The sequence below is a fragment of the Caloramator sp. ALD01 genome (assembly GCF_000472625.1).
In the GTDB taxonomy this organism is placed as follows: Bacteria; Bacillota; Clostridia; order Clostridiales; family Caloramatoraceae; genus Thermobrachium; species Thermobrachium proteoclasticum.
Map to the genome: position 1 here is coordinate 57672 of NZ_AXAA01000005.1, position 57671 is coordinate 115342.

General features: G+C 32.0%; 65 protein-coding genes, 1 tRNA gene and 1 riboswitch (2 of these 67 cut by a window edge). Of the genes, 7 read left to right on the plus strand and 59 right to left on the minus strand.

The annotated features are described in order from the left end of the window. The 24 genes from hemZ to A3M9_RS0103890 form a co-directional block, all read right to left on the minus strand. Positions 1-407: the 5' end (the start) of a coproporphyrinogen dehydrogenase HemZ gene (hemZ, locus tag A3M9_RS0103775; RefSeq protein WP_027308032.1), read on the minus strand. 1009 nt of this gene lie to the left of the window's left edge; 407 of the gene's 1416 nt are visible here — the first part of the coding sequence; its start codon is at positions 405-407; its stop codon lies beyond the left edge, outside the window. Positions 408-416: 9 nt separating this feature from the next. Further along, positions 417-599, minus strand: a complete 183-nt coding sequence (locus A3M9_RS0103780) for a hypothetical protein (RefSeq protein ID WP_027308033.1) — start codon at positions 597-599, stop codon at positions 417-419. Between the two features lie 62 nt (positions 600-661). Further along, positions 662-1279: an MBL fold metallo-hydrolase gene (locus A3M9_RS0103785; RefSeq protein WP_027308034.1), complete on the minus strand. Its 618-nt coding sequence runs from the start codon at positions 1277-1279 to the stop codon at positions 662-664. Between the two features lie 11 nt (positions 1280-1290). Beyond that, a complete protein-coding gene (gene dtd, locus A3M9_RS0103790; RefSeq protein ID WP_027308035.1) occupies positions 1291-1740 on the minus strand; it encodes a D-aminoacyl-tRNA deacylase in 450 nt (149 codons plus the stop codon). Between the two features lie 10 nt (positions 1741-1750). Beyond that, entirely contained in the window at positions 1751-3922 is a 2172-nt protein-coding gene (locus A3M9_RS0103795) for a bifunctional (p)ppGpp synthetase/guanosine-3',5'-bis(diphosphate) 3'-pyrophosphohydrolase (RefSeq protein ID WP_027308036.1), read from the minus strand. Between the two features lie 106 nt (positions 3923-4028). Next, a complete protein-coding gene (locus A3M9_RS0103800; protein ID WP_027308037.1) occupies positions 4029-4547 on the minus strand; it encodes an adenine phosphoribosyltransferase in 519 nt (172 codons plus the stop codon). A 2-nt stretch (positions 4548-4549) separates the two neighbouring features. Beyond that, positions 4550-6922: a single-stranded-DNA-specific exonuclease RecJ gene (gene recJ, locus A3M9_RS13095; protein WP_051350578.1), complete on the minus strand. Its 2373-nt coding sequence runs from the start codon at positions 6920-6922 to the stop codon at positions 4550-4552. A 104-nt stretch (positions 6923-7026) separates the two neighbouring features. Then, complete coding sequence (secF, locus tag A3M9_RS0103810; protein ID WP_027308038.1) at positions 7027-7890, minus strand: protein translocase subunit SecF; 864 nt, start codon at positions 7888-7890, stop codon at positions 7027-7029. A gap of 14 nt (positions 7891-7904) precedes the next feature. After that, the gene (secD, locus tag A3M9_RS0103815) at positions 7905-9143 is read right to left on the minus strand and encodes a protein translocase subunit SecD (RefSeq protein ID WP_027308039.1); all 1239 of its coding nucleotides are present in this window, start codon (positions 9141-9143) and stop codon (positions 7905-7907) included. 19 nt (positions 9144-9162) lie between these two features. Continuing rightward, a complete protein-coding gene (locus A3M9_RS0103820) occupies positions 9163-9822 on the minus strand; it encodes an HD domain-containing protein (protein ID WP_027308040.1) in 660 nt (219 codons plus the stop codon). A 102-nt stretch (positions 9823-9924) separates the two neighbouring features. Next, positions 9925-10425 (minus strand): gamma carbonic anhydrase family protein, encoded by a 501-nt coding sequence (locus A3M9_RS0103825; protein ID WP_027308041.1) that lies wholly within the window; start codon positions 10423-10425, stop codon positions 9925-9927. 2 nt (positions 10426-10427) lie between these two features. Further along, the gene (scfB, locus tag A3M9_RS0103830; protein WP_027308042.1) at positions 10428-11786 is read right to left on the minus strand and encodes a thioether cross-link-forming SCIFF peptide maturase; all 1359 of its coding nucleotides are present in this window, start codon (positions 11784-11786) and stop codon (positions 10428-10430) included. A 57-nt stretch (positions 11787-11843) separates the two neighbouring features. Further along, a complete protein-coding gene (gene scfA / locus A3M9_RS13100) occupies positions 11844-11984 on the minus strand; it encodes a six-cysteine ranthipeptide SCIFF (RefSeq protein WP_018662320.1) in 141 nt (46 codons plus the stop codon). Positions 11985-12112: 128 nt separating this feature from the next. Further along, positions 12113-12502, minus strand: a complete 390-nt coding sequence (locus tag A3M9_RS0103840) for a TIGR04086 family membrane protein (RefSeq protein WP_027308043.1) — start codon at positions 12500-12502, stop codon at positions 12113-12115. 48 nt (positions 12503-12550) lie between these two features. Next, a complete protein-coding gene (gene tgt, locus A3M9_RS0103845; RefSeq protein WP_027308044.1) occupies positions 12551-13687 on the minus strand; it encodes a tRNA guanosine(34) transglycosylase Tgt in 1137 nt (378 codons plus the stop codon). A 10-nt stretch (positions 13688-13697) separates the two neighbouring features. Further along, positions 13698-14723: a tRNA preQ1(34) S-adenosylmethionine ribosyltransferase-isomerase QueA gene (gene queA / locus A3M9_RS0103850; protein ID WP_027308045.1), complete on the minus strand. Its 1026-nt coding sequence runs from the start codon at positions 14721-14723 to the stop codon at positions 13698-13700. Positions 14724-14764: 41 nt separating this feature from the next. Further along, positions 14765-15766, minus strand: a complete 1002-nt coding sequence (gene ruvB, locus A3M9_RS0103855) for a Holliday junction branch migration DNA helicase RuvB (protein ID WP_027308046.1) — start codon at positions 15764-15766, stop codon at positions 14765-14767. A gap of 10 nt (positions 15767-15776) precedes the next feature. Further along, complete coding sequence (ruvA, locus tag A3M9_RS0103860; protein WP_027308047.1) at positions 15777-16376, minus strand: Holliday junction branch migration protein RuvA; 600 nt, start codon at positions 16374-16376, stop codon at positions 15777-15779. A 10-nt stretch (positions 16377-16386) separates the two neighbouring features. After that, positions 16387-16881: a crossover junction endodeoxyribonuclease RuvC gene (gene ruvC, locus A3M9_RS0103865; protein ID WP_027308048.1), complete on the minus strand. Its 495-nt coding sequence runs from the start codon at positions 16879-16881 to the stop codon at positions 16387-16389. Between the two features lie 374 nt (positions 16882-17255). Next, complete coding sequence (locus A3M9_RS0103870; protein ID WP_027308049.1) at positions 17256-17822, minus strand: BofC C-terminal domain-containing protein; 567 nt, start codon at positions 17820-17822, stop codon at positions 17256-17258. A 64-nt stretch (positions 17823-17886) separates the two neighbouring features. Then, positions 17887-18627, minus strand: coding sequence for a YebC/PmpR family DNA-binding transcriptional regulator (locus tag A3M9_RS0103875; RefSeq protein ID WP_027308050.1), 741 nt, complete (start codon positions 18625-18627; stop codon positions 17887-17889). Positions 18628-18710: 83 nt separating this feature from the next. Next, positions 18711-19082: a CoA-binding protein gene (locus A3M9_RS0103880; RefSeq protein WP_027308051.1), complete on the minus strand. Its 372-nt coding sequence runs from the start codon at positions 19080-19082 to the stop codon at positions 18711-18713. Then, positions 19079-19738, minus strand: a complete 660-nt coding sequence (locus A3M9_RS0103885) for a YigZ family protein (protein ID WP_027308052.1) — start codon at positions 19736-19738, stop codon at positions 19079-19081. The genes A3M9_RS0103880 and A3M9_RS0103885 overlap by 4 nt, the downstream gene beginning before the upstream one ends. Continuing rightward, a complete protein-coding gene (locus A3M9_RS0103890) occupies positions 19731-20393 on the minus strand; it encodes a HEAT repeat domain-containing protein (RefSeq protein WP_027308053.1) in 663 nt (220 codons plus the stop codon). Before A3M9_RS0103890 ends, A3M9_RS0103885 begins: the two co-directional genes overlap by 8 nt. A 93-nt stretch (positions 20394-20486) precedes the next feature. Here A3M9_RS0103890 and A3M9_RS0103895 point away from each other — a divergent pair, with 93 nt between their 5' ends. Then, on the plus strand, positions 20487-20681 hold the full coding sequence (locus A3M9_RS0103895; protein WP_027308054.1) for a DUF1858 domain-containing protein: 195 nt from the start codon (positions 20487-20489) through the stop codon (positions 20679-20681). Positions 20682-20729: 48 nt separating this feature from the next. Here A3M9_RS0103895 and A3M9_RS13105 read toward each other — a convergent pair whose 3' ends face one another. From A3M9_RS13105 to A3M9_RS0103925, 6 genes are all read right to left on the minus strand, one after another. After that, the gene (locus tag A3M9_RS13105) at positions 20730-22145 is read right to left on the minus strand and encodes a PLP-dependent aminotransferase family protein (protein ID WP_035165794.1); all 1416 of its coding nucleotides are present in this window, start codon (positions 22143-22145) and stop codon (positions 20730-20732) included. Positions 22146-22154: 9 nt separating this feature from the next. Continuing rightward, positions 22155-23000, minus strand: coding sequence for a DegV family protein (locus tag A3M9_RS0103905; protein ID WP_027308055.1), 846 nt, complete (start codon positions 22998-23000; stop codon positions 22155-22157). A 45-nt stretch (positions 23001-23045) separates the two neighbouring features. Next, the gene (locus A3M9_RS0103910; RefSeq protein ID WP_027308056.1) at positions 23046-23930 is read right to left on the minus strand and encodes a nucleotidyltransferase domain-containing protein; all 885 of its coding nucleotides are present in this window, start codon (positions 23928-23930) and stop codon (positions 23046-23048) included. 76 nt (positions 23931-24006) lie between these two features. Next, complete coding sequence (locus A3M9_RS13110) at positions 24007-24237, minus strand: hypothetical protein (protein ID WP_035165797.1); 231 nt, start codon at positions 24235-24237, stop codon at positions 24007-24009. Position 24238: 1 nt separating this feature from the next. Beyond that, positions 24239-24907: a hypothetical protein gene (locus A3M9_RS0103920; protein ID WP_027308057.1), complete on the minus strand. Its 669-nt coding sequence runs from the start codon at positions 24905-24907 to the stop codon at positions 24239-24241. Positions 24908-25285: 378 nt separating this feature from the next. After that, entirely contained in the window at positions 25286-25954 is a 669-nt protein-coding gene (locus A3M9_RS0103925) for a hydrolase (RefSeq protein ID WP_027308058.1), read from the minus strand. Between the two features lie 108 nt (positions 25955-26062). On the opposite strand from A3M9_RS0103925, the gene A3M9_RS0103930 reads away from it, so the two are divergent. Next, complete coding sequence (locus A3M9_RS0103930) at positions 26063-27076, plus strand: alkaline phosphatase family protein (protein ID WP_027308059.1); 1014 nt, start codon at positions 26063-26065, stop codon at positions 27074-27076. A gap of 112 nt (positions 27077-27188) precedes the next feature. Here A3M9_RS0103930 and A3M9_RS0103935 read toward each other — a convergent pair. Then, positions 27189-27264, minus strand: a tRNA-Gln gene (locus tag A3M9_RS0103935). A 53-nt stretch (positions 27265-27317) separates the two neighbouring features. Next, complete coding sequence (gene hflX, locus A3M9_RS0103940) at positions 27318-29126, minus strand: GTPase HflX (RefSeq protein ID WP_027308060.1); 1809 nt, start codon at positions 29124-29126, stop codon at positions 27318-27320. Positions 29127-29340: 214 nt separating this feature from the next. Between hflX and hpt the strand changes: the two genes are divergently transcribed. Next, positions 29341-29868, plus strand: a complete 528-nt coding sequence (gene hpt, locus A3M9_RS0103945) for a hypoxanthine phosphoribosyltransferase (RefSeq protein ID WP_027308061.1) — start codon at positions 29341-29343, stop codon at positions 29866-29868. Positions 29869-29886: 18 nt separating this feature from the next. Here the strand turns inward: hpt and yunB are convergent, their stop codons facing one another. Then, positions 29887-30522 carry a sporulation protein YunB gene (yunB, locus tag A3M9_RS0103950; RefSeq protein WP_027308062.1) on the minus strand — a complete coding sequence of 212 codons (636 nt, stop codon included), beginning with the start codon at positions 30520-30522 and terminating at the stop codon, positions 29887-29889. Positions 30523-30596: 74 nt separating this feature from the next. Continuing rightward, on the minus strand, positions 30597-32018 hold the full coding sequence (locus A3M9_RS0103955) for a glycosyltransferase family 2 protein (RefSeq protein ID WP_027308063.1): 1422 nt from the start codon (positions 32016-32018) through the stop codon (positions 30597-30599). A 242-nt stretch (positions 32019-32260) separates the two neighbouring features. Between A3M9_RS0103955 and A3M9_RS13115 the strand changes: the two genes are divergently transcribed. Beyond that, entirely contained in the window at positions 32261-34567 is a 2307-nt protein-coding gene (locus A3M9_RS13115) for a transglycosylase domain-containing protein (RefSeq protein WP_051350579.1), read from the plus strand. A 71-nt stretch (positions 34568-34638) separates the two neighbouring features. On the opposite strand, the gene A3M9_RS0103965 is transcribed toward A3M9_RS13115, so the two are convergent. The 10 genes from A3M9_RS0103965 to A3M9_RS0104010 all read right to left on the minus strand — a co-directional run bounded on the left by A3M9_RS0103965 (position 34639) and on the right by A3M9_RS0104010 (position 40384). Further along, complete coding sequence (locus tag A3M9_RS0103965) at positions 34639-35217, minus strand: stage V sporulation protein AE (protein ID WP_198011936.1); 579 nt, start codon at positions 35215-35217, stop codon at positions 34639-34641. A 7-nt stretch (positions 35218-35224) separates the two neighbouring features. Then, on the minus strand, positions 35225-35581 hold the full coding sequence (gene spoVAE / locus A3M9_RS0103970) for a stage V sporulation protein AE (protein WP_027308065.1): 357 nt from the start codon (positions 35579-35581) through the stop codon (positions 35225-35227). A gap of 1 nt (position 35582) precedes the next feature. Continuing rightward, on the minus strand, positions 35583-36599 hold the full coding sequence (gene spoVAD, locus A3M9_RS0103975; protein ID WP_027308066.1) for a stage V sporulation protein AD: 1017 nt from the start codon (positions 36597-36599) through the stop codon (positions 35583-35585). 14 nt (positions 36600-36613) lie between these two features. Further along, positions 36614-37075 (minus strand): stage V sporulation protein AC, encoded by a 462-nt coding sequence (gene spoVAC / locus A3M9_RS0103980; protein WP_027308067.1) that lies wholly within the window; start codon positions 37073-37075, stop codon positions 36614-36616. Between the two features lie 4 nt (positions 37076-37079). Next, entirely contained in the window at positions 37080-37223 is a 144-nt protein-coding gene (locus tag A3M9_RS14585) for a hypothetical protein (protein ID WP_156897863.1), read from the minus strand. A 69-nt stretch (positions 37224-37292) separates the two neighbouring features. Then, positions 37293-38045, minus strand: coding sequence for an RNA polymerase sporulation sigma factor SigF (sigF, locus tag A3M9_RS0103990; protein ID WP_027308068.1), 753 nt, complete (start codon positions 38043-38045; stop codon positions 37293-37295). Between the two features lie 16 nt (positions 38046-38061). Then, positions 38062-38487 carry an anti-sigma F factor gene (gene spoIIAB / locus A3M9_RS0103995; protein ID WP_027308069.1) on the minus strand — a complete coding sequence of 142 codons (426 nt, stop codon included), beginning with the start codon at positions 38485-38487 and terminating at the stop codon, positions 38062-38064. A 13-nt stretch (positions 38488-38500) separates the two neighbouring features. Continuing rightward, the gene (gene spoIIAA / locus A3M9_RS0104000) at positions 38501-38836 is read right to left on the minus strand and encodes an anti-sigma F factor antagonist (protein WP_027308070.1); all 336 of its coding nucleotides are present in this window, start codon (positions 38834-38836) and stop codon (positions 38501-38503) included. Positions 38837-39094: 258 nt separating this feature from the next. Beyond that, positions 39095-39772 carry a TMEM165/GDT1 family protein gene (locus A3M9_RS0104005; RefSeq protein ID WP_027308071.1) on the minus strand — a complete coding sequence of 226 codons (678 nt, stop codon included), beginning with the start codon at positions 39770-39772 and terminating at the stop codon, positions 39095-39097. A gap of 38 nt (positions 39773-39810) precedes the next feature. After that, positions 39811-39940, minus strand: a riboswitch (yybP-ykoY riboswitch). Positions 39941-39991: 51 nt separating this feature from the next. After that, positions 39992-40384 carry a secondary thiamine-phosphate synthase enzyme YjbQ gene (locus A3M9_RS0104010; protein WP_027308072.1) on the minus strand — a complete coding sequence of 131 codons (393 nt, stop codon included), beginning with the start codon at positions 40382-40384 and terminating at the stop codon, positions 39992-39994. 158 nt (positions 40385-40542) lie between these two features. On the opposite strand from A3M9_RS0104010, the gene speE reads away from it, so the two are divergent. Continuing rightward, positions 40543-41379: a polyamine aminopropyltransferase gene (gene speE / locus A3M9_RS0104015; protein WP_027308073.1), complete on the plus strand. Its 837-nt coding sequence runs from the start codon at positions 40543-40545 to the stop codon at positions 41377-41379. A gap of 13 nt (positions 41380-41392) precedes the next feature. Here the strand turns inward: speE and A3M9_RS0104020 are convergent, their stop codons facing one another. The 7 genes from A3M9_RS0104020 to A3M9_RS0104050 form a co-directional block, all read right to left on the minus strand. After that, positions 41393-41869 (minus strand): nucleoside recognition domain-containing protein, encoded by a 477-nt coding sequence (locus tag A3M9_RS0104020; RefSeq protein WP_051350580.1) that lies wholly within the window; start codon positions 41867-41869, stop codon positions 41393-41395. 12 nt (positions 41870-41881) lie between these two features. Further along, entirely contained in the window at positions 41882-42307 is a 426-nt protein-coding gene (locus tag A3M9_RS0104025; RefSeq protein WP_027308075.1) for a nucleoside recognition domain-containing protein, read from the minus strand. Between the two features lie 57 nt (positions 42308-42364). Further along, positions 42365-42604, minus strand: a complete 240-nt coding sequence (locus tag A3M9_RS0104030) for a hypothetical protein (protein WP_027308076.1) — start codon at positions 42602-42604, stop codon at positions 42365-42367. Beyond that, entirely contained in the window at positions 42601-43848 is a 1248-nt protein-coding gene (dinB, locus tag A3M9_RS0104035; RefSeq protein WP_027308077.1) for a DNA polymerase IV, read from the minus strand. The genes A3M9_RS0104030 and dinB overlap by 4 nt, the downstream gene beginning before the upstream one ends. Before the next feature lie 145 nt (positions 43849-43993). Then, entirely contained in the window at positions 43994-44752 is a 759-nt protein-coding gene (locus A3M9_RS0104040; RefSeq protein WP_027308078.1) for an SDR family oxidoreductase, read from the minus strand. Between the two features lie 134 nt (positions 44753-44886). Continuing rightward, the gene (locus tag A3M9_RS13120) at positions 44887-46617 is read right to left on the minus strand and encodes an Eco57I restriction-modification methylase domain-containing protein (protein ID WP_051350581.1); all 1731 of its coding nucleotides are present in this window, start codon (positions 46615-46617) and stop codon (positions 44887-44889) included. A gap of 13 nt (positions 46618-46630) precedes the next feature. After that, the gene (locus A3M9_RS0104050; RefSeq protein WP_027308079.1) at positions 46631-47962 is read right to left on the minus strand and encodes a DUF445 family protein; all 1332 of its coding nucleotides are present in this window, start codon (positions 47960-47962) and stop codon (positions 46631-46633) included. 111 nt (positions 47963-48073) lie between these two features. On the opposite strand from A3M9_RS0104050, the gene uvsE reads away from it, so the two are divergent. Together uvsE and A3M9_RS0104060 are read left to right on the plus strand one after the other, a co-directional pair. Next, positions 48074-49306 (plus strand): UV DNA damage repair endonuclease UvsE, encoded by a 1233-nt coding sequence (gene uvsE, locus A3M9_RS0104055; protein ID WP_027308080.1) that lies wholly within the window; start codon positions 48074-48076, stop codon positions 49304-49306. 59 nt (positions 49307-49365) lie between these two features. Beyond that, the gene (locus A3M9_RS0104060) at positions 49366-50568 is read left to right on the plus strand and encodes an FAD-binding oxidoreductase (protein ID WP_027308081.1); all 1203 of its coding nucleotides are present in this window, start codon (positions 49366-49368) and stop codon (positions 50566-50568) included. Positions 50569-50586: 18 nt separating this feature from the next. On the opposite strand, the gene A3M9_RS0104065 is transcribed toward A3M9_RS0104060, so the two are convergent. The 8 genes from A3M9_RS0104065 to A3M9_RS0104100 all read right to left on the minus strand — a co-directional run. Then, entirely contained in the window at positions 50587-50943 is a 357-nt protein-coding gene (locus tag A3M9_RS0104065; RefSeq protein WP_027308082.1) for a DUF1667 domain-containing protein, read from the minus strand. Then, a complete protein-coding gene (locus A3M9_RS0104070; protein WP_027308083.1) occupies positions 50940-52202 on the minus strand; it encodes an NAD(P)/FAD-dependent oxidoreductase in 1263 nt (420 codons plus the stop codon). The genes A3M9_RS0104065 and A3M9_RS0104070 overlap by 4 nt, the downstream gene beginning before the upstream one ends. A 14-nt stretch (positions 52203-52216) precedes the next feature. Further along, complete coding sequence (locus A3M9_RS0104075; protein WP_027308084.1) at positions 52217-53641, minus strand: NAD(P)/FAD-dependent oxidoreductase; 1425 nt, start codon at positions 53639-53641, stop codon at positions 52217-52219. Between the two features lie 129 nt (positions 53642-53770). Further along, positions 53771-55267, minus strand: a complete 1497-nt coding sequence (gene glpK / locus A3M9_RS0104080) for a glycerol kinase GlpK (RefSeq protein ID WP_027308085.1) — start codon at positions 55265-55267, stop codon at positions 53771-53773. 179 nt (positions 55268-55446) lie between these two features. Then, positions 55447-55683 (minus strand): 4Fe-4S dicluster domain-containing protein, encoded by a 237-nt coding sequence (locus A3M9_RS0104085; protein WP_027308086.1) that lies wholly within the window; start codon positions 55681-55683, stop codon positions 55447-55449. Between the two features lie 10 nt (positions 55684-55693). Further along, complete coding sequence (locus tag A3M9_RS0104090; protein ID WP_027308087.1) at positions 55694-55933, minus strand: thioredoxin family protein; 240 nt, start codon at positions 55931-55933, stop codon at positions 55694-55696. Between the two features lie 379 nt (positions 55934-56312). Then, a complete protein-coding gene (gene arsB, locus A3M9_RS0104095) occupies positions 56313-57350 on the minus strand; it encodes an ACR3 family arsenite efflux transporter (protein ID WP_027308088.1) in 1038 nt (345 codons plus the stop codon). Between the two features lie 13 nt (positions 57351-57363). Further along, positions 57364-57671, minus strand: the 3' portion of a protein-coding gene (locus A3M9_RS0104100) for a helix-turn-helix transcriptional regulator (RefSeq protein ID WP_027308089.1). It continues 58 nt past the right edge of the window; only the last 308 of its 366 coding nucleotides appear in the window; the start codon falls outside the window, past its right edge; it ends in the stop codon at positions 57364-57366.

The following is a 57671-nucleotide window of genomic DNA, read 5'->3' on the forward strand; positions in this document are numbered from 1 at the left end:
GCAACCTCTATAGTTAAATTAGCCTTGTCCTCATTTAAAAGGTAATACTGCATTAAATGATTCTTTATTTCTTCTAAACTGTCTCCTCTCTTTTTTAATTCGTGAACTATCTTTGTTGGTCTTATTCCAACCAATATTCCCCAGGGAATATTTTTATCAAAATATCTACTGAGTGCCTTTAGAGCTGTTCTCTTTAAAGAATTTTTTATTAATTTAATATCACTTCCATCTATATTTTCTTTTTCAATTATTTCTCCTATTTTGAATAAAACCTGCTCTCCATCTAAAATACTTTCTATTTCAAAACCATCTTGGCAAAATTCTATTTCTTCCTTTTCATAAAATAGATTCAATATTTGAAATACTTCATATCTAAAATTATGTCCTATTAATCCTACTCTTACCATCCTATACACCTACAAATACTTTTTAGTCTCCTGCCTTAGCCTTTTTACAAACTTTTCACTAACCTTTAGTTCTTTTGCAATGTCACTATCAGTATAGCCGTTTTCCATCATTTCTGAATATCTTTCGTAATCTAATTCATCAAGTGGGTTAACATAGGTTTCTGAATAACCATTCGTTCTTTTCTTTTTCATATTAACCTCTCCTTTTATAAATTCAAATACATTTTTCCCACTTTGATGTCCATATATTCAATTTATTTTAAAAAAGGGTTAAATCTTTTTTCAAGCCCAATAGTTGTATATATTCCATGTCCTGGATATACCTTTGTCTTATCATCTAAAACTAATAGATTTTCTTTTATTGATTTTATTAACTCATCTTTATTTCCATTTGGAAAATCTGTCCTTCCTATTGAACCTCTAAAAAGGGCATCCCCAGTAAAAACAGAATCACCAACTAATATTGAGATCCCTCCTGGTGTATGTCCCGGAGTCTCTAATATTTTAAGTTCTAAATTTCCTACTTTTAAAACATTCTGTTGCTCAACATATAAATCAACATCAAAAAGTTTCATATTAGAATATATTGGTATTAATTCAATTGTTCCGCCTTCTATTAAATAACTATCTCGTTTGTGTGCAACTACTAATGCACCTGTTTCATCCTTTAACTTTTTTACTCCTGCTATATGGTCAGCGTGACCGTGAGTTAAAATTATATATCTTAAATTAAAATTCATTGACCTTATATCTTCAATAAGTTCAGTTGTATCTCCACCTGGGTCTACACAAAATGCTTCATTTGTTTCATCATCTACGACTAAATAACAGTTAGTCTGAAAATATCCCATTTCATAAGTTTTAACTATCATTCTAATCACTCCTAAAAGTTTTTCTTACTGTCTAAAAGTAATGTAACTGGACCATCATTCTCAAGATTTACCTTCATATAAGCTTGAAACTGTCCTTTTTCTACTTTTTTTATATATTTTTTACACTCTTCAACAAATTCTAAATACATTTTTTCAGCATAGTCAGGCTTTGCTGCCATCATATAATTAGGTCTTCTTCCCTTTCTACAATCGCCATAAAGTGTAAATTGTGAAACAACTAAAAGTTCCCCACCAACATCAATTAATGAAAGGTTCATTTTTCCTTCTTCATCATCAAATATTCTTAAGTTACAAACCTTCTCTGCTAAATATTTTATATCATCATCTGTATCTAATTCCTCTACTCCTAATAACACCAATATACCCTTATCAATACTACCTACAACATTACCTTCGACTTCAACTCTTGCACTATTTACTCGTTGCACAACAGCTCTCATAAAATCACCCCTAATTTCTGTTTCTATAAACATCTATTACGCCACTTAATTTTCTAAAATCCCTCATTATCTTCTCTAACTGTTCTGTATTTAAAACTTCTAAGGATAAATGTATAGTTGCTGTATTTTTTCTATTCGTTCTTGCATTTATTGCCTTCACAGAAACCTTTGCATTTACTATTGTATTTGTAATATCTGCCAAAAGTCCTGTTCTATCTGTGGCTTCTATTTGAATATCTGCAACAAAGGATGATGTATGTTCTCCTGTCCACCTTGCTTCAATAACTCTTTCAGATTCAACTTCTGATAGATGTTTAAAGTTTGTACAGTCTTTTCTATGGATAGAAACACCTCTACCCTTTGTTATAAAACCTATTATTTCATCTCCCGGAACAGGATTACAGCACTTTGCAAATCTAACTAACAAATCCTTTTCGCCTTTGACTTCAATTCCCTGCTTAACACCCTCACGTTTTCTTTCTCTTTGAATCTGTTTCTTTGGTTCAAAGTCAGCAACACTTTTAATTTCTTCCTTTTCCTTGTCTTTATATAGTTCTTCCTTTATTTTTCCAATAACTAATGAAGCCGATAACGCTCCGCTACCAATTGTAGCATATAAGTCATCTATTTGTGCATAGTTAAACCTTTTCAAAACAACGTCTATAATATCAGACTTCATTGCATCGGCATATGGTATCTTATGTCTTCTAAGTTCCTTTTCTATAAGCTCTTTACCCTTTTCTATGTTTTCTTCTTTATATATTCTCTTAAAATATTGTTTTATTTTATTTTTTGCCTGTGAACTTTTTGCTATATTAAGCCAATCTCTGCTTGGACCTTTGGAGGTGCTTGATGTAATTATTTCTACTATATCTCCAGTCTTCAATTTATAATCAAGCGGAACCATTTTACCATTTACTTTAGCACCAATACATTTATTCCCTATATCGGTATGAATTCTATAGGCAAAATCTATAGGTGTAGAATCTACTGGTAAATCAATAACTGTTCCCTTAGGTGTAAAGACAAACACTTCATCAGAAAACAAATCTATTTTTACTGTCTCCATAAATTCCTTAGCATCTGTTGTTTGCTTTTGGAACTCAATTATTTCCCTTAACCACTTTAATCTATCGCCTAAATCATCACTTGTAATACCCTCTTTATACTTCCAATGGGCTGCAATACCATACTCTGCAGTTCTATGCATTTCCCAAGTTCTAATTTGTATTTCAAAGGGCTGACCTCCTGGTCCTATAACTGTCGTATGGAGAGATTGATACATATTAGGCTTTGGCATAGCTATATAATCTTTAAATCTACCTGGTATTGGCTTCCACAATGTGTGAACAATACCAAGAGCTGCATAACAGTCTCTTACTGTATCAACTATAACTCTAATTGCTAAAAGGTCAAATATTTGATCAAATGTTTTATTTTTATATACCATTTTTCTATAAATACTATAGAAATGCTTTGGACGTCCCTCAATATCCGCTATAATACCTGATTGTGATAACTTGTTTTTTAATATATCTATAATTTCGTTTAGTTCTTTTTCACGTTCAACCCTTTTTTTCTGTACTTTATTAACCAAATCATAATACTCATCTGGTTTCAAATACCTTAAACATAAGTCCTCAAGTTCCCATTTTATCTTAGAAATACCCAGTCTATGAGCAAGAGGTGCAAAAATGTCTAAGGTCTCTTGGGCCTTCTCTTTTTGTTTATGTGGTGGAAGATATTTTAAAGTTCTCATATTATGAAGTCTATCAGCAAGTTTTATTAGAATAACCCTAACATCATTTGCCATAGCAACAAGCATCTTTCTAATATTTTCTGCCTGCTGTTCTTCCTTAGATTTGTATTCAATTTTACCAAGCTTAGTAACCCCTTCGACCAAAAAAGCAATCTGTGGATTAAACATATTTTTAATGTCTTCATAAGTATATTCTGTATCCTCAACCACATCATGTAAAAGAGCAGCACAAATAGTATCAGTATCTAGCCCAAGTTCTATTGTTATTAATGCAACCTCAACTGGATGCATTAAGTAAGGCTCACCTGATTCTCTATATTGATCCTTATGTGCCTTTTCTGCCAATTCATAGGCACGTTTTATTAAATCTATATCAACATCTAACTTCTGTTTTTTTATTTTATCAATAATTATATCAAGCATAGCCGCCCTCACTTCTCTTGTTTATAATATATGGCTGGTATTCATACCAGCCATATTTTTTATTAATTATATCTCAACTTTTAATTAATTGCAATTTTTTTCGACATCAAAATTCATATTTGATAAGTGATTCTACATCATATTTAGCAAGCTTTTCTCTACCATTTAGTCCTGTTAATTCAATAAGGAAGCACATACCAACAACTTCTCCACCAAGCTGTTCTACTAAGTTTGCAACAGATGCAATAGTTCCTCCTGTAGCAAGTAGATCATCTACAATAAGAACTCTTTGACCTGGCTTTATAGCATCCTTATGTATTTCAAGGCAATCACTTCCATACTCTAAATCATATTCATATTTTAGGGTGTCAGCAGGTAGTTTACCAGGTTTTCTAACAGGTACAAATCCAACACCTAAGCCATATGCAACTGGAGTTCCAAATACAAAACCTCTGGCTTCTGGTCCAACAACTAAATCTATGTTCTTATCCTTTGCATATTCAATCATCTTATCAACTGCATATTTAAAAGCTTCTCCATCCTTTAATAGAGTTGTAACATCTTTAAAGCTTATGCCTTTCTTTGGAAAATCTTCTATTATTCTTATTTTTTCAACTAAATTCATTTTTATACCTCCCACTTTAACTTATTAAATAGTTTTTTTAAATCTTCAATTTTTTTATTATAGTCATCAACTGTAATATTCTCAAATTCAGATTTAAATTTTACTAATTTCAGCAGATCATTCTTTATAAACACCTTAGCAACTTCACTATTTTTTAACGTCATTATGATTTTATACATTTGGTATGGATTAATATTATATTTTACAGATAACTCATCAATTGTACCTATAAGTTCATTATACAACAAATCATTGTAAACTTTAAATAAAATTTCCTTATTTATTTTAATATCTTCAAAAAAATCATCTATTAAATCAAGTGTTTCCTCTTCGTAAAAATTATATACTTTCTTTGCACTATTTAAAACCTTTTCGTATTCATAGATTCCTGGCAAGAAGTCATATATAAGCACTTCTGAATTCATAAAATCTATCTCATCTACATAAGGACAAACTATAAATTGTGCATCAAATCCATCATTTTTAGAAAAATTGATTTTATAAAAGTCAATAAAATATTTTAATTCATCTAAGGATTTTTTTGATGAAACAAGTATATAACCCTTTTTAAAATAAACAAATTCTTTTAAAAAATTTTCATTTTTGGGTATAAAATTGATACCATCTAAATTACAATAAGACAATTTATTATTATCCATAAATTTTAAATATCTATAATAATTGCTTTTAAAATACTCTGACACCCATCTTGAATGTGGTCTAACTGCTTTTATTAATAATTGTAGATTTTTTGTGTTATTCCACTCATTAATATCTAAATTAAATACAACGTCTATGTTATCCCATTCTTTATCCTTTAACTCTTCATAGCCATTAAAATAAACTCCATCATAAGTTATATTGTCCTTATCTAAAATTAGCTTTAAATGTTTGTTATTGCTTCCAACTGCTCTTTTAGAGAGAACTTTTAAGTTTTCCATATAAAATATTGGTGATGGATTACCAAAACCATAAGGTTCTAACTTTTTTATCTCCTCAGCTGTTTCAAAGGTAATGTCTTCAGAGGACATTTCTAAATCTATATATAGTTTAGGTAAAAACATTTCTACATCCATTTCTTTAGCATATTCATTTAATCTTGCAATAAGCTCACTAATCTTTGATTTTTCTATTGTTAAACCTGCCGCAAGTTCGTGTCCACCAAACTTAACTAATATATCATCACATTTCAATAGATTTTCAAAGAGGTTAAAACCCTCTATACTCCTGCCTGATCCCTTACATAATCCATCTTTATCTTCACAAAGCAGAATTACTGGTCTATGAAAACGTTCTACTAACCTTGACGCAACTATTCCAACTACACCAACGTGCCAAAAGGGTGATGAAAGCACTATTACCCTATCTTTTGTTAAATCGAAATTATTTTGTATCATAATAAGGGATTCATTTAGTATCTCTTCCTCAATCTTCTGACGACTTCTATTTTCTTGATCAAGATATTTAGCAATTTGCATCGCCTTATCTTCGTCAGTTGTTGTAAATAATTCAACTGCTATTCTTGCATCACTTAATCTTCCTACAGCATTTATTCTTGGTGCAATTTGAAAAGCTATTCCATAGGATGTAACTTCACTAATTCCTGCTACACTTTTTAATGCCTTAATACCACATTTTTCACTATATTGAAGTTTTTTTAATCCTTGGCTTACAATAATTCTGTTTTCTCCTGTAATTTCAACAATATCTGCTATTGTACCTATTGCACATAAATCTAAAAATTCTTCAAAACCTGATAAATTATATCTCATCCAAAGAGCCTGAACTAATTTAAAGGCGACTCCACATCCTGCTAAATTTTTATTTGGATATGTACAATCGTGCCTTTTAGGATTAATTACATAAGTATTTGGTATTACATCTTTACATTCGTGATGGTCAGTTATTATAATGTCCATTCCAAGTTCCTTTACATATTCTACTTCTTCAACAGCAGTAATACCACAATCTACAGTAATAATCAAATCAGTTGCAAGCTGTTTAATGTAGTCTATCGCATCCTTATTTATACCATATCCTTCATTTAATCTATCAGGAATATAAAAGGAAACATCCACTCCTAATTTTCTAAAGGCTCTTATTAATATAGACGTACTTGTTATACCATCAACATCATAGTCTCCATAAATAACAATCTTTTCTCTCTTTTTTATAGCTAAATCAATTCTTTCCACTGCTCTATCCATATCCTTTAAAAGATAGGGATTAAAAAGGTTTTCTATTTTTGGGTTTAAAAAATCAAGAGCCTCTTTAGGTTGACTTATTCCTCTTGAATTCAATAGAGCATTTATTATTCTGTTTTTGTGAAGATTTTGGTTAACCTGTTCTACTTTTTTTATAACCCACTTCTTCATAACACTTTTCCCCTCATTTTAGTTGAAACATATATATTATAAATTAGTTATGGAACTATTTCAATGGGGAAAAGAAAAAATAGTCAGGATAAACCTGACTATTTTTATGCCATTTTCTTTTCAGTCCATACATACCAAATTGGGCTTGCAATAAATATTGATGAATATGTACCACTTAGTATTCCTACAATAAGTGGAAGTGCAAACTCCTTAATTGAAGATACTCCAAATATATATAGTGCTGTTATTGTAAATAAAGTTGTTAAAACTGTATTTATTGATCTTGTAAGTGTTTGACTTATGCTACCATTAACAAGTTCTCTTCTATTATTGAATGTACCCTTTTTACTATTTTCTCTTATTCTATCAAAAACAACTATTGTGTCATTAATTGAATAACCTAAAACAGTAAGAATAGCAGCAACAAAACTACTATTTACAGGAATTTGTAAAAATACATAAACAGCTATAGTTATTAAAACGTCGTGTATTAAGGCTATTACTGCTGCTACACCAAATCTAAATTCAAATCTTAATGAAATATATATTAGCATTAATACAACTGCAACTAATGATGAATAGATAGCATTTCTTCTTAATTCCTTACCAATTGATGGTCCTATTCTATCTGTATATCTTGGCTTTTCTTGCTTTAAGTTGAATTTGTCCTTTATTTCTTTATAAAGTTGTGGAATTTGTTCATCTGTTATAGCATTACCTCTAATAGTAACCTCATCAGTACCGACCTTTTGTACTTGTGATGATGAATCGTATTTTGCTGAAATTTTTCTTATCTCCTCTAAAACACCATTGTCTGGTTCTTTGTCCATCTTAACTGTAACTACTGTTCCACCTTTAAAATCTATACCTAAATTTAAACCCTTAAATGCCCACATTAACATTCCAACTATTATTATTGAAAGTGATATGGTAAACCATATTTTTGTTCTTTCTACTACTTTTAACATCTAAATCCCTCCCCTTATGCTCCATACATTTTTTTGTTGTCAATCCAATTTGAATTAACAAAATTCTTTAATAGGAACTTTGTTACAGTAATTGCTGTAAATAGTGAACATACAACACCTGTCACAAGGGTAAGGGCAAAACCTTTAACTTGACCTGCTCCAAGCCACATTAAAACTAAACCTGCAATAATAGTAGTTATATTAGAGTCAAGAATTGATGGTAATGCTCTGTTAAAACCTGCATCTACAGCAGTTCTTAGAGATTTACCTAATTTTAATTCTTCCTTTATTCTCTCAAATATTAGTACGTTAGCATCAACAGCCATACCAATTGATAGTAATAAACCTGCAATACCAGGTAAAGTTAGAGTTGCCTTTAATACTGTTGTGAATATAAGCATTGTAAGCATAATATAAACTGCAAGTGCAAGGTCTGCGATAATTCCAGGAACTCTATAGTAAATTGCCATAAATAGCATTACTAATGCTATACCAATTACAGCAGCCTTTTTACTTGTTGGAATTGCATCTGCACCAAGTGATGGACCTATTGTTTTTACAGTTGCAGGCACTAATTCTACAGGCAATGCTCCTGATTTTATTATACCAGCAAGTCTTTTTGCTTCTTCTATGTCCTTGCTTCCTTCTATTATAGCTTCACCTGTTGTTATAACACTCTTTACTACTGGTGCTGATACACGTTCTTCATCCATATATATAGATATAACTTGGTTTAAATACTTTTGAGTCGCTTCAGCAAACTTCTTAGTTCCAGCTTCATTTAATTTAAGCTGAACAACTGGTTGATTTGTTTGTTGGTTAACTCCAACTGTAGCATCCTTTATATCTTCTCCAGTTATAACAATATCATTGTTAGGTCCTCTAAATGTTAGTTTTCCTGTTTTACCTATTTGTTTTAGAGCATTTTCCGCATCATAAACTCCAGGAATTTCTATTCTTATTCTGTTTTGTTGTGTAACTGTAACAACTGATTCATTAACACCTAAGGCATTAACTCTTAGCTCTATTAGTTGCTTTGTTCTCTCTATAGTTTCCTTTGATACATTATCTCCCTTTATTTCCTCTTCAATATAGACTCCACCCTTTAGGTCAAGTCCTAATTTTGTTATTTCTCCAATTGAACTTATCTTATAATCACCTACTATAAGTCCTGATGATAGTATGTAGGCAAAAAGAACTATTAATACAGATGAAATTAAAAACTTTAGTCTACTTTTTGTCTTAACTTGCATTTAAAATCCCCCTTTCAGATTACAACAATCTTGCATCATTAATTACAAGTTGGAAGTTAGTGTTTAAAAATGCAGCAGCCTTTCTACACATCATCATTCTTGCTAAGAAAATCTCAAAGTATTCCATTACAGGGCATATCTCTATATTTATCTTAAGATTTAATCTTATTATTCTTTCATCCTTAATAATTTCTACCTCTGACTTCTCTGCTGCATAGTTAACTCTGTCGTGTATATCAAATGTTGCAAATTCCTTGTTTCTCACCCTCCCTCTATGTACATCTGTTTTATCTGCTATAATAAGTGCAGCCGCAATGTCATTTACAGGATGACCATATTCTTCTTCGTGATTTCCAATTGCCGATGCAATGTATGCAATCTCATCATATTTCATTCCCATTTCCTTTAGTATTCTCATTGCAAGAATTGCACCTGTCTGTCCGTGGTCGTGTCTACTTACAACATTACCAATATCGTGTAAAAAACCTGCAATAGCTGCAAGTTCAACTTCTCTATCCGAATATCCTAATTTTTTTAGGATATCTGAAGCTATATTTGATACTATTGTAGCATGTCTTAAACTGTGCTCTGTAAAGCCCATTGATCCTAAAAATTTGTCACCCTGTTGCATATAAGTTTTTACTTCTTCATTATTTTTAACATCATTTAATGTAATCATATAGCTCCACCTCTTATATTATTCTACGTATACTCTAAAATTCCTGCTAATTTTAGTAAAAGTTTTTTATTACATAAAAAAGGGGATATAGAACCCCCTTCATCATTTATAATCTTGAGCAAGGCTCATATAATTTATTGCAGACTGCCTTATGTGTTCTATTTCTTCATCCGTAAGCTGTCTTACAACCTTTGCCGGAGTTCCCATTACTAAACTCTTTGGGGGTATTTCTTTGCCCTGTGTAACTACAGAACCTGCTGCAACTATTGAGTCTTCTCCAATAACTGCACCATTTAATATAACTGCACCCATTCCAATAAGACATCTATCCTTAACCTGTGCACCGTGTACTATTGCATTGTGACCTATTGTAACATAATCTCCAATTAGCGTTGGAGCATTTTTATCTGAGTGAAGTACGCAACCATCCTGTATATTAACACACTTTCCTATAGAAATTTTATTTATATCTCCCCTTAAAACTGCCCTATACCAAATGCTGCTTCCTTCTTTTACTTCTACTTCACCTATTATATCTGCTGATTCGGCAACAAATACATCCTGTGCAATTTTAGGAAGTTTTTCAAAGTAGTTTCTTATCATTTTTATTCCTCCATAAGTTTAGCTTTTATAGCTATTGCACATTCAACCCTCTTCTTCATCATTTTACAACCAAGTTCGTATGGTATGTGTATATCTTTATTGAAGCTATAGTTATTTGCTTGACAACCTCCTGAACAATAAAATCTTGCCCAGCATTCCATACATTTTGGCTTATTATATATATGTCCATTTTTAAAGGTTTTTATTAGTTCATCATTTGATATTCCATCAAAAACATTTCCTAATTTAAACTCTTCATTGCCTACAAACTGGTGACAAGGATATATATCTCCGTCTGGAGTTACTGCAACATATTCATATCCTGCACCACAACCTGAAATTCTTTTATAAACGCAGGGTCCCCCATTTACATCTATATTGAAATGATAGAATTTAAATCCCTTTCCTTGTTTTTCTCTATTTACTATCTCTTCTGCTAATTTATCATATTGTTCAAATATTGTATCTAAGTCTTCTTCTCTTAAAGAAAGCGGATGCTTGTCTTCAAGAACTACAGGTTCAATCGATATTTCCTTAAAACCTTCATCTGCAAGCATCATTACATCATTATAAAAATCAAGATTTTCTCTCGTGAAGGTTCCTCTTACATAATATTGCTTTCCTTCTTTTCTTTTTTCAACCATTGCCTTTATTTTAGGTAATATATCATCAAAGGTTCCAGTACCATCATATCTTATTCTTATTTTATCATTAACTTCTTTTCTTCCATCAATGCTTAAAACTACATTACCCATATTTTCATCTATAAATTCCATTTTTTCATCATTAAGCAATGTAGCGTTTGTTGTTATTGTAAATCTTATATTTTTTCCTGTTTCTTTTTCTCTTTTTCTTGCATATTCTACTATTTCTTTAACAGTATTAAAGTTCATTAGTGGTTCTCCACCAAACAAATCAATCTCAACATTTTTTCTTGGACCAGCGTTTTCTATAACAAAATCTACTGCCCTTTTTCCTACTTCTGGTGACATAAGCTTTCTTTCTCCCTTATAGTCCCCCTCTGAAGCAAAACAGTACTTACATTTTAGGTTGCAATCGTGTGCTATATTTAAACACATAGCCTTTATATAAGATGGCCCATTATCATTTAATATTATATTTTTATATGGATCTTCAGTATAAAGTAAACCTTCTTCCTCTAACTGTTTTATTTCGTTATATGCTTCCTCTATTTGTTCTTCTGTATACTTGTCTTTTAAATTTAATAGAATTTCACTTAAATCCTTATATTTATAATAATCTAATACATCATAAACAATATCATCAACAATATGAATTGCTCCACTATTTACGTCTATTACTATGTTCATTCCCATTTGTTTAAATTTGTGTAATTTCAACGTTTTTTCCTCCTTATTTTATAGTTAAAAAGCAGTAACATAAGTTACTGCCATTGATTATCTATTCTCGCATTCAAGGTTTGCAACTGTACAAGAAGTTTTACAAGCTGATTGGCATGAGTTTGCACACTCTTTACATCCTGGTTTTGCTATGCTGTTCTTAAGAGCACCCATGTTTATTGTCTTTATATGCTTCATGTCTACTCCTCCTTTTTTTATGCTTTACACTTTTATGATTATAACACATTAAAAGTTTATACTCAAGAGTAAAAAGTATTTTGTGCATAAAATGTTAATATTAACTTAACTAAGTCATATTTTTCATCTTATCTATCTGCCAGAATAATACCAATAAGTCCAGAGAAAATTCCTATAGCCAAAGACATAATTAGCATAATTACTAATCCTTTAAAATGTATGTTACCCTTTTGTACAAATAAGGATACCATTCCTACCACAACCATATAAAGTATTCCTATTATACCGCCGTGAAAATAACCCTTCGTTTTAATTTTAAAGCATCCATATAAAGCTGCATAAACAATGCTAAGCACTGTTATTATAAATGTAACTGTATCTATATGTTTTGGATCTAAATTAGAATAATGAAATACCACTGCTGTTATTAAAAGCAATACAATTGATAAAATTATTCCTCTAATTATTGATTTTAAATAAATTATTGGAATATTTTCTTTAATATCTTGTTTTGACATTGAACCACCCCCATATTAATTATATGAGGGTGGCTCAATTATTTATGATTAAAATGTCCACTTACCTTCATTATATCCATATTTTTCAAAGAATTCCTCCTTGAAATCAAGAAGTCTATCTTCCATAATAGCCTGTCTTACATCCTCCATAAGCTTTAATAAGAATCTTAAGTTATGTATTGTTGTAAGTCTTGCACCTAATATCTCCTTTGCCTTAAATAGGTGTCTTATATATGCCCTTGAATAGTTTTTACAAGCATAACAATCACATTCTTCATCAAGTGGTCTAAAGTCTTCTGCATATTCTGCATTTCTAACAACCAATTTACCCTTGCTTGTAAATACTGTACCATTTCTTGCTATTCTTGTTGGAAGAACACAGTCAAACATATCGACTCCTCTTATAACACCCTCTAAAAGAGCATCTGGGCTACCTACACCCATCAAATATCTTGGTTTATTTTCTGGAAGAAGATGAACTGTCCAATCTAAAACTTCATACATTATATCCTTTGGTTCACCAATACTCAATCCTCCAACAGCATATCCTGGAAAATCAAGCTTTATCATTTCCCTTACACTTTCTTCTCTTAAATCTCTATACATTCCACCTTGAATTATTCCAAATAAAGCTTGCTTTTCTGTATTTTTATGAGCCTTAAGACATCTCTCTGCCCATCTTATAGTTCTATAGAGCGAATTTTTAGCATAATCATAATCACAAGGATAAGGCAAACATTCATCAAAGGCCATAATTATATCTGCACCTAATGCATTCTCAATCTCTATTGCCTTTTCTGGTGAAATGAAATGTTTAGAACCATCAATATGGGATCTAAAGGTAACACCCTCCTCTGTTATATCCCTCAACTGACTTAAACTAAATACCTGAAACCCTCCACTATCTGTAAGTATTGGCCTATCCCAGTTCATAAATTTATGTAGGCCACCAGCCTTTTCAACCAACTTTTCACCTGGTCTCATATATAGGTGATAAGTATTACTTAATATAATTTGAGCACCTATTTCCTTTAGCTCCTCAGGAGTCATTGTTTTTACTGTTGCTTGTGTTCCAACAGGCATAAATATAGGTGTTTCAATAACCCCGTGTGGAGTATGAAGCCTTCCAAGTCTTGCTCCCGACTGTTTGCAGGTTTTTATTAGTTCATATCTTATTGCTCCCATATTTCTCCTCCTATTTTATAAACATTGCATCTCCAAAGCTAAAGAATCTGTATTTTTCCTTAACTGCTGTATTATATGCATTTAGAACCTTTTCACGTCCTGCCAGTGCACTTACAAGCATTATAAGCGTTGATTCAGGTAAATGGAAGTTAGTTATTAGGCAATCTACGCACTTGAAATTATATCCTGGGTAAATAAAAATATCTGTCCAACCACTTTGTGGTTTTACATATCCATTTTCATCTGATGCTGTCTCTAATGTTCTGCAGGATGTTGTTCCAACTGCTATAATTCTTTTTCCATTCTTTTTTGTATTATTTATAATTTTTGCATTTTCCTCATCTATCATATAAAACTCTGAGTGCATTTTATGTTCTTCTATATTTTCAACCTTTACTGGTCTAAAGGTTCCAAGTCCCACGTGCAGGGTTAAGTACGCAATTTTTACACCTTTATTTTTTATTCTATCTAAAAGCTCATTTGTAAAGTGTAGTCCAGCGGTAGGTGCTGCAGCTGATCCTTCAACCTTTGAATACACAGTTTGATATCTCTCCCTATCCTTTAGTTCAGCCTTGATATACGGTGGAAGAGGCATATTACCTAATCTATCTAATATTTGTTCAAAAACACCCTCATATTTAAACTCTATAATTCTACCACCTGATTCTGTATTATCTAAAACCTCACAGCGTAATTCTCCATCACCAAACATAAACTTTGAGCCTATTCTTGCCTTTTTACCTGGTTTAACCAATGTTTCCCATTTATCCTTATCTATTCTTTTTAAAAGAACAAATTCAACATTTGCTCCTGTATCCTCCTTTACACCAAACAATCTTGCGGGAATTACACGACTGTTATTTAAAACTAAACAGTCTCCCTCATTTAAAAACTCAATAATATCTTTAAATATTCTATGTTCAATTTCACCAGTTTTTCTATCTAAAACCATTAATCTTGACATATCTCTTGGTTCAATTGGTGTTTGTGCGATTAATTCCTCTGGTAAATCAAAATAAAAGTCCTTTACATTCATTAAATCACCTCTAAATATAAAGTTAGTAATTACAATAATTATTATTCATTATTTTTCTTCAAATTTAGATGTTTGTATGCTGCTTCTGTTGCTATTCTTCCCCTTGGTGTTCTACTTATAAATCCAATCTGCAATAGATAAGGCTCATATACATCCTCAATTGTATCACTTGATTCTCCTACACAGTAGGATAACGTATCAAGTCCTACAGGACCTCCTCCAAATTTATTTATTATTGTTAAAAGCATCTTTCTATCCAAATTATCTAATCCTAATTCATCTACATCTAATAAATTTAGAGCTTGAACAGCTATTTCATAGTTTATAACACCATCACCTTTAACCTCTGCAAAATCTCTAACCCTTTTTAATAATCTATTAGCAATTCTTGGAGTTCCCCTTGATCTCTTTGCAATTTCAGTTGCTCCCTCTAATGTTATTTCAGTTTTTAGTATTTTTGAAGAACGTATTATTATCTGTGTTAAATCCTCTACATTGTAATATTCAAGCCTACAAATCACACCAAATCTATCTCTTAATGGTGACGTTAGCATACCTGCCCTTGTAGTTGCTCCTATTAATGTAAACTTTGGTAAGTCAATTCTTATAGAACGTGCACTTGGTCCTTTTCCTATTATAATATCAAGAGCAAAATCCTCCATAGCAGGATATAATATTTCTTCAACACTTCTATTTATTCTGTGTATTTCATCTATAAAAAGAACATCATTCTCTCCTAAATTTGTAAGAATAGCCGCCAAATCTCCTGCCTTTTCTATCGCTGGGCCAGATGTAATTCTAAGACCAGCTCCCATCTCATTTGCTATTATTGATGCAAGGGTTGTTTTACCAAGTCCTGGAGGTCCATATAACAAAACGTGGTCTAAGGATTCCCTTCTATTTTTTGCTGCCTTAATGAAAATGTCAAGCTTTTCTTTTACCTCTCTTTGTCCTATATACTCACTTAATGTCTTTGGTCTTAAACTTCCCTCTATATCTAAATCTTCATATTTTAAATTTGAAGCTACTATCCTATCCTCCAATTTTATTCACCTAACCTTTCATTAACACCTTAAGCGAAAGCTTTATAATATCCTCCAATGAATTAGCTTGACTTGAAACCTTTGATACCGCAAAGAAGGCTTCCTTTCTTGAATATCCTAAGGCCATAAGAGCACCTATTGCCTCATTTTCATCTAATCCATTAATATCAATAGTTTCTTCATCTTGTTCTCCTTGTGTTAAATCAACATCCTTAAACTTATCCTTAAGTTCCAATATTATTCTTTGTGCTGTCTTCTTTCCTACTCCCTGAGCCTTTACAATCATCTTCTCATTATTTGTAACTACAGCTAATATAAAGTCCGAAGCCGTAACTGTTGATAAAATTGAAACTGCAGCCTTTGGGCCTACACCTGATACAGAAATTAACATCTTAAATATATTTAATTCTTCTTTATTTAAAAAACCATAAAGTACATTTTCATCTTCTTTTATTTGTTGATATGTATATATTTTTATTTTTTCATTTTTATTTTGTAGCTTTTGGATATCTCTATGGGTCATACAAATCTTATATCCAATATCATTGCACTCTAAAACTACACCATCATCAAGTATTTCATCTACTATCCCCTTAATGTAGTATATCATATATTTCACCTCATCTCATCATAAAAAAATTACTCATATTGTTTGTGTGTGCGTGACATATAGCAATAGCAAGTGCATCTGCAACATCATCCGGCTTTGGTATTTCCTTTAAGTTTAATAAAACCTTAACCATCTGCTGTATCTGTTTTTTATCAGCTCGTCCATATCCTACTACTGCTTGCTTTACCTGAAGAGGGGTATATTCATAAATGGGTATTTTATTCTTTTGAGCTGCCAAAACTGCTACGCCTCTTGCTTGACCAACAGTTATTGCTGTTTTGGCATTTTGATTAAAGAATAGTTCCTCCAGTGCAAATGCATCTGGATTATATGTTTTAATTATTTCATTTAATTCATCATATATTATTTCAAGCCTTTGAGGCACATTATTTTTAGTTGTTGTTGTAATAGCTCTATAATCTAAAACACTAAATTTATTCTGCTTGAATTCAATTATTCCTATCCCAACAATCGCAATTCCTGGGTCTAAACCTAATATTATCATAATATCCTCCTGTACGAAAATTTGTTCGAATTTGATTATAGCAGAAAAAAAAGAGGATGCAAAGAGTTTGCATCCAGGCTGTTGAAAAAGTTATATATTGATTAGCCCCATGAAGTATTTCTTGGGCATTCGTTCTACAGCTTAAGCAATTCTAAGCTTTTCTTTGTTTGAAAAAGTCCTACCCTCGCGATGCCATCGTCCTGATGGCCGCTCGGCTCGGCACATCCTGTGCCGAATTACGTACTTTTTCAAAGTTGAAAAGCAATAATTGCTAAAGCTCATGAAAGAGCCAATAGAAACCCTTTCATGGGGCTTTTTCACACTTTAGCTAACAAGTGGATTCGTCAACAATCTGAATACAAAGTATTTGCATCCTATGAATCTAAATCTTCGTTTATAAAATCCTCCATCTCCTCATATGTCCTTTTTATAATTCCTCTTTTTAAGTCCTCTTGTTCCTGTTGGGGCAAGCTTTCAACACTAATATCTGTTGATTGTTTTAACTGAAGATTTCCATATTCATCGGTTTGATAAATATATACCTTTCCTTCATTTTCAAGGGCTATAAAAACTTTGGGAGGCCAAGCATTTTCAATGTTCTTTGTAATAATAACCTTTTCTGATGTAAAGTACTCAACATTATAACCCTGTCGTCTAAAATAATTTTCTGCATATTCCTTGTCTGCCCCAAGCAATTCATCATTAGGAATAATGTTTTCTTCGATTGTAAAATACCCTACCCTTGTATAAATGTCCCTTTTGATAATCCTTGTTTTTTCGTTAATTATATTCTCTGGCAGTTGCACCGCTGTTTTTGCAACTACATTATCCTTATTATTTTGCTTTCCGATATACCTTTGCATTGTAAAATAACCTGTAAAAAAACTTGCTATTGAAATTAATATAATTGCTATGAATATGTAAACTTTTCTATAAAGCATAATATCCCTCCTTAGAGGGATATTATAACCACTAAACTATTATTTTATTCATTTAATTTAAAAATTATTCTCCCCATCCTTCTGGGAATTCTGCATTATGCCATACATTTTGAACATCGTCATTTTCCTCAAGTCTATCAAGCATTTTTTCAAACTTTTCAGCAGCTTCTCCACTTATGCTTGCATATGTTGTTGGTACCATTGATACTTCTGCAGAAGCAAATTCTATTCCATTCTTTTCTAACGCCTCTCTCACAGTAGAAAAATCCTCGGGGGATGTAATTATTTCATATACGTCTTCTTCTGATGAAAAATCTTCTGCACCCGAATCAAGTGCCAACATCATTAATTCATCTTCGTCCAGACCTTCCTTCTTTTCAACAATAAGTACACCCTTCTTTTCAAATAAGAAGGATACACAACCTGTTGTTCCAAGGTTACCACCAAATTTTTCAAATGTATGTCTTACTTCACTTGCAGTTCTATTTCTGTTGTCAGTAAGTGCCTGAACAATAACTGCAACTCCGTTTGGGCCATATCCTTCATAAACTATTTCTTCATAATTTACATTTCCTAATTCTCCTGATGCCTTCTTTATTGCTCTTTCTATATTATCCATTGGCATATTATTTGCCTTTGCCTTTGCTATGGCATCTCTTAGTCTTGAATTGGCTTCAGGATTGGCTCCTCCTTCTTTTACTGCAACAGCAATTTCTTTACCTAACTTTGTAAAAATTTTAGCTCTTATTGCGTCTTGCTTACCTTTTCTATGCTTTATATTAGCCCATTTTGAATGACCAGCCATTTTCTTATGCCCCCTTAACTTAAAATCCGAATATATATTTTACCACTAAAATTATCTATTATCAAGTGCCGAGGGCCTTTAAACTAAAAATCAACCATAACACACCTTCCATAAACAACCTGCATTCCGTATTTTTTAGCCTTTTCTATAACCTCAAAACTTTCAGCTCCTGGTTGGAACCACACATATTTAATTCCAACCTCAGCGGCTTCATCGATATATCCTTCTCCTCTTACAGGATTTATAACCATATTTATTGCCTCTATTTTTTCTGGAAGCTCCTTAAGGGAGACATATGTTTTTTGTCCATCCACTTCCTTTCCAGATGGATCTACTGGATACACCTTATAGCCCTTATTCTTTAAAAAATTATATATTTTGTATGCAAATTTTTCTTTATTTGAAACACTTCCAATCACTGCCCAAGTTTTTATATTTTTAAATTCTTCTATCATTGTGGCACCTCCATAATTTTACCTTCTTCATCAACAAAACAGGTAACACCTTCTTCTTTTACTTTAATTATATCATTGCCATTAAACATTTCAATCAAATCTTGTCGAATTTTCTGAAATTCATCGTTAAAGGCCATTATTTCTAATGTAACTACTTCTGTAAACTCTGTATTTCTTATTACTATATTTCTTTTACTTAGATAATTGCTAACCTTACCATATTTATCATAATCACATACAATATTAAACACTACAGCTTCAGATTCCTTTACTTTTCCTGCAGCATCTACACCCTGTTTACAGGATGCACCATAGGCTCTAACAAGACCACCCGCTCCTAATAAAATTCCACCAAAATATCTTGTTACAACAACTGCAACATTATTTAAGTTTTCTCTTTTTAAAACCTCAAGGACTGGTGGACCAGCAGTACCTTGTGGTTCTCCATCATCTGAATATCGCATTGAGATTCCGTTATTTGTTATGTAGGCATATACATTATGTGTAGCATCCTTATATTTTACCTTAATTTCGTTTATAAAGTTCATTGCCTCTTCTTCGTTTAATACCCTCTTTATATTACAGATAAAAATAGAACGTCTTTCCTCCATCTCTACTTCCACTTGTTTTTTTACAGTATAAAAATCTTTAGACATCACATCTACTCCCTTCTATCTCCATTAAAGCCATCTCTGCTGCTTTTATTATATATTCCTTCTCATTTCTATCATTTAATATATCCTGTAAATACTTAACTGCCTTTTTGCTTTTTATTTTTCCAAGTGCCTTAATTGCATATTGTTTAACCTGAGGTCTTTTATCCTTTAAAACAGCAATTAAAGAATCTTCAGCTTCCTTTGCTTCTATTTTTCCTAATGATGAACAGCATATTCTTTTTATATTTCCATCTGTACACTTCAAAAATGCCATAATAGGCTGTATTGCCCGTTTAGATTTTAACTCACCAAGAAGCCATATAAGGAAAAGGCATTCATCTCTATTTACAGAAAAAAGGTTATCTATAGCATAATTCTCAAGACCTTTTTTCTTTTGTTCATCCAATCCCTCCAAAAGAAGAACTCTTTCTTTTCTATTACACTTGTATAGATTGTTAATAATTTTTTCAGGATTTTCCCCAAGCTCCTGCGTTCTATATTTTATTCTACATTCAATTATTTGTCTTTCAACTATATTTTTTTCAATACCTCTTATTTTTGATATAGTACTAATATCTTTTCCTTCTTTATAAAGAAGGTAGCTAATATCAGCATCACTTAATAAATCAATATTTTCCCAAGATAAATTCTTCATATCATCACCTATTTTAATATAAACATATTTGTAATTATCAATTTAATATGATAATATATTTAAAGAAATTTATCAATGTTGGAGGTGTAAATAATGATAACTAAGGATATGGGAATAATTGAAATAGTTAACAAATATCCTGAAACAGCAGATGTATTCTTTAAGTATGGAATGCATTGCTTAGGCTGTATGGCTGCAAGATTCGAAACACTTGAACAAGGTGCTCTTGCTCACGGTATCGATGTTGAAGCTATGGTGAAGGATCTAAACGAAGCAATAAATAAGTAATTCTATACATAAAAAGTGCCAAGAACTTTTGTTTCAAGGCACTTTTTATTATATAAAATTAAAAATATTACCCTTTTTACTTCTAAAATATACTTCACCCATTTTATCTAATGCAAATTTCAATTCTTCTTTACTGCAGGTGCCAAAGCTCATTCTAAAATAATTGGTATTTATCTCATCTAAATAGAAGGCACTTCCAGGTGCAATTGTTATTCCTTCATCCTTTAATAGGCTTGCATATATTGAAGAGTCCATATCTGTTCTACACCAAAGATTTATACCACCTTTAGGCTCTATAAAATCTATAAAGTTGACATTCTCTTTAATGTATTCAACAACAAAATCATATTTATCCTTATATTTTTCTACTAAAAAGCTTATATGTTTATGCCATAGCCTTTTCCTTATATATAAGTCAAAGGCCCTCTGCATAAGTCCTGAAGTTGAAATATCTGTTGAATATTTTACACTCTGAATATCCATACTCATATTGTTTGGTGAAATAATATATCCTAATCTTATTCCCGGCATAAAAATCTTAGAAAAGCTCTTTAAATAAATAACTCTATTATTTTTATCAATAGACTTTATAGGAAGAGTGTTTTCACCATAAAATCTTAATTCCGACATATAATCATCTTCAATTATGTAGAATCCATATTTGTTTGCTAAATATATAAGACTTAATTTTGTATCCTCTGAATACGTGTATCCAGTAGGGTTTTGGAAGTTTGTCATTATATATAGTAATTTTATTTTATTCTTTTTAACAACATCCTCTAAAACCTCTAAATTAATTCCATCCCTTTCAATAGGTACTTCAATAACATTAGCTCCTCTTGATCTGAAAACTGCAACTGCTCCTGTATATGTTGGGCATTCTACGACAACATTATCTCCAAACTTTAAAAGTGTCTTTGAAATAATATCTATTCCCTGCTGTGCTCCCGATATAATATTTATATCGTTTATATTGACTTCTATGCCAACCTCACTTGAATATTCACGCAGGCTTTCTCTAAGAGGAAAATAACCCTTTGGTTCTTGATACGTAAATGCAAATCCTCCATCCCTATCTAAAACTTCGTTTATAACGTTTTTAAATTCTTCTACAGGAAAGTAGTTTGGATTTGGCATTGAATTAGATAGATTAATTTTTACATCTTCATTTATTTTATATTCTCTTTTTAACTCAATCTCTTGTTTTATTATTCCTTTGCCTCTAACAAAGGTACCACTTCCAACTTTAGAATATACTAAACCTTCCTGCTCAAGCATTCTATAGGCATTTACAACAGTAACGTTATTAACTCCTATACTTTTTGAAAGTTCTCTTATGGATGGTAGTTTTTCATTCTCCTTTAGTGTACCTATTTCTATTAATTTTTTTAACTCCTCAAAAACTTGTACGTAAAGAGGTTCTACACTATTTTTATTTACTGAAATAGGATAGTGTTTTTTCATATAATCCCTCTACTTTCTTAAAAAGAAAACTGACGTTGTTCCTTCTCCAACGTGGCTTCCAATAGCTGCACCAATTTCATATATAACAAATTCTTTTATATTAAATTCTTTTTGTATTGCATCTCTAAGTTGTAAGCAAAACTCCAAATTATTTGAATAGTTCATACCAATTACTTGATTTTCAAGGTCGTATCCTCTTTCCTTCATAGTTTCTATAATCTTTTTTATAATTCCCTTTTCTCCTCTTACTTTATCATAAGGAATTATATACCCATCACTAAACTGTAAAATTGGTTTTACATTTAATAGAGTACCTATTGCTGCCTGAGCTGTTGAAATTCTTCCTCCTCTTTTTAGCATATCAAGATTTCCAACAGCAAAAATATGCTCCATCCTATCTCTCATATAGATTACTCTATCTACTATCTCATCCAATGTTCTACCTTGCTTAACCATTAAAGCTGCTTCCCTTACAATTAGACCTAATCCAACAGAAGCACCCTTAGAATCAATTACAGTAATATCATCGGACTCAAGCATATCCTTTGCAATACAGGCAGATTGATATGTTCCACTCAACCTTGATGAAAAAGCTATATAAAGGATACTATAACCCTTTTCTAAGTATTCTTTAAATTTATCAACAAATCTTGAAGGTGGTATCTGAGAAGTTTTAGGTAAATCCTTTATTCTCCTAAGTTTTTCATAAAATTCCTTTGTTGTTATCGTAACTCTATCTTCAAATATTTCATCTCCAAAGGCAACAGTCATAGGTATCATCTCAACATCTAATTCCTTTATATAATCTAAATCTAAGTCACATGCACTATCTGCAAATATCTTTATCTTTTTCATAATATTACCCCCAATTTATTTGTACAAATGTTATTATACATCAACCTATGCTGTATATACAATCTCATCTATTAAATATTCTTCCCCATAAGTTGTATATTTTCTAATTGTTTCTATTATAGCTCCCTTTTCCACCAACTTATTTAATACTTTACTTAAATCACCTTCTATTTGATTAAATAATGGTAAATTTTTTATCTCCTGAACTGATAAAGGTCTTTGGGTAGTCTTTAATACCTCAATAATAGGCGTACACAAAATCTCTATATTATCTTCTACAAAATCCTCAGCAATCTTTAACACTTTTTCGACTCTTTCCTTAAGATTACCACCTTCTGTCAATTCACCAAACATTGCTTTAACCGATATGTCCATATTTACTGCAAAAGTAAGTATATCCTTATCTGTCATATGTCCCTTTATGCTCATTATAAGCCTTGCATAGTATTTAACAAGATCTACACACCATTGATATGCTGTTTCATATTTATGTGTTACTAAATATTTATTTACATAGTGAATTGAGTTAAGAAGGTTTGAGAGTATCTCTATATTCCTTATATTTCTTTCTCTATCTGTATAAAATTTTATTTCATTTAAAACATTCATCAATTCATCATCTAAACAAAACAGTATCTTTCCACTAAAAACAGCTTTGTGGAATGTTCCACCCTTTAAATAGTGGTTGTATTGATCTAAAAATATATCCTTTGATACGTATTGAATGTTTATTTTTATATTAGCATATCTTGTTTGTATTATTTCATTTTTATTTTGTTCCTTTGTTATTACAAAAAAATCTATGTCAGATTTTTCCCAAATATCACCATTAACCAAACTACCATAAATCATTGCACACAATATACTTGAATTTGCCTTTAACTTTTTTTCTGTATTTAAGTAAGCTTCTTGATATAATCTTATGTTCATCACTCCACCCCCGACTTTAGTAATTTAAACTAAAAAATTTTATTTAATTATAGCAAAAAAATTATAAATAAACAATTTATTCTTTAACTTTATCTACTTTAACTATAACAGTTTTATTGCACTCCTCACAAAAACAATAGTGGCTGCAATATATATCCTTTGTGTCCTCTAATGTATTTTGTTCAAGGTTTAATGCATAATCGTCATAATAATATTCAACCTTATCTAATAACTTCATAGTTTTTTTACAAATTGGACATATAACTACATAATCAACAATTCCATTACAAACTGGGCAAATAAACATTTTACCATCTCCTACTTCTTTTGATTTTAATTAATCCTATGATAAAAATTACAAATACAGTTAGACCTAATGTAGTAAATACAGGGCTAAAAAAGTATTTTACTTTAAAATATATATAAGGGAAAGTAAAAATATCCTTTATACCAAAATTCTCTTTTTTGCCGATAGCTAATGTATATTTTCCACCCTTTGTAGTAGAGTAAACAGCTATTATATACTTTCCACTTTTATTTATAATTCCACTGATGGATTGTGCCTTTATATAATTTGTCTGGGTAAATTTTTCATAAAACTCATTATTATATCCTTTAGGATATAATACATTTATAACTCCATATCCATTTGGCACGTTAAAGGGTACTTCGTGTTTTACTGAAAATTCCTTGCTCAATATAGCGAAATTTGGTTCAAAACCTACGTTCATTTTTATTTTTGGCACAAGCATCTCTATATAAAAATTTTGTCCTTCCTTTGCTTCAAACTCATAAAAATCCACATCATTTTTATCATCAAGTGAAGCGTATATAGCATATGAAATTGTGTGGTCGTCAATAATTATTGGGGAATTAATGGTTGTATCCTTTTTTTCAAATATAGGCCTATGTGCACTTACTATTGTAATTGTACATAACATTAATAAAAGAACCAATAAACTAATTTTTCTTTTCATTTTTACTCCTCCTTTCCTCTAATTAAATATATTCATTATTTTATTTTTTATACAACAAAAAGAACACCAACTGGTGTTCAGGCTATTGAAAAAGTTATGTATTGATTAGCCCCATGAAGGATTTCTTAGGCATTCGTTCATTTCGCTAAGCAATTCTAAGCTTTTCTTTGTTTGAAAAAGTCCTACCCTCGCGATGCCATCGTCCTGATGGCCGCTCGGCTCGGCACGTCCTGTGCCGAATTACGGACTTTTCCAAAGTCGAAAAGCTAAGAATTGCTAAAGCTCATGAAATATGCCAATTTGAAATCCTTTCATGGGGCTTTTTCAAATTTTTGCTAACAATTAGACTTATCAATAATCTCAACACCAACTGATGTTCTAAAATGTTTCTCTATACCTATCCATTATCTTTCCAAAAATTTCAGCTGTTGTAGGCGGAGTATATGAAATAGCATTTGCACCTGCAAGTATTGTTTCTCTTATCGTATCCTCGGTTGGTCCACCAGTTGCTATAATAGGTACTGTTGGGAACTCTTCTCTTATTTTTCTTACTATCTTTGCAGTATTTTGTGCACCTGAAACATTAAATATAGTTGCTCCTGCCTCAAGTCTCTCCCCAAAATTCTCCCTTTCAGAAACTACTGTTACTACAATTGGTATGTCAATTGTTTCTCTCATTGCTCTTATTGTTTCATTTGAGGTCGGTGCATTAACAACAACTCCAATGGCTCCCTGAAATTCAGCATCAAGTGCTAAATTGACAACTCGTTTACCTGTTGTTATACCACCACCTACACCACAAAATACAGGTACATCCGCTGACTGCATTATTGCATGCGTAATTACAGGTTGTGGTGTAAAAGGATAAACTGCAATTACAGCATCTGCATTTGTATTTCTTATTATTGCAACATCGGTTGTAAAAACCAATGATTTTATTCTTTTGCCAAAAATCACTATACCACTTGCTTCTCTAATAACTGGAGGAACTTCAATCAAATGACTTCTCAAAGACCCTTTAATTTCAGGTATAAATTTACCATTCATTATAATACCTCCCTTTTCTTAATATCTTAAGCAAATAAACCTTTAAATCTATAAAATAAAATAATTACTTTTACAAAAATTAATATTAAACAAACAGGAGATGATTTTATGCCTCAATATATAAAATTAACTTTATTATTATATATATTAATTTTAAATTCTACAATATCTTTGTTCAAATTTACCTTTTATGATATAACAACAAATTCAAAACCTACAAATAAAAAGGTATGTTTAATTATAGTAGATGGATTAAGATTAGATGCAATAAATAATATGCCCTTTATTCAAAATTTAATAAAAAATAATGACGCAAAATTTGCTATTTCGGTATCTGATAAACCAACTATATCAAGAGCGGGGTATATGAGAATCTTAACTGGTGCCCCAACAGATATAAGTGGTATTTCATCAAATAACCAACATATTCCATCTCCAGTGTTATCAATATCTGACTTAGCAATAAAACACAATCTCAAAACTGCACTTTGTGGTTATTTTTGGATAGATGAACTGTTTCCATTTAGCTTCCACTATAAAAAAACATATTTTATTAGAGATGGAACTACCTTTATTGATGCTGTTTCCATAGTAAATAGTTTTAAACCAGATTTTTTAATAGTTCATCCAATGTCAGTAGATAATGCAGGACATTCTTTTGGTGGAAGTTCAATGCAATATAAAAACACCGCAAGCAAGATTGATTTAGAAATATACAAACTCTATAAGCAACTAAGCAAATACAACTATGACATAATAATAACCTCTGATCACGGACACCAAGACTTCGGTGGGCATACTAAATATGAAGAAAATACATTTTTAACTCCATTTGTATTTATAAGTAAAAACACCAATATAAAATTGACAAAAAGTATAAATCAAATAGATATTGCTCCTACTCTATGTGATCTATTGGGAATTCCTAAAACTCTATATATGACAGGCAACTCACTATTAGACAATCAAAATATAACAACCATAAGAAATGCACACATTTTAAACCCTAATCTGCCCTTTGAATATAATCTTAATTTTTCTCTTTTTATAACTAATATACTACTTACAATTCATCTTATAATTTATTTTTATTTTATTCGTATACTTTTAGCCAAGTTTTAAAAAATCATATTCTAACTTTTCTTAATTTATTAACTAATCAAATTTTATCATATTAAAAATAAAAAAGGTAGAGATTTACTAAAAATTAACAATCTCTACCTAATATTCATTATGGCTGCCGAGGTAGGACTCGAACCCACACATGCCTGATCCAGAGTCAGGTGCCTTACCACTTTGGCGACTCGGCATTAAATTTACATTATTTATTATACAAAATATTTATAAATTTTTCAATATGCTCCTAATTAATTTGTAAATATTTTTTATATCTATTAATTATATCCTCTGTAGCCTCAACTAAAATCTCTATTCCCTCTTCCTTGTATTCTTCATTTTTAACACAATTTAAGGAATGAAGTTCTGATACTATTCTTGCATCCTTATATGGTACAAGTATTGTGTCCTTTATAATTTTAGAAAATATTCTCCCTTCTACTTCCTTTAAAAACAAATCTAAATTTATCTCCTTAAGTGCTGAAATCTCAACACAATTTTGATATCTTGCCTTAATTGCATATAAATTTTCTTCCTTAGCTAAGTCTATCTTATTAATTGCTAAAATAATTTCTTTATTTTGTGCCCCAATTTCCTTTAAAACTCTATTTACAGTCTCTATTTGAACTATTGCATTATCATTTGAACCATCAACTACGTGAACAATCAAATCACTTTCAACAACCTCTTCAAGTGTAGACTTAAATGCTTCCACTAAATCGTGGGGCAATTTTCTAATAAATCCAACAGTATCTGAAAAAAGTACATCTCTGCCGCTTGGTAGCGTAATAATTCTTGTGGTTGTGTCAAGTGTTGCAAATAGCATATTTGCCTCAAGAACCTTTTCCTTATCCTTACCATAGAGCTCACATAGTTTATTTCGCAATGTTGATTTTCCAACGTTTGTATAACCAACAAAAGCAACCACAGGAATCTCATTTTGTTTTCTTCTTTCTCTTTGAACACTTCTTATTTTTTTAACTCTTTCTAATTCATTTTCTAAATCATATATTCTCTCGCGTATATGTCTTTTATCTATCTCAAGCTTTTTCTCGCCCGGCCCCCTTGTTCCAATTCCTCCTCCTGTTCTTGATAGAACGTGTCCTAATCCTATAAGCCTTGGCAGTCTATACTTAAGCTGTGCAAGTTCAACCTGAAGCTTTCCCTCCATTGATTTAGCACGCTGTGCAAATATATCAAGTATTAATGTTGTTCTATCTATAACCTTACAGCCTATTACCTCTTCAAGATTTCTTGTTTGGACACCATTTAATTCATCATCGAATATAACGGTATCTACCATAAGGCTTTGTCTTAATAGTGCAATTTCTTTTGCCTTTCCTGAGCCTATATAATATGCTGGATCAATTTTTGCTTTATTTTGCATAACCTTATGTACAACAATAGCTCCTGCAGTCTCTGCAAGTTCTTGTAGTTCATCCAATGATTCTTCAATAGAATAGCCATCCTCTGATTTGCAGCCTACTAAAATTACTCTCTCTTTATCACCCTTTTGAATTTCGTGGGCAGTATATTCAATTTGCTTTTCTATCTCTCCTACAACATCTGAAAATTGAACATTTTCAAGCTCATTGATACTATATGGTCCCTCAACGTAAGCTTCATTTTTAAGCAATCCTTCTTCAACCTTTAAATAGCCAAATGAAAAACTTTCAGGTCTTCCATCTACAACTGCTACTGCCACCATTGTGTCAAACTTCATTTCAATTAAGGCAGTAATATCTGGTACAGACAGTCTTGAATCATTTGATAAATGTGTATGAATGCAACGAATGCCATTTAATCCTCTTTCACTTCTTTTTTCACTCATAAACTCAAGTGGTGCAGTAAAGTTATCACCAACTAAAACATTAACAATTTTACCCCTTCTATTTATGTATACTGCAACTTCTCGATTTATTGCTTGTGATATTTCAGAAATTATTTTTAAAATATCTTCTGAAATTAATATGTCTTTTTCACAGTTTAATTCATACAACTCTTCTAACCTATTTATATACTGCTTCTTAATTCCTTCTATATTGCCATATATCATATAATCATCCCCTTTTAGTATATACTAAGTATTAATTATATCATCAACCCTTTGTACTCTCAAGGTGTACTGATATATGTTCCTTTTACTTAAAACTATATGTTAATATAAAGAAACCGTCAACTTTTAATTAAAATTCACTCTTGAATTCTTGACTTTTTTTAAACAATATTTTATATTATCTTTAATATACAAATTTAATGGAGGGACAGTGATGGAAAATAAAAAGGAAAACATATTAATAACTGCTGATGAGATACAATCAAAGGTTGCTGAACTTGGTGCTATTATTTCAAATGATTATAAAGATAAAAAACTATATGTTCTATCACTCTTAAGAGGAAGTTTTATATTTACAGCTGACTTAGTAAGACACATATCTGTTCCTGTTAAAATAGGTTTTATGACCACATCAAGCTATGGACATAGCGAAGAATCATCAGGTAACGTAAAAGTAGTTCACGAAATTGCTGATAACATTGAAGGTTTTGACGTTCTTGTTGTTGATGATATTGTAGATACTGGTATAACAATGAAGTTTGTTATGGAATATCTTAAGAAATATAATCCTGCAAGTATTAAATCCTGTGTTCTTCTTGATAAACCAGAAAGAAGAAAGGTTGAACTAACTCCTGATTATAAGTGCTTTACAATTCCTGATGTTTTTGTAGTTGGTTATGGATTAAACTATGGAGATTACTATAGAAATAAGCCATATATATTCAATTGGGAAAATAAATAAGTCTGCAATTTTGCAGACTTATTTTGTTATATCCTTCATAAAATCCAAATTTGCATAGGTTTCTGGTACTTTTCCTACTATTATACTTTCTGATATTGGAACACTGGTTGTAACTGAAACATTATTTCTTGCAAATGGAACTATAACCTGGACGCTTGCCTTTATGTCAAGATATATAATATGACGTGTCTGGTTTATACCTGCTGCTTGAAACTCTGACCTATAATTTGTATTAACAGAACCTACTGGTTTCATTTTAAATGGGATTTTAGGACCATAGTTTGCAAGTATATCATTTTTAAGAACAACACCAATGGGTATAGAGCCTTTTCTTCCCTCAATGTTTCTTATTCTATCCTGTACAGAAAGTGAAATTTCTGAACCAATTCTATTAAGTTCAACTGAATTTGCCTGTATCATAACTATATTCCCATCTTTATCTGTTTTTACTGTTATAATGTCATCATAGGATATTTTATTTTTAAACTCTGTTCGTATAGTTTCATTTATTGTTTCTAATGCAATTCCCCTTGCTTCTGCATCACAATAGGCCAAAATTATTGGTTTAAGGGTTCTATCCAAAAGATAAATGTTTATAATAAAGAAAATAAATATTATGATAAATATTATAAAGGCTTTTTTAAAAAATTTCATTATTTCCTCCTAAATTTATTACTATTAAAATTTATGTGTTTTCTGCAAAAAAAAGAAGTTGCTTTCGCAACTTCTTATGCAGCTGTTGAGCCATCGATTCCTTCTATTTCACTAATGCTAATTTGTCTTGTATGTTTAGTATGGCTCCATTCTTTTTTGTTTTTATCTATAATTCCTTGTAATGTTATAGGAATCCAAGTTATTGTATATATACCATATAGTAAGTACCATATATAAACTTTAAATCCCTTTATTCCCTCAACACTTAATATCGCAGCTGAAACAATGCCTATATAGGCTAAATTTAATAATGATATTTTTATTATACTATCTCCTCTTGTAATTACCCTGTCCATTAAAAATACATTTAATGAATAAAGCCCTAAAAATGCTAACATCTTCTTGGATAATTTTCTTTCTAATACCATTACTATTGGAGTAAACATAAACTGAAATACACTAAACAGTTTCCATACTATTGGTGTAAATAAGTACTGTATTATAAATATATTTAGTCCTTTTTCTGAATGTGTTTGTAAATAAGTTAGAATTAAAGACATACCTAATAAAAGAATTATAAAAGGTTGAACTGTATATAGTGCACAGTCAAAGGCTACAAAATCTTTATCTTTAATTGCCTTTTTCATAAGTTTCGTAAAATATCTTGTTGCAACATCTGCAAATCCCTGCATCCATCTTTTTCTCTGATTCCAAGATTGTTTTAAAGTTAGTGGCTTTTCATCATAAATAACAGCAGTATGTGCCCAACCAACTTTATATCCATTTAAAACTAATTTACAAGTGAACTCCAAGTCCTCTGTTAAGCAAGTTGCTCCCCAACCAAACCTCTTAAGTAGTTCTGTATCAACACAGAAACCTGTTCCTCCTATTTGGTTAGAAAGCCCTAATTTCCACCTTGCTGCTTGGAAAAGTCTATTTGCACTCCAGAAGGCTATTGAATATGAATGTGTAATCCAAGAGTCATTTGGGTTTTTACTATCAATATATCCTTGAACAACCTTATATCCTGCAACTAACTTTTTGTTCATTTCCTTTAGAAAATTCCTTGAAGCTAAATTGTCAGCATCAAAGACAACTACAGCATCATATTTTTTATCCATTTCAAATATATTATTAAACATCCACTCAAGTGCATATCCCTTGCCACGTTTGTTAGAATCAAACCTCTCAAATACTTGAGCCCCGTGTTCCCTTGCTATTTTTGCTGTATTATCTGTACAATTATCGGCTATAACAAATATGTCATACAGCTCCTTTGGATAATCAAGGTTTTTTAAGCTCTCAACTATTTGTGCAATAACCATCTCCTCATTATGGGCTGCAACAATCAACGCAAAGGACTTTTGTGGTTCCACCTCATTATTATCTTCCTTTTTTAATCTTAATCCGAAAAAGGAAATAATCATATAATAGGAAGATATAATAAAAACTATTATTTGAAACACAAATGTTGCATTAAAAATAAATTCCTTCATGTCAACTCCTCCAATAAATTTGCTTTAATTCGATACCATTCTAAAATTAGGTTTAACAAATAACATAGTTATTATTCTTGTCACCTATTAGATTATAATGCTATATATCCATTAAATAAAGGTACTTAAAATATTATTAATAATTCTTTTACATTTTAAAATTTACCAATAGGTTTATATTGTAGAATTAAATATAGTATAATGTTATAATGTAAATAAGTTGACTCAAAAGGAGGTTTACTATGGCTAAAAAGAAACGTAAAAAGGGTAATATACTAAAAAATATATTATTGATTTTCGTTATTTTAACTCTAATGCTAAGTGCAGCTGCAATTGGTGCAGTAATAAAGATAGTTAGCGAAGTGCCAGAAATTGATGTTAATATACTTGATAATTTAAAACAATCTATAGAATTTTATGATAAAGATGGAAATCCAATTGCCAATCTGCACAGTGGAGAAAACAGAAAAATTGTAACAATTAAACAAATACCTAAACATATGCAGTATGCTTATATTTCTATCGAAGATGAGCGTTTTTTAAAACACCACGGAGTAGATATAAAGAGAGTCTTTGGTGCAATCTTAGCTAATATAAAATCTGGATCAAAATCACAGGGCGGTTCAACAATAACTCAGCAACTTGTTAGAAATTATGCCCTTACTCAAAAGAAAAGCTATGTAAGAAAAATACAAGAAATGTATCTTGCAATTCAAATTGAAAGAAAACTAAGCAAAGATCAAATATTGGAGGCATATTTAAATACCATATATCTTGGGCCTAATATATATGGGGTACAAGAAGCCTCAAGATACTACTTTGATAAAGACGTAGAGGATGTTACTATAGCAGAAGCTGCTTTTATTGCAGCAATAACACAAAATCCTGGTATCTATAATCCATATAGCAAAAAAAATAAAGAAAACCCAGATAACTATTTAAGCCGTCAAAGAATTGTTCTAAAAAAGATGTTTGAAAATGGATATATATCTGAAGCGGAATACCAAAATGCATTGAATGAAGATATCGTAGCAAGTTTAAATAAAGAAAAAACTAAATTAACTGGTAACTATTCAAAATATCATTGGTTTATAGAGGCTGCATTAGATGAGATTGCTGAAGACTTTGCTAAAAAATATGATATGGACGAAAAGGATGCAAAACAAAAACTAAAAGATGGTGGTTATAAAGTTTATCTTACAATAGATACTAAACTACAAGAAAAGGCTCAAGAAATAATTGATAATAATAAGTTTTATAAAGGCATACCTGTTAAAATAAATAAAGAAAAACTTAAACAAAATGAAAATGCAAAACCAAATCCTCAGGCTGCAGCTGTTGTAATGGACTTAAATGGAGAAGTTAGAGCAATAATTGGTGGTCGTGGACTTGGTGCTGGTTCCTTTAACTATGCAGCTGGTGAAAATGCAAAAATGCCTCCAGGTTCTTCTATAAAACCATTGACAGTTTATACGCCAGCTATTGAAAATAGAGTAGTAACCCCTTCAACAATTATTAACGATTCAAGAGATGACGCAGAGGCAATTGAAATTTATAATAAGATAAATAAAGATTGGTTTCCAAACAATTATGATAAAAGATGTGTTGGACCTGTAACTGTAAGATATGCACTTGAACAATCTAAAAATACTATTGCTACTAAAATATTATATAGACTTGGATTAGATACAAGCTATAATTATGCAACTAAAAAATTTGGTCTATCGACAATTGTTAAGGCTGATAAAGCTTATGCTGCACTTGGATTAGGTCAGTTAACCTTAGGTGCAAGGCCTATTGAAATGGCAGCCGCCTATACTGCCTTTGCAAATAATGGGATAATATCATCTCCAATTCTTTACACAAAGGTTGAAGATAGAAATGGAAATATTGTTTTAGAAAAAAGTACAACCCAAAGAAGAGCTATCTCTGAAGATACAGCTTTTGTTATGAATCAACTATTACAAAGTGTTGTTAAAAATGGGCTTGCTAAAAGTGCAGATCTTGGTGCTATGCCTACAGGTGGAAAGACTGGTACAACTGAAAATAACTTAGATGGCTGGTTTGTAGGATTTACACCATACTATACTTGTGCCGTTTGGGTTGGTTCAACAAGAGAACCTGAGGTTAGCTATATAAAGGTATCCAGTTTAAATGTAACTCCTATTTGGAAGGCCATTATGCTTGAGGCACATAGAGGACTTCCTATAAAGCAATTTAGCAAACCAGAAGGTGTTGTTGAAGCTGTTATTTGTGCTCAAAGTGGAAAACTTGCTACAGAAAATTGTCCTAACAAATATGTAGAATACTATTTAAGCGGCACAGAACCTACTGAATATTGTGATATACACTCATTACCTAATCCTGTTCCTAATGATGAGCAAAACATTGAAAATAATAATGGAACAAATGAAGAAAATACTAATGATGAAAATAATAATGATGAAAATACTGGAAATACAGATCAAGGTCAAACAAATACTCAAGGTAATGGACAAAGTAATGGAAATAATCAAGGAAACAGTAATAATATTCCACCTACAAGATAATACTTATATCAGAAAAGCTGAAGAGCCTTTTTAAGGTTTCTTCAGCTTTTTGATATTAACAGATTTCTTCTTCATTCATCCTCTTTCAAATCGGCTTTATCACTTCTTCTTATAATCTCTTCCATAGCTTTTGTTATTATTGGGGCTCCTATTTCAACATTATCAAATCCATCCATTTTACCTATATCCCCAACACCAATTATTATAGGAGCTCTCTTATCATTTAAGACATCTACTGTATCTCCCTTAACTATTTTGTCTTCCTTTGCAAGCCCACTCTTATCTACACCCTTTTTAACTATATTACCATTTCTATCTATTGAATAATCAACCTTTATACCTCTTACACCATTTGTATTAGACGCTACAGCAATGACACCTAATACATCTACTTCTCCGCAGTTTAATATATATTCCATTGCCTCTTCTCCATCACCCTTGTGGGTATCTCCTCTATCATCTACCATAACTACTACAGGGTCATACTTTGCTTGTTTTATATACTCTACTATCTCTTTACCTGATATTGGAGTTGGATTGCCTGCTGACCTTGATATACATCTCCCACCAATATTTTTAGCAGCAGCCTCAACTGCCCTCTGTGCAACCAAATCGCCATCCGTTACAATAATAACCTTCTTTTTCAATATATCACTCCTAACTTTTAGCCTTTGGATTAAATATTATTGCCATTATATATCCAAAAAATATAGCTGCTGCGATACCTGCAGAAGTTGCCTTTATCCCACCTGTAAAGGCACCTATCAAGCCATATTTTTCAACTTCCTTTATAGTCCCCTTTGCAAGTGAATATCCAAATCCAGGTAATGGAACAGTAGCTCCTGCCTTTCCGTATTCAACTATAGGTTCATAAATACCTATAGCACCAAGTATTACTCCAGCTGTAACAAAACTTACAAGTATTCTTGCTGGAGTTAAACTTGTTTTATCCATCAATATCTGTCCTATTAAACATATCGTTCCTCCAACTATAAATGCCCTTAAATAATCCATTTTAAACTCCCCTTTCGATTGCAACAGCGTGTGCAATACCAGGAATTGATTCGCCCTGCATTGTACTGGTTGGACTTAAAAGTGCTCCTGTTGAAATCAATAGAATTCTATTTAGATTTCCCTCCATAATTTGCTTATAGAGATATCCGCAAAACACAATAGCAGAACAGCCACATCCACTTCCTCCTGAATGAACGTCCTGTTGTGTTAAATCAAATACCTTTATACCACAGTCTGAATAGTTTGTACTCATATCAAATCCCTGTTTCTTAACTATTTCTAAAGTAAGTTCCATCCCTACTTTACCTAAATCTCCAGTTATAATTAGATCGTAATCTTTATTTGTTCTGCCTGTATCCTTAAAATGTCTTAAAATTGTATCAGCAGCTGCTGGTGCCATAGCTGCTCCCATATTGTTTGCATCTTTAATTCCAAAATCAACAACTCTTCCAGTTGTAACGTGGGTAATGTAGGGACCATTGCCTTTGCTTGATATAACAGCAGCCCCTGCTCCCGTTACTGTCCATTGAGAAGTTGGTGGCCTTTGATTTCCGTGTTCTAATGGAAATCTAAATTGCCTTTCTGCAGAACAAAAATGGCTTGATGTCGAAGCTATAACATAATCTGCATATCCACCATCAACAGCCATCGAAGCAAGGCTCATAGATTCTGTAAGCGTCGAGCACGCACCATACAGACCAAAAAAGGGTATCTTATAATCCCTTGCAGCAAGACTTGATGCCATAAGTTGATTTAGCAAATCACCTGCAAAAATATAGTCAATATCCTTCTCATCTATCTTCAATTTTTCTAAAGCTAATCTGACTGCCTCCTTTTGCATTTTACTTTCTGCCTTTTCCCAGGTTTCTTCACCAAACAAGTCATCCTCTAAAACAACATCAAAATAGTCTCTTAAAGGACCTTCTCCCTCTTTAGGTCCTGCAATAGCTGCAGTTGATATTATAGATGGAGGGTTTTTAAAGGCTATAGTTTGTTCACCTATTCTTTTTTCCCCCATAGCAAACCTCCTCCTTATTTAAAAAGATTTATTATGTAATATATGATTCCCACAATTACTGAGCTTGAAATTCCATAAACCAAAACTGGACCTGCAATGACAAACATCTTGGCACCAACACCAAAAACAAATCCCTCTCTTTTAAACTCCATAGCTGGTGCAACAATAGAATTTGAAAATCCTGTTATAGGAACTATTGATCCAGCTCCTGCAAATTTTCCAATATTATCATAAACACCAAGTCCTGTTAAAAATGCACCTAAAAATACCATTATAGTAGCTACATAATAACCTACATCCTCTTTAGGAACTCCAAGACCTATAAAAATATTCATAACAAATTGACCAATAACGCAAATAAATCCTCCTACTACAAAGGCTGCTAAGCAATCCTTTAAAAAATTTGAACTTGGAGCATTTTTTTTAACCATATCCTGAAATTCTTTTTTCAGCCTTTCTTCGTTGGTATGTTCCATAAAATCACCTTCCATCCTTTATATTTTCATTCTGTCCCCTTAAAGCTGACATCATATTAAAGGATGTATTGTTGTAGTCAAATCTATGTTCCTTATCCTCTGGCTGTTTATAATTGATAACATCTACTTTTTTTGCCTTATAATACATTCTCTACACCTCCATTTATATTTTCTCCAAAAGTAAAAAAAATAAAACAAAAAGGCAACGGAATATTATCTACTCCATTGCCTTTTTTAAATATGTTAAGACTCTTTTTTCAATTCTTGAAACCTGAACCTGAGAAATACCTAATATCTCAGCTATTTGACTTTGGGTTAAATCCTTAAAATACCTTAAAAATATTACTTGCCTGTCTCTTGGCTCTAAATTTTGTATCAGTTCCTTTAATGCTACTTTATCAACTATCTCTTCGCCATAATCCTTATCTTCACTCACCCTGTCTATTAAAAGAACTGCTGCCCCATCATCTTGATGTACTGTATCATATAAATACTCTGGTGAATTCATACTATCCATACTTAATATAACTTCTTCTGCTGTAATGCTTAGCTCGTTTGCAATCTCTTCAATTGTGGCTTCTCTTCCATATTCTTTGGCTAATTTATCCTTTGCCAACTTAACCTTCCTTGCGGTTTCCTTTACACTTCTACTTACCTTTATTATTCCATCATCACGCATAAACCTTTTTATTTCACCAAGTATCATAGGAACAGCATATGTAGAAAACTTTACATCATATGAAACATCAAACTTCTTAATGGCCTTTATAAGACCAATACAACCTATTTGAAATAAATCTTCATATTCGTAACCTCTATTTAAAAATCTCTTTACTATGCTTGTTACTAATCCTATGTTATTCTTTATTAGCTTTTCCTCCGCCTCTTTATCCCCTGCTTGGCTTTTTAATATGAGCTCCCTAAAATCCTCTAAAGAATTAACCTTTACATCCTCCAAACCCTCTTTCATATTTTACCCCCATACATCAGGCCGATTTAAAAGTTTTTGTCATAATTACCGTAGTTCCCTTTCCAGGCTCAGAAAATACTTCAACACTATCCATAAAGGTTTCCATAACCGTAAAGCCCATACCTGATCTTTCAAGTTCAGGCCTTGAAGTATAAAGAGGCTGCCTTGCAAGTTCAACATTTTCAATTCCCTTACCATTATCTTCAACTTCTATAGTCAATTTATTATCCTCAATTTTACATCTTAAGGTTACCATTCCCTCTGTATCCTCATAACCGTGTATAATGGCGTTTGTAACAGCCTCAGATACCGCAGTTTTTACATCTGAAAGCTCTTCTAAAGTAGGGTCCAGTTGTGATGCAAAAGCTGCTACTACCACTCTTGCAAAGGATTCATTAACTGATTTACTTGGGAACTCCAGTTTCATTTCATTTTTAAACATAATATCCCCCCCATCAAAGATTTAAAAGAGCCTCTTTAGTATTTTCAAATTCATTTAAAATTTTAAACAAACCGCTTAATTCAAATATCTTTTTTATCTGAGGCTTTAAATTTACAACAGCTACTTTCCCATCATAGTCCTTTAATTTTTTATATCTACCAATAATAACTCCTATACCTGAACTATCCATAAAATTGACCCCTGAAAAATCGAATATCAACTTGTTTATGCCAAGCTCTTCAATCTTATTATCAATTTTTATTCTTGCCCCTTCTGCAGAGTGGTGGTCAAGTTCACCGTGCATCTCAACAATTAGGCAACCATCTTCTACACTAAACTTTAGCTGCATACCCATCCCCCCAAATATTTATCTTTTTTATAATAGACTACCTACACACATAAGTTTGGTAGCTCATAATTGACTTAACTATTTTTCAATATTAATACCCAAGAGATTTGTATTGTAAACTATAATGTCCATTTTTACTTGTCAGATATTTTGACACAAATTATTTATTTACCATATACTGTAAATTTCACATTTCACCTGGGTGGCACTCATTATATATATTCTCTAAAAATTACAATTTTCCTTCTTTATGTTATGTTACTTTTTATTTTTTCTTCTAAACCCTATAACATAAATAAGCACAGCTAAAATAACATAGAATACTATTTGGTTTATAACTGTAATATATTGGATTGGTAAAACCTCATATAAAGTTGTTATACCAAAAACAATAAATATAAAGGCTGCACCAAACTTTATATATTTCTCTGGAAGATACTTAGAAATTAAAGTTCCTCCTGCTATTCCTAAGGTATCTGCCACCATCATACCTAAAGTTGCACCTATTAGAACTAATATTGGTGCCTTTTCTTGTGCTGCAAAGGTTAAAGTCATTATCTGTGTTTTATCTCCAAGCTCTGCTAAGAAAAAGGTTGTTCCTACTGTTATAATTGGACCAAATTTATCCTCCTTTAAGCTACAGGCTTCGCCTTCAATTTCCTCCTCATCTTCCTCCTCATCTTCCTCCTTTAATCCCCATAGTCCAAAACCTATAAATAGAAAAGCTGCTGCTAATTTTACATACTCAAACTTAATATAACTTCCAAGGTATGTTCCAATTAAAACAGCAAGGGCATTTAAAAGTAGTGTTGCTGCAAAAACACCAGCAATAACCTGCTTTAATTTATACTTACTTGCACAGGCCATTGCAAGGAGCTGGGTTTTATCTCCCATCTCTGCTACAAGTACAAATAAAAATGCTTTAAGTAGTGCCATATACATTCCTCCTTCTTTTTTATTTTATACAAAATTAAAGACCTTTAACACAATGCAAAGCATTGTGTTAAAGGTCTCACTTGACAAACGTCCGATAAAGCCAGGTCAAAGACCAGTATGTTGACTTTATCAACCCAAAATGGGCAGCTACTCCCCTTTAACCACTCTAAATATATCGTCCTTAATATATAATATATTCTTTAATAAATATTGTCAACACTATCCATTTAATATTTTTACATAAAATTTTCTTGTTCTTGGACCATCAAACTCACAGAAATATATACCCTGCCAAGTTCCAAGTTTTAAATCTCCATTTTCTATTATTACACTACAGGAGGAACCCATTAGAGATGCTTTAATATGTGCGTGGGAATTGCCCTCTATATGCCAATAATCACCCTTTACAGGATAAACTTTGTCAAGTGTAACTATCATATCCCTTACAACATCAGGGTCAGCATTTTCATTTATAGTTACACCTGCGGTTGTATGTGGAATAAATACAACTGCTAATCCATCCTTTACGCCGCTTTTTTCTACTGCCTCTCTAACAAAATTAGTTATGTTAATAAACTCCTCCGTCTTTGAAGTTTTTAAGCTAAACTCCATAGGAACACCTCCGAATATTTTACTATTATCTTACATAAGATATCTTTGTATATTAATTGTACTATATTTTTTTTGATATGAATATTGTAATTAATCCTAATTAATGCTAAAATGCTATTTGTATCTAAAATCCCAAAAAGGAGGCGATTTTAATGGCAATGGATATGTGGCTTAAGGAAATGCAACTTGAGGGCGAAGGCGTAGCTATGTCCTACAAAATTAAAGAAACTCTTCTTAGAAAACAGACTCAATACCAAGATATGGCAATAGTAGATTCAGAAGTATTTGGAAGAATGCTTATACTTGACGGTATAGTTCAAACAACAATTAAAGACGAATTTGTTTATCACGAAATGATTTCACACATTCCACTATTTACACACCCAAATCCAAAGAAGGTTTTAGTTGTTGGTGGTGGAGATGGTGGTGCAATAAGAGAAATATTAAAGCATAAGTCTGTAGAAAAGGCTGTTCTTTGTGAAATAGATAAGGACGTTGTAGATGCTTGTAAAAAGTATCTACCAGAAATAAGCTGTGCACTTGATGATCCAAGATGTGAAGTATTTATAGGCGATGGAATAAAATATGTTAAGGAACATAAAAATGAATTTGATGTAATTATTGTTGACTCAACTGACCCATTTAGCATTGCTGAAGGTCTATTTGGTGGAAACTTCTACAAGGATATATATGAAGCTCTAACAGAAGATGGAATATTTGTTGCACAAACAGAAACTCCATTCTTCTTACCAGATACAGTAAGAAAGGTATTTAGCGATGCAAAGGCTATATTCCCTGTTACTAAACTATTTATGGCTGCAATCCCAACTTACCCAGGAGGATACTGGAGCTTTACAGTTGGTTCAAAGAAATATGATCCAACTCAAGTAGATATTACAAAGATTCCAGAAATGGATACTAAGTACTATACTCCAGAAATACATAAGGCTTGTTTTGTACTTCCAAAATACATAAAAGAAGTTATAGGTGAATAAAATAGCAGGTGTTCTAACCTGCTATTTCTTTATTTACAATTCTCTTTGCTGTGTTTGATTTTTCAAAAATAAAACCAAAAATATATGTTATTATAAACGCCGCAATTAATCGAACGCAGAATATTATCCAGCCGTTTGCACCTATTTGTACGAATATAAGAGTATCTTCAACAATTGCGTGACAGGCTCCTAAAAATACCGCCACAAGATACATATCCTTTCTTGTTATATTTCCCTCTTCTACAGCATCTATTATAAGTCCCGCACCATATACTAATCCAAAAAAAAGTCCCGAAAATAATGGTAAAATCGTAGTTTCCGATATCTTCAAAAGTTTAGTTAGGGGTTTAAAGATACCACAAATTTTGTTTAGTAAGTTTAACTCCTTTATTATTTCAATAACTATCATAAGAGGAATAACTATCTTAATAACTGTCCACATTGAGGACATACTTCCTAAAAATGCTTCCTTTAAAACATCTATAATCAAAAAACTCACCTCTTATAAAATAATATTAAGTATAATACCTGCTATAAATGCAAGTATTTGTCTTAAAACTACCATAAACGTAGCAGAAACTCCTATTTTTTTACACAAAGCTGTTTCTAAAAATAGACTGTGGGAAAAACAGAGCATAACTGATATAATTGTTATCTCCTTTGGCGTTAGACTTAAGGCCAAAATTGCTCCTATACCTGCATATAAATTTATTGCGTTTCCAACAACAAATGGTAATGCAGCTTCACCGGGAAGTCCAACCAAATGCATAATAGGTTTAAATACAATCGCAATATAATTTATTATAGGCGTATATTTAATAAATGTAACTATAAAATATATAGGAACCAATATTTTACCTATTTTAAAAGTTGTTTCTATACCTTTTTTAGCCCCCCTTATTGTTCCTGCCTTTATTGCCTCTATCATAACTTCACCCCCTCTAAGTTAATTATAATTATTCATACTAATTTTGTTAACTATTTTTTAGAATTTTTCTAAAAACCATATATTGCCTTCTATATCCCATCTTAGCTCAATAGGCTCATCTCTTCCCTCAACAGAACATAAGAATATATAACAATCCCTTAAATATCTACGCTCTTTGTTTATGTTTATTACTCTATTTACTTTAAACACACCCATACTGCACATTATCATAATAGGATTCATTATTGTATCCTGAAACAATACTAAAACATTCGCCTTCTCTCTTAAAAGTTTCATATCCTACCACCACCTTTATTAAAGGAGTTCATAGGTATCCACTCATCTTTATCTAAAACTCTTATAGTTTTATTGCTGTCATTTTGCATTGTTATTGCACGAAAAACAGAATATTTTCCATATTTTTCTCTTATGGTATCTAAGCACATATCCAATTTCTCTCTCTTTTTCTTTGTTTCATCTTCAAATAAACTTATCTGCTCAAATTTTTGTTTTTCTTTAAGACCAGTTACTCTAATTCCAAGGAGTCTTATTTTGCTTCTATCCCAATTTTTCAAAAATAAATTTAACGCTTCCCTATGTATATCAACCGTTGTATCTATATATTCATTTACTTTATGCCTTCTTACTATTGTTTCAAAGCTACTCTTTCTAAATACCACTTCTACCACATTTCCCTCAAACCCCATCCTTCTTAACCTCATACCTACACTCTCTGCTAAAACCATAAAAATTTCAGATATTTCTTTAACATCAACTAAATCCTTAGGTGTTGTTATTGAATTACCTACTCCCTTTATACAATCGTAGCTACTTTCTACCTTTGAAAAATCAATACCATTTGCATAATTCCAATAATATCTTCCAACCTTACCAAAATTATTAGTTAAAAGGCTTAAGGGTGTATTTGCCAAATCCCCTATTGTAAAAATGCCAAGCTCATTTAGTCTGCTTTTCATTCGTCTACCAACACCAAAAAGTTCGTCAACAGGCATAGGCCAAATTATTTTTGGAACATCCTTTTCATCAATTATGCTGGTGGCATCAGGCTTTTTTAGATCCGAGGCCATCTTTGCCATTAATTTGCAGTAGGATACCCCCACACTTGCCGTAATTCCAAGTTCCTCTCGTATTTTTTTTCTTATTAAATTAGCTATTTCTACCCCATCTCCAAACAATCCTTCACACCCTGATACATCAAGCCAAGCCTCATCTATGCTAAAAACCTCCACATCTGGCGTAAAACTTCTTAAAATATCCATAACCCTGTTAGAATACTCTACGTATCTTCTGAAATTTGGTTTAACTAATATTAAATCTCTACACAATTTAAGTGCATCTCCTATTGTCATACCTGTCTTTATACCATATCTTCGTGCCTCATAGGAGGCCGTAAGTATTATACCTGTCCTCTTTTCTTTATCCCCCGCAACTGCAACAGGTTTTCCCTGGAGATTTTTATCCTCTGCCTGCTCTACTGAAGCATAAAAAGCATTCAAATCTACGTGTAAAATATTCCTCACAATACCGCCTCCCGAACATTTGTTCGTATATTATATTATACTACTTTTATCAAAAAATCAAACAAAAAAAGTGCCACCCAAGTGAAATGTGACATTATCCATAATATAGATAATGTCACACCCTTGTCAGCACTTATCTATCCTATTAAACATATATCATCTTTCTTGTCATTCCGCCATCCACAATAAAATTTGCACCTGTTATAAAGGAATTTCTTTCATCTATCAAAAATAAAATCATAGAAGCAACGTCATCTGCATTTCCCACTCTTCCAGCAGGATGCTGTTTATTGTCCATTTCACTTAAAATTGGTGTTTTTCTTATGCCTTGTTTTTTCAATTCACTAACCTCAATCCATCCAGGACTTATACAATTTACCCTCACATCTGGCCCTAAACTCACAGCAAGTGCGTGTGTTAATGCAAAAATACCTCCCTTTGAGGCAGAATATGCTTCCGTATCCTTTTCAGACATAAAGGCTCTTGTAGATGCGATATTTATTATAGAACCCTTTGTTTGTTTTAGATACGGTGCACAATATTTAGAACACAAAAATGCACCTGTAAGGTTTATTGATATAACTCTATTCCACTCCTCAAGGCTTAACTCTGTAATTGGTTTATTTATTGAAATAGCAGCATTATTTATAAGAACATCAACTCCACCAAATATATTAACAGTTTGAGAAACTAAATTTTTAACATCCTCTTCTTTAGAAACATCACAACATATAAACTTTATATCCCCAAATATTTTTAATTCATCTACTGTTTCCTGCCCTGCTTCTTTATCTATTTCAGCAATAACAACATTGTAATTTTCCATAAGGAGCCTTTTAGCTGTACCCTTGCCTATTCCTTGTCCTCCACCTGTTATAATGGCTGTTTTTTTAAACTTTTTCATAAACCTCACCGCCTTATATATCGCTTTGTATCTTGTAATTTTTAGAATATTTCACATTTCACCTGGGTGGGAGACCTCCGAAAAAATCAAATTATTTTTAAAAACATACTATATATAGTTGCGCATATTATCTTTTATTCACTATATATAGTGGTGACAATTTTTAAGGTATCATTTTTTCGGAGCTCTTGGTGGCACTCTATTTCAAAATATTGGCATAATATACTATCAATCTCTTTAATCTTTTCCTTTTCATCCCTATTAGATTTTACTATATCCTCAATTTCCTTTATGTAGTTTGGAATTTTCAGCTTTAAAATCTTATTAGGATAGTATTCGTATAGGTCATCCCCCAATTTCTTTGCCATTGTTTTTATATAGAAGTCATATATTGTGCTATTTAAGACACCAACAATAAATTCATATGAAAAAACTTCCTTAAACATATCATTTATTTTTAAGCTATATACATCTGCACTATAGAAACTTCCCTCATCTATAGCAAATCTATTTGTATTTGATTTATAGGGATATATTATCTTTTTTCCCTCAAAATCCTCCCTGTTTCTTCCCCATTGAAGCTCAAACCATTTTCTTACTCCCTTTTTACATTCTCTTCTTACCAAAAGCTTTTCTTTATAAGCTGATATGTATTCTATTGCATTTTTGTATTCCTCTTCATTTTTAATCATATCACTATATATTATAAACTCATCGGAGGGAGCCACTTTAAATTTATCTATATGACTGCTTTTGATCCATCTTCTTATTAATTCCTTCTCTATATTATATTCTTCTACTTCTTGTCTATTTAAAATAAAAGCCTTGTCACAGCCCGTTATAATCCCCTGAAAACTACTACATATTGTCCCAAGCTCAACTCCCTTTATTTTATTTAATATATTTAGCCCAACTTCGTCTAAAAAAATCCATCCGTCCTTTTTTAAACTACTCCTATCAACCTTAAAAAAGAGGTGATATTTTTTTTCACCACTTTTTATATCATTTAAAACCACCTGTCCCTTATGTTTTGCATCTGATTTTAATCTAAAATAATTTATACTATCATAATCCATTGATTTTACAAAACTTAAAATAATATTATCTACACCTACACCCTTTATGAGCCTTACTCCATAAAAATCAACTATTGATTCTATAGAACCATATTTTAATATATACTCCCTTATACCCTCACCATAAAGTGCCTCAAGCATATATCTTGATGTAAAAAAGATAAGCCTACCATCCCTTTTTAAGGAATCTATTGACTTTTTTATAAAACAATAACTCAAATCTGCTTTATCCGAAAATACCTCTAAATATTTCTCCTTTAACTTTGCCCTATAATCCTTATCTATCATTTTATGCCCAACATAGGGAGGATTTCCTATTATATAGTTATAGGTTAAATTGTCTTCAAATAAAAAATCCTTTTTTATTATATTCTTTGGCAAAATACCACTTAATCTATAAAGTTCAAGTGTTGTAATCATAACTGCATTCTCATCTATATCATAGCCATATAGGGACTTTATTATATCATCTCTATTAAACCCCTTCTCTAATAGAGCAGTATACATCCCTATTAGAAAATATCCCCCTCCACAGGAGGGGTCTAAAATCTTTACATCCCTTAAACTATCAATTTTATCTGCTAAATCCTTTGTAATAAAATCAACTATTATTTTAGGTGTATAAAAGCTTCCTGTAGTTTTTCTCTCCTCTTTGTTCTTAATCTTTTCATAGAATTCACCAATATGTCCATCTACCGACCATTTATTAATAAATCCATCTATATTGCCTTCTCCAGCTAAAATCGCCTCATAGGTTTTCTTTAAATCAATAGTAAATTCCTTTAACATAAAATCCTCCATCTTATAGAGTTTGTAATAATGGAGATATTATTCCCATAATTGCACCTAAAAGTGCTCCAAGCCAAGTTATTGCAGATAATTCTTTGCTTGCTACCTCAAGAATTATCTTCTCTGCAAAGGCAACATCAAAGCTATTTATTCTATCCTCAACAAGCTTTGATACATCGATTAAACCTATTATCCTTGATGCCTTATCCCTTATAAATTCTTCAAACATACCATCTAAAGCATTAAAGGCAGCATCAAGCTCGTCTTCTTCTATATTACTTAATAAGCTTGAAACCTCAATATTCATAAAACTATCTATAATATATGAAACTGCCATATTCACAACCTTATACAGCTCATCATTATAGGCCATTTTGGTTAACGCTTCTTCTATATTAAATCCGTAAACTAAATCCTTTACATAACTATTAATTGCATTTGAAAGTTTTTCTGCGATGTCCTCCTTTGAATCATCGGAGAAGGACATAAATATATCGTTGACTTTAGTTTCTGTAAGCTTTTCATAGAGTGCAATTACCATCATCGCTATATCGTGATGGTTTTCTTCACTACTTATATAACCCTGTAGAGACGATATTATCTTTTCTCCTATAAGCTCAGGGCTTAAAAACATAGCTGCAAATTTACCCAATGTGTTTTCCACCATTTTTGCGGCAGAGTGAGAAATCTTTTCTCTAACATTTTCCTTTGAAAGTGCCTCTAAAAGTCCCTTTGCAATTTTGTCCTTATTTGAATATATATATATCTTTATAGAACCATCTAAGGAACTTGGTATAACTTCCTTTAATGCTTGATTACTTTGTGATACGTTATTTACAATATCCTTAATTTTTAACTTGACATCTACACTGTCTAATATGGACAATAATGTTTCCTTTAAATTAATTTGTTCATTTATAAGCTCTAAAATCCTATTATTGTCTTTTTTTATATACTCTACTATAAATCCTGTAAAACTATTCTTAAGATTGTCTATTACTTTATCTCTTTTATCACCAAGTATATTAAGTAAATCACATACCTTCCTTGATGAATTCTTTAAGGAATAAAATCTATTCTTTAACCATTCAACAACCTGTTCCTTTACCTGATTGCTGCAAAGAGCATCTACAAACACATCGGTTGACAAAAGATGTGTTCCGACCGCCTTTCCTACACTCTTTGCAATTCTGTCCTTCTCCTTTGGTATAAGTCCTGGTGTAAAGGGAATTTTAATACCAAATATTCTTTTTTCATAGTGGGGTCTAAAGAGCATTTTTATTGCAAGATAATTTGTTATGTATCCTATCAGTGCACCTACAATCATTGGAATTAAAAACTTCATCTTATCCACTCCTTCCTTCATACATAATTTATTATACCAAGTAGTCAAATAATATCAATACAACAAATCACTATTTTATGCTAAAATTCTACTAAGAAGGGAGGCATATTTATGAAGATAGGATACGCTTGTATTCCTCTTGGAGTCAAATACAAAACCAATAGAGGATTTATGATAAAAAACTTTACAAAGGAAAGACTTTACGAGGCAATTCAGCAAAATCTTTTAGATTTACTTAAAATATTAGAATACAACGTTTCAAAGGGAATCTATCTTTTCAGAATAAGTTCTGACATAATACCCTTTGGTGGACATAAGATAAATACATATGATTGGGATGCTGAATTCAAGGATATATTGATAAAAATAGGTGAATACATAAAAAATAACAACATTAGAGTATCTATGCACCCTGGGCAATACACTATAATAAACTCACCGGACAATTCAATAGTAGAAAACTCAATTAGAGAAATAGAGTACCACACTCTATTTTTAGACAGCTTAGAGCTTGATTATACCCATAAGGTTGTCCTTCATATCGGGGGTGTTTATAAAGATAAATCCTCTGCTATGGAAAGATTTTGTAAAAATTTTAATTTACTAAGTCAATCATCTAAAAAAAGACTTGTAATAGAAAATGATGAAAAGAATTTTAACATAGATGAAGTTTTAGATATATCTAATAGAATTAGCATACCTGCAGTATTCGATATTCTTCATCACAGCATAAACCCAACTCAGGATAATACTGAAACAATACTTAAAAAATGTTTAGAAACTTGGAAAAAAGAAGATGGCCCAATGAAGCTACACTACTCAGACCAATCCCCTACAAAACAAAAGGGTGCCCATTCCGACTATGTATCAATTCAAAATTTTTTAGAGTTTTATAAGATAGCAAGTAAATTTGACTGCGATATAATGCTTGAAACAAAGGATAAGGATATATCTGCAATAAAATGCATAAATACCATCTTTCCTGTAAAAAAATCAGTAATGTATGATGAATGGGCAAAATACAAATATGTTGTTATGGAAAAGGACTACGCACTATATAAAAAATGCAGTAGCATAATAAACAGCGAAACTAATATGCTGGAATTCTATAAAACCATAGACTATGCTCTATCTCTTCTCTTAAATGAAGGTGCCGTAAAAAATACACTACAACACGTATGGGGGTATTTTAAGGATAAGGCAAACGATAAAGAGTTTGTAAAATTTCATCAGCTTTTATCCACAAAGGAATATACTAAGGCAAAGGCTTTTTTAAAAAGACTTGCTGAAAAATACAATGAAGAATACCTTTTAAACTCCTACTATTTTATAATTAACACCTAAGTTATAATGAATAATTTGATATTATAGGTATAAAAATATAGGAGAAGGGAGTTGATACAATGAAGCTCGTCTCCTATAATCCTATTTGGACTAATAAAAATCAAGTTCTAAACAAATATACATACCTTAGCAAAAATGAAGACTGTGATATTTTGATTATAGGCGGAGGAATTACAGGAGCTATTTTAAGCTACTATCTTTCTTTTTTAGGTAAAAAAATTGTACTTGTTGATAAAAATATTATAGGATATGGAAGTACAAGTGCATCAACCTCCATACTCCAGTACGAAGTAGATTTCGACATTTTAGAGCTTGAAAAGAAGATAGGCATAGTAAATGCTCTAAAGGCCTACAAGGCTAACGAAGCTGCTGTCTATGAAATTGAAAGAATTATAAAAACTCTAAAGGATAAGTGTGACTTTACAAGAAGAGAGAGCCTGTATTTTACACAGGATAAATCAAAGGTACAGAAGTTTAAAGAAGAATATAAAATAAGACGGGCTGCAGACTTTGACATTGAATTTTTAGACAAAAATACTGCAAAGGATAAATTCTCATTCCCAATTGAGGCTGCAATATATTCAAAATGTGGTGGTGCAGAAATTGACCCCTATAGATTTGCCCACGAACTTATAAAGGATAGCCAAAGTAGGGGCCTTATAATCTATGAAAATACTGCTATATTAAAATATCAGCATAAAAACAATAAAGTTATACTCTTTACAGATAAGCATAAAAAGATAACTGCCCAAAAGGTGGTTGTTGCAACAGGATATCAGGCTAAAAACTTAATAAAAGAAAACATAGTAAAACTAAATACAAGCTTTACAATAGCAACAAAACCAGTTAATAGTTTTGAAGGATGGTATAACAGGTGTATAATAAGAAACGACTGTACACCATACAATTACCTTAGAACAACACAGGATAATAGAATTATAATCGGTGGAGAGGATATACCTATAAACAATCCCCCTCAAATTATAATTCAAAATAAATATCAAAAGCTTGAACAAAGACTTCGCCAAATGTTTCCTAATATAGATTTAGAAGTTGAGTTTAAATTCCACGGACTATTTGGAGATACAAAGGATGGGCTTCCATATATAGGTGTACATCCAAAGTTTAAAAACTTCTACTTTGCACTTGGATATGGTTCAAATGGGATACTATATTCAATAATAGCAGGTCAAATAATAAGGGATATGATTTCTGAAGAAAAAATTCATCCAGATATACATATGTATAGTTTTAGGAGATAGCAAACCAAGCTATCTCCTTTATATTTTCAATACCTTTGATGTTGCTACCACATTAGCACCTGTCCCCAAAACATTCTCTATAATAATATCCCCAATTTCAACAGGTGCTACAGCCTCTGCCTTATTTATCTCCTTCATTATCTCAAATATCAAATTCTTTGGAACCTCCCTATCTGTTTTAACTGACACAAGAGGTCTATCTCCTCCTAAGACCTTTACAGTTGAGGTTATAATTCTTTTAGGATTTGTTATTTCATTTTTAGCATACTCTTCTCCTCTTTTACATTTGTTCCCTGATACTGTTATATTTTCACCAACTTCAACCTCAAGCTGACATCCTAAGGGGCAGCTTATGCAAGTCATCTTCCTTTTCATTTTGCCACCTCCTCTAATGCAAATACGAGTTCACTGCCTTCTACCTTTTCTAAAGCATCCTTTGAAAGTTTAACATTCTCCATTTCTCCAGGTGAAACGTGGTTTCTCCTAACTTTGTAAACAATCCTATCTCCATCTCTTACAACTAAATCAACATTATTATATACATCATTTACCCTCATATAGAAGTTTACCTTATCCTTTACATTTTTGGGATTTATTCTATTAGGAACTACATATCGTATGCCAAATCCTGTTTTAGTTATAAATCCAGTTTCATCTTTAACATATTCTCCCTTTATATAATTAGAAGCACCATAGCCTGCAAGGTAGCTTTCCTCTGTAACATAGTCAACCAAATCGTGTACGTGAACAACATTCCCACAGGCAAAAATTCCATCTACACTTGTTTCCATAAGCTCATTAACATAAGCCCCAGAAGTTACTGGATTTAATTTAATATTTGCCTCCCTTGAGAGTTCATTCTCTGGTATCAATCCAACAGATAATAAAAGTGTATCACACTCAACATACTGTTCTGTTCCCTCAATAGGCCTTCTATTTTCATCTACAGCTGCAATCGTAACTCCCTCTACTCTTTCTCTACCGTGTATCTTTACAACTGTGTGACTAAATAAAAGAGGTATATCAAAGTCCTCAAGGCACTGAACAATATTTCTCTTAAGCCCAGTTGAGTATGGCATAAGCTCCACAACCATCTTAACCTCTGCACCCTCAAGTGTCATTCTCCTTGCCATTATTAGTCCTATATCACCCGAACCTAAAATTACAACCTTCTTACCTACCATATATCCTTCCATATTCACAAATCTTTGGGCTGCACCTGCAGTAAATACACCAGCTGGTCTACTTCCTGGTATATTTAAGGCTCCCCTTGTTCTTTCTCTGCATCCCATTGCAAGTATTACTGCCTTTGCATCTATTCCAACAATGCCATCCTTTGGATTTAGTACTGTAATATGCTTATTTTCTGATAAGTGTAATACCATAGTATCAAGCTTGTATTCTATTTTTAATTTTTCTACCTCATCTATAAACCTTTGGGCATACTCTGGGCCTGTGAGCTGTTCTTTAAAAATATGAAGTCCAAAACCATTGTGTATACACTGCTGAAGTATACCTCCAAGTCTTTTGTCCCTTTCTAATATCAGAATATCATCTATTCCATTCTTCTTTGCCTCTATTGCTGCTGCAAGTCCTGCAGGTCCGCCACCTATTATAACCAAATCCCTCTTCATTTTTTCTCCTCCCATCACTTTGTCTTACCTGTCAAAATAAAACTGCCTTCATCTGATTTTTTTACTTCAGTTAGAGATATATTAAGCTCCCTTGCAAGTATTTCAACCACTCTTGGCATACAGAAGCCTCCTTGGCATCTTCCCATCCCTGCTCTAACTCTTCTTTTCACTCCATCTACACTTTTTGCTCCAAGTGGTCTTCTTATGGCACTTATTATATCTCCCTCTGTTATGTGTTCACATCTACAGATTATCCTTCCATACATAGGATTTTTACTTAAAACTTCTCTCTTTTCATCCTCTGACATATTTATAAACAATTTTGTATTTTGTCTTGTGGCTATAAAACTACCCTTCTTTATAAGTTTAAGTCCCTGTTCTTCAATAAGTGATACAACATATGGAGCAATTGCTACAGATGCCGTAAGACCTGGAGATTCTATCCCTGCTGCATTTACAGCATTTGGAGTTGGTATATTTATTATAAAATCCCTCTTATCCGGTGTTGCTCTAATACCTGTAAAGGAAGTTATTACATCTCTTTGATTTAATCCCTTTACACTTCTACTTCCTCCCCTTAATACCTCATCAAGGCCCTCTTTTGTTGTTGAAACATCGTCCCTTCTATCCATTTCAACTGCATTAGGACCAACAAATAAATTGCCGTGTACCGTTGGAGATACCAGTATCCCCTTTCCTTTATTTGTAGGAGTTTGGAATATAGTTCTTGTAACTATTCCTCCAACTGCTTTATCAAATAAACAATATTCTCCTCTTCTTGGTATAATCCTAAATTTTTCTCCTCCAAGCATATCATTTATATCATCCGCAAAGAGTCCTGCTGCATTGACTAAATATCTTGATTTTATAATTCCTTGGCTTGTCTCAATCGTAAATACATCCTTCTCCTTATAAACTCTTACAACTTGAGTTGAAAGCATAAATTCAACTCCATTTTGATTTGCATTTTCTGCAAGAGCAATAGCAAGCTCAAAGGGAGATACTATTGCTCCTGTTTTTGCATAAAGAGCCCCCACAACGTTATCCTGAACATTTGGTTCTAAAGATAAAACCTTGTTTTTATCTATTATTTCAAGTTCCCTAACTCCATTTGCTAATCCTCTTTTATAGAGCATCTCTATATGTCTTAAATCCTCATCGTTAAAGGCAATTACTAAAGAACCATTTCTCTTATATGGTACATCTAATTCTCTGCATATCTCTTCGTACATCTCACTTCCTAAAACATTAAACTTTGCCTTTAAAGTACCTTCCTTTGCATCGTACCCTGCGTGAACAATTCCACTGTTTGCCTTTGTAGAGCCATTTGCTACATCACTGCTTTTTTCTATAACCACTACATTTAAGTCATATCTTGATAATTCCCTTGCTATACTTGTCCCAACTATGCCTGCACCAATTACTGCAACATCGTACATACAAAAACCTCCCCTTAAAAAATTAAGCCGTGAAAACAGAACCACATATGTGGTCTATTTTCACGGCTCTCAACTCTCGCCAAAATATTCTATTAATTATAGTTTACCATATTTTAGATTAAAAATCAATCATTCTTCCTTTTCCCATTCTAATGCTCTCTTTACTGCCTTATGCCATCCCCTAATAAGCTTTGTTCTCTTTTCTTCATCCATATTAGGTTCAAATTTTTTGTCTACAGCCCAATTACTTAATATCTCCTCTTTATTTTTCCAATATCCAACTGCCAATCCAGCAAGATATGCAGCACCTAATGCTGTTGTCTCTATTACCCTTGGTCTGTAAACATCGACATTTAATATGTCTGATTGGAATTGCATTAGGAAGTTGTTTGCAGCTGCACCCCCATCAACCTTAAGTGCTGAAAGGCAAATTCCAGAATCCTCCTCCATAGACTTAATAACATCCATTGTTTGATATGCCATTGATTCAAGGGCAGCTCTTATAATATGCTCCTTCTTTGCTCCTCTTGTTAATCCTACTATTGTTCCCCTTGCATACATATCCCAATATGGAGCACCCATACCGACAAATGCAGGGACAACGTATACTCCATTAGAGTCTTCAACAGCTGTTGCATACTCTTCGCTGTCGGCTGCTGTTTTTATCATTCTTAGCTCATCTCTTAACCACTGAATTACTGCACCTGCTATAAATATACTCCCCTCAAGAGCATACTCTATCCTTCCATCTACTCCCCAAGCTATTGTTGTTAAAAGTCCATTCTTTGATTTAACAGGCTTTTCTCCTGTGTTCATTAGCATAAAGCATCCTGTTCCATATGTATTTTTAGCCATACCTTCTCTATAACATCCCTGTCCAAATAGAGCCGCCTGCTGATCTCCTGCATCTCCTGCTATTGGAATTTCTCCTCCTATTACATCAACTGCTGTATATCCATATATACAGCTTGATGGCTTAACCTCTGGAAGCATTGATTTAGGAATATTTAATATTTCAAGTATCTCATCATCCCACTTTAATTCGTAAATATTATATAGCATTGTTCTTGAAGCATTTGAATAGTCAGTAACGTGAACCCTCCCACCTGTTAAGTTCCAAATAAGCCACGTATCTATATTACCAAATAAAAGCTCCCCTTTTTCAACCTTTTCTCTTGCACCCTCAACGTTATCAAGTATCCATTTTATCTTTGTACCTGAAAAATATGCATCAACTACTAATCCTGTTTTATTTCTTATCATTTCTGCATAGCCTTTATTTCTTAAGTCATCACATATATCTGCTGTCCTTCTACACTGCCATACTATTGCATTGTATATTGGTTTTCCTGTTGTCCTATCCCATACAACTGTAGTTTCTCTTTGATTTGTTATACCAATTGCTGCAATATCCTGTGCTGTTAGCCCAGCCTTAGCCATAGCCTCATTTGCTACACCTATTTGAGTTGCCCAAATCTCCATAGGATTATGTTCAACCCATCCAGCCTTTGGATATATTTGAGTAAATTCCTTTTGTGCAACAGAAATAATTTGTCCTCCCTTATCAAAGACTATTGCTCTTGAACTGGTTGTCCCTTGGTCTAATGCAAGAATATACTTTGACATTTTATATCCCCCTCAATTTTAGATAATAAAATATATGCATTCATTATTCAAAAAAGCCACAACACTCCCTTAATGTGTTGTGGCTCTCTTTACTCTGCCTATTTTTATTTTATCAAAATACAGAAATAAATTTCAATATTTTTTGAAAAGTTATAATTTTAACATAGATAAGCTATTTTTTAACAACAGCTACAGCAGCAACCTCCCTTAGTTGTGCCGTCATCACCAACATAGCTTATAGCACCTGAAGGACATTTGCTTTGACAGCCTCTACATCCGTGAACACAGTTTTCCCCTTCAACTACAATTATTCTGCTTTCTCTTTTACTATAGACACCGTGTTTACAGTGGTCAAAGCATATCCCACACTCTGTGCACTTTTCATAGTCTATTACTGGATACCAAGTTTTTGACATAAAATTCCTCCTACATTTCATCCTTTATATAGTTCTTTATTTCATCTACTGTACAAACCTTTCCAAACATCTTTACCTTTTCATTTATTACTATTGCAGGAGTTCTCATAACTCCATACTTCATAATATCTTTAAAATCCTCAACCTTTATAACTTCAGCTTCTACTCCAAGTTCTTTGATAGCCTCTCTTGCATTTGCCTCAAGCTTTTTGCAGTTTGCACAACCTGAACCAAGTATTTTAATTTGCATAAAAACATCTCCCTTCTATACTTTATAAATATATTATAAAATAATTAAATATTAAAGTCAATAAAAACCCCAAAAGGGGTCAGATTGTTCACAAACCCACTTGTTAGCTAAAGTATGAAAAAGCCCCATAAAAGGATTTCAATAGGCTCTTTCATGAGCTCTATCAATTCTTAGGCTTAGACGTAGAAAAAGTCCGCAATTCGGCACAGGACGTGCCGAGCCGAGCGGCCATCAGGACGATGGCATCGCAAGGGTAGGACATTTTCAAACAAAGAAAAGCTTAGAATTGCTTAAGCTGTAGAACGAATGCCCAAGAAATCCTTCATGGGGCTAATCAATAAATAGCCTTGTCAACAGTCTGGCTCCAAAAGAGGTTTTATTACTTAAACCAATGTCTTGTATTATTTGCAATTTTAACAAGAGTTAGCATTATTGGAACCTCTGTTAAAACACCCACAACTGTTGCAAGAGCTGCTCCTGATTTTAAACCAAATAATGATATTGCAACTGCAACAGCAAGTTCAAAGAAATTACTTGCACCAATTAGAGATGCTGGTGCCGCAATATTATGTGGAAGCTTCCAAATCTTTGACCAAGCATATGCAAATCCAAATATAAAGAAGGTTTGAATTGTAAGTGGTACTGCTATTAATAGAATATGGAATGGGTTGTTTAGTATAATTTCTCCCTGGAATGAGAATATTATAACAAGTGTTAATAGTAGTCCTACTATTGTTACATTATCAAACTTCTTTAAAAATACATTTTCAAAATAATCAAGTCCTTTATTCTTAATAACACTTCTTCTTGTTAGATAACCAAATGTAAGTGGTATAACAACAAATAGAATAGTTGATAAGAATAGAGTATTATATGGCACTTTAACATTGCTTACACCAAGTAAAAAGGCAACAATTGGTGTAAATGCAACAAGTATAATTAAGTCATTTACCGCAACTTGAACAAGTGTATATCCTGCATCTCCATCAGTTAAATAGCTCCATACAAAAACCATAGCTGTACAAGGTGCAGCACCAAGAAGAACTGCTCCTGCTATATATTCTGTTGCAAGGTTATCTGGGATGAAATTATTAAACACTATTCTTATGAAAAAGTATGCAAATAAATACATTGTAAATGGTTTTATTATCCAGTTTGTAACACAAGTAACTATAAGTCCCTTTGGTTTTTTAGTTGCATTCACAACACTTGAAAAATCAATTTTAAGCATCATTGGATAAATCATAAGCCATATTAATATTGCAACAGGAATTGAAACATTAGCATACTCAAATCGGCTTAATGTTTTTGGTATTATAGGAATGTATTTTCCTATTAAGATACCAACAACAATACATAGAGCAACCCAAATAGATAAATACCTTTCAAAAAAGCCTAATCCTTTTTTCTTTTCCATAAACTAACCTCCCTTAAAATTTTAATTTACCTTCCTTTAAATCTTCACAGGATATACCACTTAAAATATATTTATCTAAATTTTTTTTGTCGTTCATTAGTATATCATAATTGTTAAAGTTTTGTCTAAGGGTTTCATATAGATTTTGATATTTTTTTATAAAATCTGAGTTTATGAAATAATATACATACTGTCCCTTTTTATAGCTCTTTAAAATGTCAGCAGAAGAAAGTTTATTTAGGTGTCTTGAGGCGTTGGACTGATTAAGTCCAAGAAGCACCTCAAGCTCACATACACAAAGTTCTTTAACCATTAAAAGAT

Excerpts from the sequence above, each read along its gene's own strand:
- A3M9_RS0103840 (WP_027308043.1), bottom strand. The coding sequence starts at position 12,502 with ATGTCAAAACAAGATATTAAAGAAAATATTCCAATAATTTATTTAAAA.
- A3M9_RS13105 (WP_035165794.1), bottom strand. The coding sequence starts at position 22,145 with ATGAAAAAACACTATCCTATTTCAGTAAATAAAAATAGTGTAGAACCT.
- spoVAE (WP_027308065.1), bottom strand. The coding sequence starts at position 35,581 with ATGGATTATTTAAGGGCATTTATAGTTGGAGGAACGATATGTTTAATA.
- hpt (WP_027308061.1), top strand. The coding sequence starts at position 29,341 with ATGGAAAATAAAAAGGAAAACATATTAATAACTGCTGATGAGATACAA.
- A3M9_RS0103910 (WP_027308056.1), bottom strand. The coding sequence starts at position 23,930 with ATGAACATAAGATTATATCAAGAAGCTTACTTAAATACAGAAAAAAAG.
- A3M9_RS0104010 (WP_027308072.1), bottom strand. The coding sequence starts at position 40,384 with ATGGAGTTTAGCTTAAAAACTTCAAAGACGGAGGAGTTTATTAACATA.
- A3M9_RS13110 (WP_035165797.1), bottom strand. The coding sequence starts at position 24,237 with ATGTTTATTTGCCCAGTTTGTAATGGAATTGTTGATTATGTAGTTATA.
- A3M9_RS13120 (WP_051350581.1), bottom strand. The coding sequence starts at position 46,617 with ATGTTAAAGGAATTTACTATTGATTTAAAGAAAACCTATGAGGCGATT.
- ruvC (WP_027308048.1), bottom strand. The coding sequence starts at position 16,881 with ATGATAATATTAGGTTTAGACCCAGGAATTGCGATTGTTGGGATAGGA.
- speE (WP_027308073.1), top strand. The coding sequence starts at position 40,543 with ATGGATATGTGGCTTAAGGAAATGCAACTTGAGGGCGAAGGCGTAGCT.
- A3M9_RS0104085 (WP_027308086.1), bottom strand. The coding sequence starts at position 55,683 with ATGTCAAAAACTTGGTATCCAGTAATAGACTATGAAAAGTGCACAGAG.
- A3M9_RS0103825 (WP_027308041.1), bottom strand. The coding sequence starts at position 10,425 with ATGATAAGAAACTACTTTGAAAAACTTCCTAAAATTGCACAGGATGTA.
- A3M9_RS0103895 (WP_027308054.1), top strand. The coding sequence starts at position 20,487 with ATGATAACTAAGGATATGGGAATAATTGAAATAGTTAACAAATATCCT.
- A3M9_RS13115 (WP_051350579.1), top strand. The coding sequence starts at position 32,261 with ATGGCTAAAAAGAAACGTAAAAAGGGTAATATACTAAAAAATATATTA.
- A3M9_RS0103920 (WP_027308057.1), bottom strand. The coding sequence starts at position 24,907 with ATGAAAAGAAAAATTAGTTTATTGGTTCTTTTATTAATGTTATGTACA.
- A3M9_RS0104005 (WP_027308071.1), bottom strand. The coding sequence starts at position 39,772 with ATGGCACTACTTAAAGCATTTTTATTTGTACTTGTAGCAGAGATGGGA.
- glpK (WP_027308085.1), bottom strand. The coding sequence starts at position 55,267 with ATGTCAAAGTATATTCTTGCATTAGACCAAGGGACAACCAGTTCAAGA.
- sigF (WP_027308068.1), bottom strand. The coding sequence starts at position 38,045 with ATGAAAGAGGGTTTGGAGGATGTAAAGGTTAATTCTTTAGAGGATTTT.
- A3M9_RS0104050 (WP_027308079.1), bottom strand. The coding sequence starts at position 47,962 with ATGAAGTTTTTAATTCCAATGATTGTAGGTGCACTGATAGGATACATA.
- A3M9_RS0103890 (WP_027308053.1), bottom strand. The coding sequence starts at position 20,393 with ATGAAGAATTTATCTTGGGAAAATATTGATTTATTAAGTGATGCTGAT.
- A3M9_RS0103955 (WP_027308063.1), bottom strand. The coding sequence starts at position 32,018 with ATGAAGGAATTTATTTTTAATGCAACATTTGTGTTTCAAATAATAGTT.
- A3M9_RS0104030 (WP_027308076.1), bottom strand. The coding sequence starts at position 42,604 with ATGAAACTTTTAAGAGAGAAGGCGAATGTTTTAGTATTGTTTCAGGAT.
- hflX (WP_027308060.1), bottom strand. The coding sequence starts at position 29,126 with ATGATATATGGCAATATAGAAGGAATTAAGAAGCAGTATATAAATAGG.
- spoVAD (WP_027308066.1), bottom strand. The coding sequence starts at position 36,599 with ATGGGGGAAAAAAGAATAGGTGAACAAACTATAGCCTTTAAAAACCCT.
- A3M9_RS0104065 (WP_027308082.1), bottom strand. The coding sequence starts at position 50,943 with ATGAAAAGGAAGATGACTTGCATAAGCTGCCCCTTAGGATGTCAGCTT.
- tgt (WP_027308044.1), bottom strand. The coding sequence starts at position 13,687 with ATGGGAGCAATAAGATATGAACTAATAAAAACCTGCAAACAGTCGGGA.
- A3M9_RS14585 (WP_156897863.1), bottom strand. The coding sequence starts at position 37,223 with ATGTATTATAAGGCAAAAAAAGTAGATGTTATCAATTATAAACAGCCA.
- A3M9_RS0104060 (WP_027308081.1), top strand. The coding sequence starts at position 49,366 with ATGAAGCTCGTCTCCTATAATCCTATTTGGACTAATAAAAATCAAGTT.
- recJ (WP_051350578.1), bottom strand. The coding sequence starts at position 6,922 with ATGAAGAAGTGGGTTATAAAAAAAGTAGAACAGGTTAACCAAAATCTT.
- A3M9_RS0103785 (WP_027308034.1), bottom strand. The coding sequence starts at position 1,279 with ATGATAGTTAAAACTTATGAAATGGGATATTTTCAGACTAACTGTTAT.
- A3M9_RS0103875 (WP_027308050.1), bottom strand. The coding sequence starts at position 18,627 with ATGGCTGGTCATTCAAAATGGGCTAATATAAAGCATAGAAAAGGTAAG.
- spoIIAB (WP_027308069.1), bottom strand. The coding sequence starts at position 38,487 with ATGTTTAAAAATGAAATGAAACTGGAGTTCCCAAGTAAATCAGTTAAT.
- A3M9_RS0103870 (WP_027308049.1), bottom strand. The coding sequence starts at position 17,822 with ATGCTTTATAGAAAAGTTTACATATTCATAGCAATTATATTAATTTCA.
- A3M9_RS0103780 (WP_027308033.1), bottom strand. The coding sequence starts at position 599 with ATGAAAAAGAAAAGAACGAATGGTTATTCAGAAACCTATGTTAACCCA.
- A3M9_RS0103930 (WP_027308059.1), top strand. The coding sequence starts at position 26,063 with ATGCCTCAATATATAAAATTAACTTTATTATTATATATATTAATTTTA.
- A3M9_RS0104070 (WP_027308083.1), bottom strand. The coding sequence starts at position 52,202 with ATGAAGAGGGATTTGGTTATAATAGGTGGCGGACCTGCAGGACTTGCA.
- uvsE (WP_027308080.1), top strand. The coding sequence starts at position 48,074 with ATGAAGATAGGATACGCTTGTATTCCTCTTGGAGTCAAATACAAAACC.
- ruvA (WP_027308047.1), bottom strand. The coding sequence starts at position 16,376 with ATGATATACTACATTAAGGGGATAGTAGATGAAATACTTGATGATGGT.
- A3M9_RS0104025 (WP_027308075.1), bottom strand. The coding sequence starts at position 42,307 with ATGATAGAGGCAATAAAGGCAGGAACAATAAGGGGGGCTAAAAAAGGT.
- A3M9_RS0103885 (WP_027308052.1), bottom strand. The coding sequence starts at position 19,738 with ATGTCTAAAGATTTTTATACTGTAAAAAAACAAGTGGAAGTAGAGATG.
- secF (WP_027308038.1), bottom strand. The coding sequence starts at position 7,890 with ATGTTAAAAGTAGTAGAAAGAACAAAAATATGGTTTACCATATCACTT.
- dtd (WP_027308035.1), bottom strand. The coding sequence starts at position 1,740 with ATGAGAGCTGTTGTGCAACGAGTAAATAGTGCAAGAGTTGAAGTCGAA.
- A3M9_RS0103905 (WP_027308055.1), bottom strand. The coding sequence starts at position 23,000 with ATGAAAAAGATAAAGATATTTGCAGATAGTGCATGTGACTTAGATTTA.
- spoIIAA (WP_027308070.1), bottom strand. The coding sequence starts at position 38,836 with ATGCAGCTAAAGTTTAGTGTAGAAGATGGTTGCCTAATTGTTGAGATG.
- scfA (WP_018662320.1), bottom strand. The coding sequence starts at position 11,984 with ATGAAGCATATAAAGACAATAAACATGGGTGCTCTTAAGAACAGCATA.
- A3M9_RS0103795 (WP_027308036.1), bottom strand. The coding sequence starts at position 3,922 with ATGCTTGATATAATTATTGATAAAATAAAAAAACAGAAGTTAGATGTT.
- A3M9_RS0103880 (WP_027308051.1), bottom strand. The coding sequence starts at position 19,082 with ATGATAGAAGAATTTAAAAATATAAAAACTTGGGCAGTGATTGGAAGT.
- secD (WP_027308039.1), bottom strand. The coding sequence starts at position 9,143 with ATGCAAGTTAAGACAAAAAGTAGACTAAAGTTTTTAATTTCATCTGTA.
- spoVAC (WP_027308067.1), bottom strand. The coding sequence starts at position 37,075 with ATGGAACATACCAACGAAGAAAGGCTGAAAAAAGAATTTCAGGATATG.
- yunB (WP_027308062.1), bottom strand. The coding sequence starts at position 30,522 with ATGAAATTTTTTAAAAAAGCCTTTATAATATTTATCATAATATTTATT.
- A3M9_RS0104040 (WP_027308078.1), bottom strand. The coding sequence starts at position 44,752 with ATGAAAAAGTTTAAAAAAACAGCCATTATAACAGGTGGAGGACAAGGA.
- A3M9_RS0104090 (WP_027308087.1), bottom strand. The coding sequence starts at position 55,933 with ATGCAAATTAAAATACTTGGTTCAGGTTGTGCAAACTGCAAAAAGCTT.
- A3M9_RS0103800 (WP_027308037.1), bottom strand. The coding sequence starts at position 4,547 with ATGAATTTAGTTGAAAAAATAAGAATAATAGAAGATTTTCCAAAGAAA.
- A3M9_RS0103820 (WP_027308040.1), bottom strand. The coding sequence starts at position 9,822 with ATGATTACATTAAATGATGTTAAAAATAATGAAGAAGTAAAAACTTAT.
- A3M9_RS0104075 (WP_027308084.1), bottom strand. The coding sequence starts at position 53,641 with ATGTACGATGTTGCAGTAATTGGTGCAGGCATAGTTGGGACAAGTATA.
- arsB (WP_027308088.1), bottom strand. The coding sequence starts at position 57,350 with ATGGAAAAGAAAAAAGGATTAGGCTTTTTTGAAAGGTATTTATCTATT.
- queA (WP_027308045.1), bottom strand. The coding sequence starts at position 14,723 with ATGAATGTAAAGGACTTTTATTTTGATTTACCAGAGGAATTAATCGCA.
- A3M9_RS0103925 (WP_027308058.1), bottom strand. The coding sequence starts at position 25,954 with ATGAATGGTAAATTTATACCTGAAATTAAAGGGTCTTTGAGAAGTCAT.